The organism is Nocardioides cynanchi (assembly GCF_008761635.1).
In the GTDB taxonomy this organism is placed as follows: Bacteria; Actinomycetota; Actinomycetes; order Propionibacteriales; family Nocardioidaceae; genus Nocardioides; species Nocardioides cynanchi.
Window position 1 is genome coordinate 720,672 of record NZ_CP044344.1, and the last position, 57,671, is coordinate 778,342.

At 71.9% G+C, this 57,671-nt stretch carries 53 protein-coding genes (2 of these 53 cut by a window edge); 48 read left to right on the forward strand and 5 right to left on the reverse strand.

What is annotated here, in order from left to right:
* From hisS to E3N83_RS03940, 32 genes are all read left to right on the forward strand, one after another.
* Positions 1-155, forward strand: partial view of a histidine--tRNA ligase gene (hisS, locus tag E3N83_RS03785; RefSeq protein ID WP_151082042.1) — the end only. It extends 1,204 nt beyond the left edge of the window; the window shows 155 of its 1,359 coding nt (coding positions 1,205-1,359); its start codon lies beyond the left edge, outside the window; it ends in the stop codon at positions 153-155.
* The gene (aspS, locus tag E3N83_RS03790) at positions 152-1,930 is read left to right on the forward strand and encodes an aspartate--tRNA ligase (protein WP_151082043.1); all 1,779 of its coding nucleotides are present in this window, start codon (positions 152-154) and stop codon (positions 1,928-1,930) included. The genes hisS and aspS overlap by 4 nt, the downstream gene beginning before the upstream one ends.
* A 155-nt stretch (positions 1,931-2,085) precedes the next feature.
* Positions 2,086-3,108 (forward strand): ABC transporter permease, encoded by a 1,023-nt coding sequence (locus tag E3N83_RS03795; RefSeq protein ID WP_202879314.1) that lies wholly within the window; start codon positions 2,086-2,088, stop codon positions 3,106-3,108.
* Positions 3,109-3,194: 86 nt separating this feature from the next.
* Positions 3,195-4,931, forward strand: coding sequence for an ABC transporter substrate-binding protein (locus E3N83_RS03800; RefSeq protein ID WP_191907931.1), 1,737 nt, complete (start codon positions 3,195-3,197; stop codon positions 4,929-4,931).
* Positions 4,932-5,040: 109 nt separating this feature from the next.
* Positions 5,041-6,051, forward strand: coding sequence for an ABC transporter permease (locus E3N83_RS03805; RefSeq protein ID WP_151082045.1), 1,011 nt, complete (start codon positions 5,041-5,043; stop codon positions 6,049-6,051).
* Positions 6,052-6,133: 82 nt separating this feature from the next.
* Positions 6,134-7,249 carry an ABC transporter ATP-binding protein gene (locus E3N83_RS03810; protein WP_420371843.1) on the forward strand — a complete coding sequence of 372 codons (1,116 nt, stop codon included), beginning with the start codon at positions 6,134-6,136 and terminating at the stop codon, positions 7,247-7,249.
* A gap of 5 nt (positions 7,250-7,254) precedes the next feature.
* Positions 7,255-8,457 (forward strand): ABC transporter ATP-binding protein, encoded by a 1,203-nt coding sequence (locus E3N83_RS03815; protein WP_151082047.1) that lies wholly within the window; start codon positions 7,255-7,257, stop codon positions 8,455-8,457.
* A 47-nt stretch (positions 8,458-8,504) separates the two neighbouring features.
* Positions 8,505-9,869 carry a replication-associated recombination protein A gene (locus E3N83_RS03820; protein WP_420371836.1) on the forward strand — a complete coding sequence of 455 codons (1,365 nt, stop codon included), beginning with the start codon at positions 8,505-8,507 and terminating at the stop codon, positions 9,867-9,869.
* Between the two features lie 9 nt (positions 9,870-9,878).
* Positions 9,879-10,370 (forward strand): hypothetical protein, encoded by a 492-nt coding sequence (locus E3N83_RS03825; RefSeq protein WP_151082048.1) that lies wholly within the window; start codon positions 9,879-9,881, stop codon positions 10,368-10,370.
* A complete protein-coding gene (locus E3N83_RS03830; RefSeq protein WP_191907932.1) occupies positions 10,367-10,666 on the forward strand; it encodes a DUF6167 family protein in 300 nt (99 codons plus the stop codon). The genes E3N83_RS03825 and E3N83_RS03830 overlap by 4 nt, the downstream gene beginning before the upstream one ends.
* Positions 10,666-13,374, forward strand: coding sequence for an alanine--tRNA ligase (gene alaS / locus E3N83_RS03835; RefSeq protein WP_151082049.1), 2,709 nt, complete (start codon positions 10,666-10,668; stop codon positions 13,372-13,374). The genes E3N83_RS03830 and alaS overlap by 1 nt, the downstream gene beginning before the upstream one ends.
* Before the next feature lie 5 nt (positions 13,375-13,379).
* Positions 13,380-13,838 carry a Holliday junction resolvase RuvX gene (gene ruvX, locus E3N83_RS03840; protein WP_151082050.1) on the forward strand — a complete coding sequence of 153 codons (459 nt, stop codon included), beginning with the start codon at positions 13,380-13,382 and terminating at the stop codon, positions 13,836-13,838.
* Positions 13,835-15,076, forward strand: coding sequence for an endolytic transglycosylase MltG (gene mltG, locus E3N83_RS03845; protein ID WP_151082051.1), 1,242 nt, complete (start codon positions 13,835-13,837; stop codon positions 15,074-15,076). The genes ruvX and mltG overlap by 4 nt, the downstream gene beginning before the upstream one ends.
* A gap of 8 nt (positions 15,077-15,084) precedes the next feature.
* Positions 15,085-15,906, forward strand: a complete 822-nt coding sequence (locus E3N83_RS03850) for a shikimate dehydrogenase (RefSeq protein ID WP_151082052.1) — start codon at positions 15,085-15,087, stop codon at positions 15,904-15,906.
* Positions 15,907-15,915: 9 nt separating this feature from the next.
* Positions 15,916-16,725 (forward strand): prepilin peptidase, encoded by an 810-nt coding sequence (locus E3N83_RS03855; protein WP_151082053.1) that lies wholly within the window; start codon positions 15,916-15,918, stop codon positions 16,723-16,725.
* A 34-nt stretch (positions 16,726-16,759) separates the two neighbouring features.
* Entirely contained in the window at positions 16,760-17,938 is a 1,179-nt protein-coding gene (gene aroC, locus E3N83_RS03860; protein WP_151082054.1) for a chorismate synthase, read from the forward strand.
* Positions 17,935-18,453: a shikimate kinase gene (locus tag E3N83_RS03865; protein WP_151082055.1), complete on the forward strand. Its 519-nt coding sequence runs from the start codon at positions 17,935-17,937 to the stop codon at positions 18,451-18,453. The genes aroC and E3N83_RS03865 overlap by 4 nt, the downstream gene beginning before the upstream one ends.
* Complete coding sequence (aroB, locus tag E3N83_RS03870) at positions 18,446-19,549, forward strand: 3-dehydroquinate synthase (RefSeq protein WP_151082056.1); 1,104 nt, start codon at positions 18,446-18,448, stop codon at positions 19,547-19,549. The genes E3N83_RS03865 and aroB overlap by 8 nt, the downstream gene beginning before the upstream one ends.
* Complete coding sequence (locus E3N83_RS03875) at positions 19,546-19,980, forward strand: type II 3-dehydroquinate dehydratase (protein ID WP_151082057.1); 435 nt, start codon at positions 19,546-19,548, stop codon at positions 19,978-19,980. The genes aroB and E3N83_RS03875 overlap by 4 nt, the downstream gene beginning before the upstream one ends.
* 85 nt (positions 19,981-20,065) lie before the next feature.
* Positions 20,066-20,485: a Rid family hydrolase gene (locus E3N83_RS03880; RefSeq protein ID WP_151082058.1), complete on the forward strand. Its 420-nt coding sequence runs from the start codon at positions 20,066-20,068 to the stop codon at positions 20,483-20,485.
* Between the two features lie 64 nt (positions 20,486-20,549).
* Positions 20,550-21,335, forward strand: coding sequence for an SIMPL domain-containing protein (locus E3N83_RS03885; protein ID WP_151082059.1), 786 nt, complete (start codon positions 20,550-20,552; stop codon positions 21,333-21,335).
* Between the two features lie 118 nt (positions 21,336-21,453).
* Entirely contained in the window at positions 21,454-22,017 is a 564-nt protein-coding gene (gene efp / locus E3N83_RS03890) for an elongation factor P (protein WP_151082060.1), read from the forward strand.
* A 43-nt stretch (positions 22,018-22,060) separates the two neighbouring features.
* The gene (gene nusB / locus E3N83_RS03895) at positions 22,061-22,471 is read left to right on the forward strand and encodes a transcription antitermination factor NusB (RefSeq protein WP_151082061.1); all 411 of its coding nucleotides are present in this window, start codon (positions 22,061-22,063) and stop codon (positions 22,469-22,471) included.
* Between the two features lie 41 nt (positions 22,472-22,512).
* The gene (locus E3N83_RS03900; RefSeq protein WP_151082062.1) at positions 22,513-23,340 is read left to right on the forward strand and encodes a DUF1206 domain-containing protein; all 828 of its coding nucleotides are present in this window, start codon (positions 22,513-22,515) and stop codon (positions 23,338-23,340) included.
* Between the two features lie 772 nt (positions 23,341-24,112).
* Entirely contained in the window at positions 24,113-24,403 is a 291-nt protein-coding gene (locus E3N83_RS19740; protein ID WP_202879315.1) for a GNAT family N-acetyltransferase, read from the forward strand.
* A gap of 4 nt (positions 24,404-24,407) precedes the next feature.
* Positions 24,408-25,763 (forward strand): dihydrolipoyl dehydrogenase family protein, encoded by a 1,356-nt coding sequence (locus tag E3N83_RS03910; protein WP_151082063.1) that lies wholly within the window; start codon positions 24,408-24,410, stop codon positions 25,761-25,763.
* 131 nt (positions 25,764-25,894) lie between these two features.
* Complete coding sequence (gene pyrR, locus E3N83_RS03915; RefSeq protein WP_151082064.1) at positions 25,895-26,485, forward strand: bifunctional pyr operon transcriptional regulator/uracil phosphoribosyltransferase PyrR; 591 nt, start codon at positions 25,895-25,897, stop codon at positions 26,483-26,485.
* Complete coding sequence (locus tag E3N83_RS03920) at positions 26,482-27,468, forward strand: aspartate carbamoyltransferase catalytic subunit (protein ID WP_151082065.1); 987 nt, start codon at positions 26,482-26,484, stop codon at positions 27,466-27,468. The genes pyrR and E3N83_RS03920 overlap by 4 nt, the downstream gene beginning before the upstream one ends.
* A complete protein-coding gene (locus tag E3N83_RS03925; protein ID WP_151082066.1) occupies positions 27,465-28,763 on the forward strand; it encodes a dihydroorotase in 1,299 nt (432 codons plus the stop codon). The genes E3N83_RS03920 and E3N83_RS03925 overlap by 4 nt, the downstream gene beginning before the upstream one ends.
* Positions 28,764-28,909: 146 nt before the next feature.
* On the forward strand, positions 28,910-30,172 hold the full coding sequence (locus E3N83_RS03930) for an MFS transporter (RefSeq protein WP_151082067.1): 1,263 nt from the start codon (positions 28,910-28,912) through the stop codon (positions 30,170-30,172).
* Positions 30,173-30,247: 75 nt separating this feature from the next.
* Positions 30,248-31,828, forward strand: coding sequence for a phospholipase D-like domain-containing protein (locus tag E3N83_RS03935; protein WP_151082068.1), 1,581 nt, complete (start codon positions 30,248-30,250; stop codon positions 31,826-31,828).
* Complete coding sequence (locus E3N83_RS03940; RefSeq protein ID WP_151082069.1) at positions 31,828-32,772, forward strand: proline iminopeptidase-family hydrolase; 945 nt, start codon at positions 31,828-31,830, stop codon at positions 32,770-32,772. The genes E3N83_RS03935 and E3N83_RS03940 overlap by 1 nt, the downstream gene beginning before the upstream one ends.
* Positions 32,773-32,822: 50 nt before the next feature.
* On the opposite strand, the gene E3N83_RS03945 is transcribed toward E3N83_RS03940, so the two are convergent.
* Positions 32,823-33,878 (reverse strand): class I SAM-dependent methyltransferase, encoded by a 1,056-nt coding sequence (locus E3N83_RS03945; protein WP_191907933.1) that lies wholly within the window; start codon positions 33,876-33,878, stop codon positions 32,823-32,825.
* Between the two features lie 151 nt (positions 33,879-34,029).
* On the opposite strand from E3N83_RS03945, the gene E3N83_RS03950 reads away from it, so the two are divergent.
* On the forward strand, positions 34,030-36,714 hold the full coding sequence (locus E3N83_RS03950) for an alpha/beta hydrolase (RefSeq protein WP_191907934.1): 2,685 nt from the start codon (positions 34,030-34,032) through the stop codon (positions 36,712-36,714).
* Here E3N83_RS03950 and E3N83_RS03955 read toward each other — a convergent pair.
* Positions 36,651-39,806: an ATP-binding protein gene (locus E3N83_RS03955; protein ID WP_151082071.1), complete on the reverse strand. Its 3,156-nt coding sequence runs from the start codon at positions 39,804-39,806 to the stop codon at positions 36,651-36,653. The two genes, E3N83_RS03950 and E3N83_RS03955, sit on opposite strands and share 64 nt — an antisense overlap.
* Before the next feature lie 155 nt (positions 39,807-39,961).
* Between E3N83_RS03955 and E3N83_RS03960 the strand changes: the two genes are divergently transcribed.
* A complete protein-coding gene (locus tag E3N83_RS03960; protein ID WP_151082072.1) occupies positions 39,962-41,626 on the forward strand; it encodes an ATP-binding cassette domain-containing protein in 1,665 nt (554 codons plus the stop codon).
* Here the strand turns inward: E3N83_RS03960 and E3N83_RS03965 are convergent.
* Together E3N83_RS03965 and E3N83_RS03970 are read right to left on the reverse strand one after the other, a co-directional pair.
* Complete coding sequence (locus E3N83_RS03965) at positions 41,605-41,934, reverse strand: GYD domain-containing protein (protein ID WP_151082073.1); 330 nt, start codon at positions 41,932-41,934, stop codon at positions 41,605-41,607. The genes E3N83_RS03960 and E3N83_RS03965 overlap by 22 nt on opposite strands.
* 122 nt (positions 41,935-42,056) lie before the next feature.
* Entirely contained in the window at positions 42,057-43,160 is a 1,104-nt protein-coding gene (locus tag E3N83_RS03970; protein ID WP_238343055.1) for a DNA glycosylase AlkZ-like family protein, read from the reverse strand.
* Between the two features lie 126 nt (positions 43,161-43,286).
* On the opposite strand from E3N83_RS03970, the gene E3N83_RS19905 reads away from it, so the two are divergent.
* Complete coding sequence (locus tag E3N83_RS19905; RefSeq protein WP_238343056.1) at positions 43,287-43,658, forward strand: DUF4190 domain-containing protein; 372 nt, start codon at positions 43,287-43,289, stop codon at positions 43,656-43,658.
* An 82-nt stretch (positions 43,659-43,740) separates the two neighbouring features.
* Positions 43,741-44,535: an alpha/beta fold hydrolase gene (locus tag E3N83_RS03975; RefSeq protein ID WP_151082074.1), complete on the forward strand. Its 795-nt coding sequence runs from the start codon at positions 43,741-43,743 to the stop codon at positions 44,533-44,535.
* Here the strand turns inward: E3N83_RS03975 and E3N83_RS03980 are convergent.
* Positions 44,532-45,590: an oxidoreductase family protein gene (locus E3N83_RS03980; protein ID WP_151082075.1), complete on the reverse strand. Its 1,059-nt coding sequence runs from the start codon at positions 45,588-45,590 to the stop codon at positions 44,532-44,534. The two genes, E3N83_RS03975 and E3N83_RS03980, sit on opposite strands and share 4 nt — an antisense overlap.
* A gap of 163 nt (positions 45,591-45,753) precedes the next feature.
* On the opposite strand from E3N83_RS03980, the gene carA reads away from it, so the two are divergent.
* From carA to metK, 12 genes are all read left to right on the forward strand, one after another.
* Positions 45,754-46,962 (forward strand): glutamine-hydrolyzing carbamoyl-phosphate synthase small subunit, encoded by a 1,209-nt coding sequence (gene carA, locus E3N83_RS03985; protein ID WP_238343057.1) that lies wholly within the window; start codon positions 45,754-45,756, stop codon positions 46,960-46,962.
* Entirely contained in the window at positions 46,962-50,294 is a 3,333-nt protein-coding gene (gene carB, locus E3N83_RS03990; RefSeq protein ID WP_151082077.1) for a carbamoyl-phosphate synthase large subunit, read from the forward strand. Before carA ends, carB begins: the two co-directional genes overlap by 1 nt.
* A 28-nt stretch (positions 50,295-50,322) precedes the next feature.
* Entirely contained in the window at positions 50,323-51,378 is a 1,056-nt protein-coding gene (locus E3N83_RS03995; RefSeq protein ID WP_191907935.1) for a quinone-dependent dihydroorotate dehydrogenase, read from the forward strand.
* Positions 51,375-52,163, forward strand: a complete 789-nt coding sequence (locus E3N83_RS04000; RefSeq protein ID WP_151082078.1) for an iron-sulfur cluster-binding protein — start codon at positions 51,375-51,377, stop codon at positions 52,161-52,163. The genes E3N83_RS03995 and E3N83_RS04000 overlap by 4 nt, the downstream gene beginning before the upstream one ends.
* Entirely contained in the window at positions 52,160-52,993 is an 834-nt protein-coding gene (locus tag E3N83_RS04005) for a nitronate monooxygenase (RefSeq protein WP_191907936.1), read from the forward strand. The genes E3N83_RS04000 and E3N83_RS04005 overlap by 4 nt, the downstream gene beginning before the upstream one ends.
* Entirely contained in the window at positions 52,990-53,808 is an 819-nt protein-coding gene (pyrF, locus tag E3N83_RS04010; RefSeq protein WP_151082080.1) for an orotidine-5'-phosphate decarboxylase, read from the forward strand. The genes E3N83_RS04005 and pyrF overlap by 4 nt, the downstream gene beginning before the upstream one ends.
* Positions 53,805-54,245, forward strand: coding sequence for a hypothetical protein (locus tag E3N83_RS04015; RefSeq protein WP_151082081.1), 441 nt, complete (start codon positions 53,805-53,807; stop codon positions 54,243-54,245). The genes pyrF and E3N83_RS04015 overlap by 4 nt, the downstream gene beginning before the upstream one ends.
* 86 nt (positions 54,246-54,331) lie before the next feature.
* Complete coding sequence (gene mihF / locus E3N83_RS19745) at positions 54,332-54,652, forward strand: integration host factor, actinobacterial type (RefSeq protein ID WP_202879318.1); 321 nt, start codon at positions 54,332-54,334, stop codon at positions 54,650-54,652.
* Entirely contained in the window at positions 54,649-55,236 is a 588-nt protein-coding gene (gene gmk, locus E3N83_RS19750; protein ID WP_202879319.1) for a guanylate kinase, read from the forward strand. Before mihF ends, gmk begins: the two co-directional genes overlap by 4 nt.
* A gap of 18 nt (positions 55,237-55,254) precedes the next feature.
* Positions 55,255-55,584, forward strand: a complete 330-nt coding sequence (rpoZ, locus tag E3N83_RS04025; RefSeq protein WP_151082083.1) for a DNA-directed RNA polymerase subunit omega — start codon at positions 55,255-55,257, stop codon at positions 55,582-55,584.
* 14 nt (positions 55,585-55,598) lie between these two features.
* Complete coding sequence (gene coaBC, locus E3N83_RS04030) at positions 55,599-56,852, forward strand: bifunctional phosphopantothenoylcysteine decarboxylase/phosphopantothenate--cysteine ligase CoaBC (RefSeq protein ID WP_151082084.1); 1,254 nt, start codon at positions 55,599-55,601, stop codon at positions 56,850-56,852.
* Positions 56,853-56,896: 44 nt separating this feature from the next.
* A protein-coding gene (gene metK / locus E3N83_RS04035; protein WP_151082085.1) for a methionine adenosyltransferase crosses the window boundary here: on the forward strand, positions 56,897-57,671 show its 5' portion. The gene runs 422 nt beyond the window's last position; the window shows 775 of its 1,197 coding nt (coding positions 1-775); its start codon is at positions 56,897-56,899; its stop codon lies off the right edge, out of view.

Genomic DNA, 57,671 nt, shown 5'->3' on the forward strand with positions numbered 1-57,671 from the left:
TCTGGTTCCTCCAGGCCGACGGCACCTCGCAGGTCAAGGACATCCGGTCCGGCGACCAGATCGAGGCCGACCCCACTGCCTGGACCCCGCCCGACGGGGACCTGCGGCCCACGATCGTGACCAGCTCGACCCACACCGAGGAGAATTCCCTGTGATCCGCACGCACGACGCCGGAACGCTGACCGCTGCCAACGTCGGGGAGACGGTCACCCTGGCCGGGTGGGTGGCTCGTCGCCGCGACCACGGTGGCGTCGCGTTCATCGACCTGCGGGAGGCCAGCGGGGTCGCGCAGGTGGTGATCCGCGACGAGTCGGTGGCGCACAGCCTGCGCAGCGAGTTCTGCCTGAAGGTGGTCGGCGAGGTGGCCCTGCGACCCGAGGGCAACGCCAACCCCAACCTCGCCTCGGGCGAGATCGAGGTGATCGCGACCGAGGTGGAGGTGCTCAGCGCGAGTGCCGTCCTCCCGTTCCCAATCGACGACGCCGGATCGCAGAAGGGCGGCGACGTGGGGGAGGAGGCCCGGTTGCGGCACCGCTACCTCGACCTGCGCCGCAGCGGCCCCGCCGCCGCGATCCGCCTGCGCAGCAAGGTGAACAAGGCCGCCCGCGACGTCCTCGATGCGCACCGGTTCGTCGAGATCGAGACCCCGACCCTGACCCGGTCCACGCCGGAGGGTGCCCGCGACTTCCTGGTGCCTGCTCGCCTCCAGCCCGGCTCCTGGTACGCCCTGCCGCAGAGCCCCCAGCTGTTCAAGCAGCTGCTGATGGTGGCCGGCATGGAGCGCTACTTCCAGATCGCGCGCTGCTACCGCGACGAGGACTTCCGGGCGGACCGGCAGCCGGAGTTCACCCAGCTCGACATCGAGATGAGCTTCGTCGACCAGGACGACGTGCTCGCCGTCGCCGAGGACGTCCTGGTCGCCCTCTGGCGCCTGATCGGGTACGACGTGCCGGTGCCGCTGCCCCGGATGACCTACGCCGAGGCGATGGCGCGATTCGGCTCGGACAAGCCCGACCTGCGGATGGGCCTGGAGCTCGTCGACTGCACGACGTACTTCGCCGACACGGAGTTCCGCGTCTTCCAGGCGCCCTACGTCGGGGCAGTGGTGATGCCCGGGGGAGGCGACCAGCCGCGCCGGCAGTTCGACGCGTGGCAGGAGTGGGCCAAGCAGCGGGGCGCGCGCGGGCTCGCCTACGTCACGGTCGGCGCCGACGGTGAGCTCGGGGGCCCGGTCGCCAAGAACCTCAGCGAGGCCGAGCGCGCCGGCCTGGCCGCCCACACCGGCGCCGGGCCGGGTGACTGCGTCTTCTTCGCCGCCGGACCCGTCAAGTCCAGCCGCGCCCTGCTCGGGGCCGCGCGGCTCGAGATCGGTCGCCGTGGCGGCCTGATCGACGAGGACGCCTGGAGCTTCCTGTGGGTCGTCGACGCACCCCTGTTCGAGCCGGCCGACGAGGCCACCGCGGCAGGTGACGTGGCGGTGGGCAGCGGCCAGTGGACGGCGGTCCACCATGCCTTCACCTCGCCGCAGGACCTCGAGACCTTCGACCGGGACCCCGGCAGCGCCCTGGCCTGGGCCTACGACATCGTCTGCAACGGCAACGAGATCGGCGGTGGCTCGATCCGTATCCACCGCAGCGACATCCAGAAGCGGGTCTTCGCGGTGATGGGGCTTCCCGAGGACGAGGCCCAGGAGAAGTTCGGGTTCCTGCTCGACGCGTTCGCGTTCGGCGCGCCGCCCCACGGCGGCATCGCCTTCGGCTGGGACCGGATCGTGGCCCTGCTGGCCGGTGCCGACTCGATCCGCGACGTGATCGCCTTCCCGAAGTCCGGTGGCGGGTTCGACCCGCTCACCGCTGCCCCGGCCCCGATCACGCCGGAGCAGCGACGCGAGGCGGGCATCGACGCCCGCCCGGCGGTGCCCACCCCCTGAGACAGAATCGTTACCTCGGGGCGCGTCGAAATCAGTTGACGGTGCCTTAGAGTCCGTTTCGGTCCAGGTGCTGCGGTCCGCCTCACCCGGCGGAGGCCCAGCAGGGTCATCAGCGGCACGGAACGATCTTTCCAAGGCGCGGCGAAAGGGAGCCCATGGGCATCAGCGCGACAGAACTGGCCGAAGCGCCGACAGGCTCACACGAACAGCCCGAAGGCAAGAAGCTCGCAGGCCGGTCGCCGACGCAGATCGCCCTCCAGCGCCTCCGCAAGGACAAGCTCGCCGTCGTCTGCGGGATCATCGTCCTGCTGATGATCCTGGCCGCTGTCTTCGCGCCTGTGATCTGCAACATCCTCAACATCTACCCGACCACCGCCACGATCCCCTACGACCCGAGCAAGGTGCTCCACTTCGGCGGCGCGTCGTTCGGGCTCCCGAAGCAGGGGCCGCCGGAGCACGGCTACTGGGCGGCGCACCCGCTCGGCCTGGCGCCGGGCACCGCCGTCGACAACCTCGCCCGTCTCCTCTACGGCCTGCGTACGTCGTTGCTCGTCGCCTCGATCGCGACCATCGCCAGCATCCTGATCGGTGTCGTGCTCGGACTGATCGCCGGCTTCTCCCGCGGCTGGCTCGACCGGATCATCATGTTCGTCACCGACCTGTTCCTGTCGTTCCCCTTCATCCTGGGTGCGCTGGCGATGGCGCCGATCCTCGTGGCCCACTTCCAGCACAACCTGAACACCCTGGCCCGGGTGCAGCTCTTCTCGCTGATCTTCATCCTGGTGATCTTCGGCTGGATGGGCCTGACCCGACTGATCCGTGGCCAGGTGCTCTCCCTGCGCGAGCGTGAGTTCGTGATGGCCGCGCAGGTGATGGGCGTGCCCACCAGCCGGATCCTGTTCAAGGAGCTGCTGCCCAACCTCGTGGCCCCGATCGTGGTCGCCACCTCGCTCTCGCTGCCCGGCTACGTCACGGCCGAGGCCGGCCTGTCCTACCTCGGCATCGGCCTGACCGGCACCCCGTCCCTGGGGCAGACGATCAACGACGCGCAGAGCTACTGGCAGCAGTACCCGCTCTACCTCTGGGCCCCGGTGATCACGATCACCGTGCTGGTCCTGGCGCTCAACCTCCTCGGCGACTCGGTGCGAGACGCCTTCGACCCACGAACTCGCCGGTGATCGGTTCACCGGGAGAAATGCAACATCCACGGAAAGGGTGGGCTATGCGGTTCAAATCACCGTTGATTGCCATCTCCGCGGTCGGCATGTTGGCTCTGAGCGCCTGTGGCAGCTCCGGGTCTTCATCACCGGGCGCTGGAAATGGCGGGCAGGACAATGGCAAGCTCGGCGACACGGGCAACGGCCAGGACGCGACAGCCAAGGGCCCGGTCACCATTGCCGGCGCCAAGACGGGCGGCATCGTCACGGTGCTGACCCTGGGCGGTCTGACCACGACGATCGACCCGAGCGAGGTCTACTACACCGACACCTCGTCGATCCTGAGCGGTCTGATCACGCGGTCGCTGACGCAGTACAAGTACGACCCGGTCAAGAAGCAGATGATCCTGGTGCCCGACCTGGCCACCGACCTGGGCACGCCCAACGACTCCTACACCAAGTGGACGTTCACCATCCGTCCCGGTGTGAAGTGGGAGGACGGCTCGCCCGTCACCGCCAAGGAGGTCGCCTGGGGCATGACGCGGTGCATGGACGCCGCGACGTTCCCGACCGGCCCCTGCCAGTACTACTCCAACGTGTACTTCAAGGGCGGCTCGAGCTACAAGGGCCCGTACACCGACCCCGGTGCCAAGTACAAGGGCATCAAGGTCAACGGCTCGACCATCACCATCAACATGGCCAAGCCTTTCCCGGACATGCCGTACTGGGGCACCTTCCCGGCCAACGGCCCGATCCCGCTGGGCAAGTCGGCCTCGGACCCGAAGACCTACAAGAACCACCCGATGTCGACCGGTCCGTACATGATCAAGTCGTTCAGCCCGTCCAAGGAGCTGGTCCTGACGAAGAACCCGAACTGGGATGCTTCGACCGACCCGGCTCGCACGCAGTACCCCGACGGCTACGACTTCAAGCTGCAGCAGCAGTCGGAGAAGATCGACCAGATCCTGCTCGCCGACTCCGGCAACGGTCAGACCACGTTGACCTACGACGACCTGCTGGCGCCTGACTTCGCCAAGATGCAGTCGACTGCTCCGGACCGCCTGACCCTGGGTGGCACGCCGTGCACCTACTACTGGGCACCGGACAACCGGAAGATCACCGACAAGAAGGTGCGTGAGGCGCTCTCGTGGGCTTACCCCTACAAGAACAACATCCTCGCCGCCGGCCTGATCCCCGGAGTCAACGCCATCCCGGCGTCGAACCTGATGCCTCCGGGCCTGCCCGGTCGCACGCCGTACAACGTGACCGGTCGCAAGGGCTTCCAGACCGACGCCGCCAAGGCGCGCGAGCTGCTGAAGTCGGCCAACGCGTTGGGCTTCGAGATCAAGTTCCTGTTCCGGACCGATGACCCGATCAGCGTCAAGACCAAGGACTCCACGGTCAAGGCACTGACCCAGGCCGGCTTCAAGGCCACCCCGGTGCCCACGACCACGGCCGACTACGTCGCGGCGCGGGACAACACCACCGAGGACATCAACGTCCGCTCCGCGGGCTGGTGCTCGGACTGGCCGTCGGGCTCGACCTGGCTGCCGACCCTGTACGGGTCGACCAACCCGGACACCACGAAGTCCTTCGGTACCAACTACACGGCGTTCTCGAACAAGTCCGTGGACAACAAGATGAACGCCATCCAGAGCCTGCCGCTCGACCAGCAGGCCGCTGCGTGGAACAGCTTGGACAAGCAGATCGCAACGAAGTACTTCCCGCTGTTCCCGACCTACTACACCGGTATCGCCCAGGCCCATGGATCGAAGATCATGGGCGACAACGACGACAACACCCTGGGTATGCCGACCTGGAAGAACATCTGGATCTCTCAGTAAGTTCCTCCGACAGGTCGGTCACCTGACCGGCCAGGTCATCAAGGGTGGTGGGGTGCGGCACAGCCGCACCCCACCACCTCCCGCCTGAAATCACGCTAGGAAGCCAGGGATGACTGGATTCATCGTTCGCCGGGTTCTCACCTCGATCCTCGTGGTCATCCTGACCTCGATCTTCGTGTTCGTGCTGTTCTTCAAGGGGCTCGGCGACAGTCCCGCCCGCAACTACTGCGAGAAGCTCGGGCCGGGCAAGTGCACCGCTCAGAAGCTCGACTCGATCAAGCAGCAGATGGGCTTCGACAAGTCCGTGGCCTACAACTACGGCGTGTGGGCCAAGGGCGTCTTCGTCGGCCGCGACAACGTCTACGTCGACGGCAAGCTCTACAAGTGCCCGGCTCCGTGCCTGGGCATCTCGATCAACACCCAGAACACCGTGTGGAGCGAGCTGAAGCAGAAGTACCCCGCAACCATCACCCTCGCGGTGGGTGGCGCCTCGATCTATCTCGTGCTCGGTGTCCTGCTCGGCGCCCTGGCCGCCCGATGGCGGGGTACCGCCGCGGACCGGGTGCTCGTCGGCAGCACCTTGATCGTCTCGGCGATCCCCTTCTACCTGGTGGCGCTGCTGGCGTGGATCTACCTGTCCCTGCAGCTGAAGATCTTCCCGACCACCGGCTACTACCCGATCACCCAGAACCCGGGCAAGACGATCTCCTGGATGATGCTGCCCTGGCTCGTGATCGGCCTGACCAACTGCACGTCGTACGCGCGGTTCACACGAGGCCAGATGGTGGAGACCCTCAACGAGGACTACATCCGGACCGCCATGTCCAAGGGGGTGAAGACCAACCGGGTGCTGTTCAAGCACGCCCTGCGAGCGGCGATCGTCCCGGTGATCACGATCTTCGGCCTGGACTTCGCGACGCTGCTCGCCGGCACCATCTTCACCGAGCGGATCTTCGACATCGACGGCATCGGAAAATGGAGCCTCGACGCGCTCTCGACGCCCATCGACCTCCAGGTGATCAGCGCAGGTGTGCTGGTCAGCTCGGTCCTGATCGTCGTCGCCAACCTGCTCGTCGACATCTTCTACAGCTTCCTGGACCCGCGGGTCAGCGTCGCGTGAGCGCCGTGCTTGACTGCTCGCTTCCCGGCACTCCGAACGAGGTCTCGACATGACGGCAGACACCACCGCGCGCCCCGACGACATGGCGGCGCCGGTCAACCCGAACGACCCCTTCCTGGTCGTGGAGAACCTCACGGTGAAGTTCCCCACCCACGACGGCCTGGTGCAGGCGGTCACGGACCTCTCGTTCACCGTCGAGCGCGGCAAGACGCTCGGCATCGTGGGCGAGTCGGGGTCCGGCAAGAGCGTCTCGTCGATGGCGGTGCTCGGGCTGCACGACCCCAAGCACACCCGCCTGTCCGGCTCGATCCGGGTCGACGGTTTCGAGGTGATCGGCGCGTCGGAGGACCGGATGCGCAAGATCCGCGGCAACGACGTCGCGATGATCTTCCAGGACGCCCTGACCGCCCTGCATCCCTTCTACACGATCGGTGACCAGATCTCCGAGGGCTACCGCATCCACCACAAGGTCTCCAAGGCCGATGCGAAGAAGCGCGCGGTGGAGATGCTCGACCGGGTCGGGATCCCGCAGGCCGTGCGCCGCGTGGACGACTACCCGCACCAGTTCTCCGGCGGGATGCGGCAGCGCGCGATGATCGCGATGGCGCTGGTCAACGACCCCCAGCTGCTGATCGCGGACGAGCCGACCACCGCACTCGACGTCACCGTGCAGGCCCAGATCCTCGACCTGCTCCAGGACCTCCAGCGCGAGTTCAACTCGGCGGTCATCATCATCACCCACGACCTGGGAGTGGTGGCCGAGATGGCCGACCAGACGATGGTGATGTACGGCGGTCGCACGGTCGAGTACGGCGCCACGCGCGAGATCCTGACCCACCCCGAGATGCCGTACACCTGGGGCCTCCTGGGCAGCATCCCCGAGGTCGCCGGCGACGCCAACGTGCGCCTGATCCCGATCCCCGGCACCCCGCCCAGCCTGCTCAACCCGCCGAGCGGTTGCTCCTTCCATCCGCGGTGCCCGCACATGGACAAGGTGCCCGGCGACCTGTGCCGCACCACCCTTCCCGAGCTGGTCCCCGGTGACCGCGGCGACAACCACTTGAAGCGCTGCCACCTCGCGAACCCCGGTGAGATCTACACTGAGGAGGTTCTGCCCGAGATCGCACCCGACCTCATCGATCCGGAGACTGGTGAGATGATTCCGGAACTGGCTGCCGTCGACCCCGAGGACATGTGAGCACGATGAGCACCGCGAGCAACCATGACGTCGAGCATGCCCCGGGTCAGACCGCGGCATCCGTCGGCAACAACACCCTCCTCGAGGTCCGCGACCTGAAGAAGTACTTCCCGGTGAAGTCGGGGGGTGTCATCCGCCGCACGGTCGCCCACGTGCAGGCCGTGGACGGCATCTCGTTCACCCTCAACAAGGGGGAGTCGCTGGGCCTGGTCGGTGAGTCCGGCTGTGGCAAGACCACGACCGGCCGGCTGATCACCCGCCTCTACGACCCCACCTCGGGCGTGATCGACTTCGAGGGCACCGACATCTCGGGCCTCTCGCGCCGGCAGATGATGCCGATCCGCAGCGAGATCCAGATGATCTTCCAGGACCCCTACTCCTCGCTGAACCCGCGGCACACGGTCGGCACGATCGTCGGCACCCCGCTGCGCGTGCACAACATGGTGCCGGAGAAGAAGGTGCTCTCCCGGGTCCAGGAGCTGCTCGAGGTGGTCGGCCTGAACCCCGAGCATTACAACCGCTATCCCAGCGAGTTCTCCGGCGGCCAGCGGCAACGGATCGGCATCGCCCGCGCGCTCGCCCTCCAGCCCAAGCTGCTGGTGGCCGACGAGCCGGTCTCCGCGCTCGACGTGTCGATCCAGGCCCAGGTCGTCAACCTCCTGCGCGACGTGCAGGAGGAGTTCGGCATCGCCTTCCTCTTCATCGCCCACGACCTCGCGGTCGTGCGTCACTTCTGCCCCGACGTCGCGGTGATGTACCTCGGCAAGATCGTCGAGATCGGCGACCGCGAGACGATCTACGAGCGGCCCCACCACCCCTACACCCAGGCCCTGCTCTCCGCGGCTCCCGACGTGAAGCAGGCCGCCATCGGCGGCCGCCGCGAGCGGATCCGCCTCGAGGGCGACGTCCCGTCGCCGATCAACCCGCCGAGCGGCTGCCGCTTCCGTACCCGCTGCTGGATGGCCCAGGAGATCTGCGCCAAGCAGGAGCCGCCCCTGATGCAGATCGGCAAGAAGCACAAGGTGGCCTGCCACTTCGCCGGTGAGTACGGCGAGCACCCGACGCGTCCGGTCACCGCGACCCTGCTCGGTGTCGATGACGCCGGCAACCCCGACCCCACCGCCGCGCCGGTGACCGACGTCCACGACCAGCCCGGCTTCGCCGACACGTGGTTCGACCTCAAGGGCGGTTCCACCACGTCGGCCTGACCGCAGCGGCGTCGGGGCGGTCGACGGCCCGCCGTACGCTGCACCCCGTGGACGAGCTCTTCGACGCCGAGGCCCTGCGGCCGGCCCCTCCGGTGACCCCCGGGGCGGGCTCGTTGCAGGCCAACACCCATGCGTCGGCCCCGCTCGCGGTCCGGATGCGGCCGCGCACGCTCGACGAGCTGGTGGGTCAGCCGCAGCTGCGAGCGGAGGGCTCGCCGCTGCGCCAGCTGATCGAGGGAGGCAAGGCGCTCTCGCTGTTGCTGTGGGGTCCGCCCGGCACCGGCAAGACCACCATCGCCGCCATCGTCAGTGGTACGACGGACCGTGCCTTCGTGGAGGTGTCGGCCGTCTCGGCCGGCGTCAAGGAGGTCCGGGCGGCGATCGAGCAGGCCCGGTCCGACCTGACCCACCGCGGCCGCGAGACCGTGCTGTTCGTCGACGAGGTGCACCGCTTCAGCAAGGCCCAGCAGGACGCGCTGCTGCCCGGGGTCGAAAACCGCTGGGTCACCCTGGTGGCGGCCACGACCGAGAACCCGTTCTTCTCGGTGATCTCCCCGCTGCTCTCGCGCAGCCTGCTGCTTCAGCTGGACCCCCTCACCGACGCTGACATCGCCGAGGTGATCGGCCATGCGCTCAGCGACGAGCGCGGGCTCGGCGGCGCGCTCACGCTCGACGACGACGCCCGCGACCACCTGGTCCGGCTGGCCGGCGGAGACGCCCGCCGGGCCCTGACCTACCTCGAGGCCGCTGCCGGCGCCGCGGGTGTCACCGGCGGTGCGGTGATCGACCTGGCGACCGCCGAGACCGCGGTCGACCGCGCCGCCGTGCGCTACGACCGGCAGGGCGACCAGCACTACGACGTGATCTCGGCCTTCATCAAGTCGCTGCGCGGCTCCGACGCCGACGCGGCGCTGCACTACCTGGCCCGGATGTTCGAGGCGGGGGAGGACCCACGCTTCATCGCCCGGCGCCTGGTGGTCCTGGCCAGCGAGGACATCGGCCTGGCCGACCCGACGGCGCTCACCACGGCGGTCGCGGCAGCCCAGGCGGTCCAGCTGATCGGGATGCCCGAGGCCAGGCTCAACCTGGCGCAGGCCACCATCGCCCTGGCGGTTGCGCCCAAGTCCAACGCGGTGATCAAGGCGATCGAGGCGGCCAGCGCCGACGTCCGGGCCGGCAAGATCGGGCAGGTGCCGCCCCACCTGCGCGACGCGCACTACCAAGGGTCCAAGGCGCTCGGCCACGGCACGTCGTACACCTACAGCCACGACGCGCCGTACGGCATCGCCGAGCAGCAGTACGCGCCCGACGTGATCGCCGACGCGGAGTACTACCGGCCGACGGCGCTGGGCGCCGAGGCAGCCGTCAAGGAGCGCTGGGAGCGGATCCGGCGGATGATCCGCGGACGATAGGGTCGACCAGTGGGCAAGGACGTCGTCATGTGGATCGCCGTGGCCGGGCTGGCGCTGCTGTGCCTGGCGCTGCTCGCCACGTTGGTGGTGAGCCGGCGCGCGTGGTCGCGCGACGCCCACGCGGCACACGCGGAGCTCGGCGACCTGCGTGGCCGGGTCGAGGCGCTCGAGCACGCCCAGGGCGCCACGCCACGGACGTCGGTCCCGACCGAGTACCTCATCACCGGCCTCGGCGGCACCCCCGAGCCGGACCCGGCGCCGCCCGAGCGGATCGACGGGACGGTCTTCGCCGACACGGTGCTGCGCGAGACGGTGGTCAAGGCGGCCTCCCTGGCTCACGGCGTACGACGTGGGCTGGCGCCGGCGACCCGCAACCGGATCCGCTTCGAGATGAAGCAGGAGGTCCGACGCTCCCGCAAGCAGCGACGCACCGACCTCAAGGCGGCCCAGCGCGACCTGCACGCCCGCGAACGCCGGACGATGACGGGGGAGGCCTCATGAGGCGCGGCTTCTGGTTCGCGGCCGGTGCCGGAGCCGGTGCCTATGCCGTGGTCCGCGCCCGCCGGATGGCCGAGGTGTTCACCGCGGACGGGCTCTCCGACCGCTGGCACGCGCTGACCGTCGGCGCCCGGATGTTCCGCGACGAGGTCGCCCAGGGCCAGGCCGAGGCGGAATACGACTTGCGAGAGCGCTTCGGTCTGGTGCCTCATGGGCTACCCGAGCTCGTGGGCTCGAGCAGCACCACCACGACCGGTCCGCCGCTGGAGCGGCATCACGACGAGGAAGGCCAGAGCTGATGGACACCGCGGAGATCCGGCGACGGTTCGTGGCGCACTTCGAGCGGGCGGCCCACACGCCCGTCCCGTCGGCGTCGCTGCTGCTCGACGATCCCAACCTGCTGTTCGTCAACGCCGGCATGGTGCCGTTCAAGCCGTACTTCCTGGGCCAGGAGACCGCGCCGTACGACCGTGCTGTCAGCGTCCAGAAGTGCGTGCGCACCCCCGACATCGAGGACGTCGGCAAGACCACGCGGCACGGCACGTTCTTCGAGATGTGCGGCAACTTCTCCTTCGGCGACTACTTCAAGGAGGGTGCGATCGAGCTGGCCTGGGACCTGGTCACCCGCTCGCAGGCCGACGGGGGCTGGGGCATGGAGGAGAGCCGGCTGTGGCCGTCGATCCTGCACGGTGACGACGAGGCGCTGCACCTGTGGATGAAGATCACCGGGCTGCCCAGCGAGCGGATCGTCAAGCTCGGGCCGAAGGAGAACTACTGGTCGATGGGCGTGCCCGGGCCGGGCGGCCCGTGCTCGGAGATCCTCTACGACCGTGGTCCCGAGCACGGCCCCGACGGCGAGTTCGAGACCACCGACCGGATCGAGATGCCGACCAAGCTCGAGGACCGCTACCTCGAGATCTGGAACCTCGTGTTCATGCAGGACGAGCTGAGCGCGGTCCGGTCCAAGGAGGACTTCGACATCGTCGGCCCGCTGCCGAGGAAGAACATCGACACCGGGATGGGCCTGGAGCGGGTGGCCTACCTCCTCCAGGGCGTCGACAACATGTACGAGATCGACGTGATGTACCCCGTGATCGAGCGGGCCGCGGAGCTCACCGGACGGCGGTACGGCGGACCGGGCGGGCACGAGGACGACGTCAGGATGCGGGTGGTCGCCGACCATGTCCGCAGCTCCCTGATGCTGATCGCGGACGGCGTGACCCCGGGCAACGAGGGTCGTGGCTACGTGCTGCGCCGGCTGCTGCGGCGGGCCGTGCGCTCGATGCGGCTGCTGGGCACCGAGGACCGCGTCCTGCCCGAGCTGCTGCCGATCAGCCGCGACAAGATGGGGGAGACCTACACCCAGGTGCACCACGACTGGGAGCGGATCTCCCAGATCGCCTACGCCGAGGAGGACGCCTTCCGGCAGACGTTGCGGGCGGGCACCACGATCTTCGACCAGGCCGCCGCCGACGTGAAGAGCTCGGGCGAGACCGTGCTCAGTGGCGAGCGCGCGTTCGCGTTGCACGACACCTACGGCTTCCCGATCGACCTGACCCTCGAGATGGCTCAGGAGCAGGGGCTCGTCGTCGACGAGGTCGGTTTCCGGGAGCTGATGGGCCAGCAGCGCGACCGGGCCAAGGCCGATGCCCGCGCCAAGAAGGGCGCCCACGTCGACGCCACGGCGTACCGCCGGATCGCGGACTCCCTGGGCGCTCCGGTCGACTTCACCGGCTACCGCGAGGTGGTCAGCGAGGGCTCGGTCCGCGGGCTGGTCGCGGCCGGCGGGGTCGTCGAGTCCGCGCGTGAGGGCGACGAGGTCGAGCTGGTGCTGGACCGGACACCGTTCTACGCCGAGGGCGGCGGACAGCTGGCCGACCAGGGGGTGATCGAGCTCGACAACGGTGCCCGCCTCGAGGTCCGCGACGTGCAGTCGCCGATCCGGGGGCTGGTCGTGCACCGGGTCAAGGTGCTCAGCGGCGAGGTCACCCCCGGTGCAGCGGCCCACTCCGCGGTCGACGTCGAGCGGCGGCGCTCGATCTCGCGAGCCCACACCGCGACCCACATGGTCCACAAGGCGTTCCGTGAAGCCCTGGGGGAGACCGCGACCCAGGCCGGCTCGGAGAACGCGCCCGGCCGCTTCCGCTTCGACTTCTCCGCGTCCGGTGCCGTGCCGGCCACGGTGATGAGTGACGTCGAGGCTCGGGTCAACGACGTGATCCTCGACGACCTGAGCGTCCACGCGGAGACGATGAGCCAGGCCGAGGCGGTGAAGTCCGGCGCGATGGCGCTGTTCGGTGAGAAGTACGGCGACCAGGTGCGGGTGATCTCGGTCGGCGACTGGGCGCGCGAGCTGTGCGGCGGCACCCATGCCGGCCGCTCCGGCCAGCTCGGCGTGATCAAGCTGCTGGGCGAGTCGTCGATCGGCTCGGGCGTACGCCGCGTCGAGGCGCTGGTGGGCGCCGATGCCTACCGCTTCCTGGCCCGCGAGCACGTGCTCGTGGCGCAGCTGTCCGAGGCGCTCAAGACGCGCCCCGAGGACCTGCCCGAGCGGGTCAACGACATCGTGGAACGGCTCCGGGCCGCGGAGAAGGAGATCGAGAAGGTGCGCCTGGGTCAGCTCCTGGCCGGGGGCGCCGCGCTCGCCGACGACGCGGTCGACGTCGGAGGAGTGCGGCTGGTGGCCCATCGCGTCGACGGCGCGGGCGGGGCGGACGTGCGCAACCTGGCGCTCGACATCCGTGGCCGGCTGCCCCAGGAGCAGGCCGGCGCCGTACTGATCGTGGGTGTCGCCGACGGCAAGGTCGCGGTCGTGGCGGCGGTGAACGACGCGGGCCGGGCCCGCGGGGTCAGCGCCAACGACCTGGTCGGCGCCGTGGGGCCCCTCGTCGGCGGCCGCGGAGGCGGCAAGGACGACGTCGCGCAGGGTGGCGGCACCGACGCCTCGCGGATCGACGAGGCCCTTGCGGCCGCTCGGGCGACCGTCGCCCGCGCCACCCAGGGCTGAGCCGGGTGCGAGCCGGCGTACGTCTCGGAATCGACCCCGGCGACGCCCGGATCGGGGTGGCCCGCAGCGACCCCTCGGGCTTCCTGGCCAGCCCGGTCGAGACCGTGCGCCGGGGCAAGGGAGACCTGGCCCGGATCGCGCGGCTGGCCGGCGAGCAGGAGACGGTCGAGATCGTGGTCGGCCTGCCCCGCTCGCTGTCCGGGCGCGAAGGCCCGGCCGCGGAGCGGGTCCGGGCCTGGGCCGCCCAGCTCGCCGCACGGGTGGCGCCGATCCCGGTGCGACTTCACGACGAGCGACTGACGACCGTGTCGGCGGAGGCTATGCTGCGCGACCGGGGGAAGAAGGGCGCCTCACGGAGGGCCGTGGTCGACCAGGCTGCGGCGGTGCTCATCCTGCAGCACGCACTGGACACCGAGCGCACCACCGGCAGTCCATCCGGAGAGATCGTCAAGGGAGATCGATGAACGACGACCCGTTCGACCAGGATGTGGAGCGCCCGGACCCCGGCGCCGGCGAACCGGCGTACGACGGCGTGGTGCCCTACGACGGGACCGGCCAGGACGACCCGGCGGAGGGCGACGCGGAGCACGACCCCTACCTCCTCGGCGGGGCGCGCAAGAAGAAGCGCGGCTTCTCCGGTTGCCTGGCCGTGCTGGTGGCGCTCGCGGTGATCGTCGGCGGCGGCTACTTCGTGGGGAGCAAGGGCTTCCACTACCTCAAGGACCACCTGGGCTCGTCGGCCCCGGACTACCCGGGCCCGGGTCACGGCCACGTGCTGTTCCAGGTCAAGGACGGCGACACCGTCGGCGACATCGGCCGCTCGCTCAAGGCGCTCGGCGTCGTGGAGTCGGTCCAGGCCTTCAGCGACGCCTCGGGCGGCAAGACCTCGATCCAGGTCGGCTACTACGAGCTGAAGAAGAAGATGTCGGCCCAGGACGCCTTCGCGGTGCTGATCGACCCCAAGAACATCCTCACCACCACGGTGACCATCCCCGAGGGCCTGCGGGTGGCCGACATCCTGCCGATCCTGGCCGCGAAGACGAAGTTCCCCCTCTCGGCGTTCCAGTCGGCGCTGAAGGACACCTCGGCGCTCGGCCTGCCGTCGTACGCCAACGGCAACCCGGAGGGCTACCTCTTCCCGTCGACCTACGGCTTCGGACCCAAGGAGCAGCCGATCGACATGCTCACCGACATGGTGACCCGCTGGAAGCAGGCCGCCCAGGACGACGGGCTGGTGGCGGCTGCCTCGAAGCTGGGCAAGACCCCGGGCGAGCTGATGACCATCGCCAGCCTGGTCCAGGCCGAGGGGCGGGGCTCGGACATGCCGAAGATCGCACGCGTGATCTACAACCGGCTCGACGGTCCGGGCGACCAGGGCGGCACGAACGGTCTGCTCCAGATCGACGCCACCGTCAACTACGCCCTGCATCGCAAGGGCGTGGTCGCGGTGACCACGGCGGAGACGACGGGCACCCAGTCGCCGTACAACACCTACCTCAACCCGGGCCTGCCCCCGGGCCCGATCGACGCCCCCGGTGACGCCGCGATCAAGGCGGCGGCGAAGCCGGCGGCCGGGCCCTGGTACTACTACGTCACGGTGAACTTGAAGACCGGCGAGACGAAGTTCGCCACCACCTACGCGCAGTTCCTCCAGTACCGCGCCGAGTTCGACCAGTACTGCACGACGTCGGACGCCTGCTGAGCACCGGCATGCACTGCGCCGTGCTCGGGGACCCGATCGAGCACTCGCTGTCGCCAGTCCTGCACCGGGCGGCGTACGCCGCGCTCGGGCTGGACTGGACCTACGACGCGGTGCGGGTGCGCAGCGGCGGCGTGGCGGCGTTCCTGGACGGGCTCGACGCTTCGTGGCGCGGGTTGTCGCTGACCATGCCGCTCAAGCGGGAGGTGATGCCCCTGCTCACCTCGCGCGACTCCTGGGCGGTGGTGTCCGGTGCCGCGAACACCGTCCTGCTCGACGCCGGCGGCCGGCACGGGCTGAACACCGACGTGCCGGGCGCCATCGCCGCGATCCGGGAGGCGACCGATGCCCCGGTCGACCGGGCCCTGGTGCTCGGCGGTGGCGCGACCGCCGCCTCCACGCTGCTCGCTCTCGGTGAGCTGGGCTGCACCTCGGCGACGCTCCTCGTGCGCGATGCCGACCGCGCCCGCGAGACGGTCGAGACCGTGGCGCGGAGCGGTCGCCACCCGGCCGTCCGGGTCGAGCCGCTGTCCGACCTGGCCACGATCTCCGAGGCCCCGGCCGACATCCTCGTCTCCACGGTCCCGGCCGCGGCGCAGACGCCGGCGCTGCTCGAGGCCACCGCGGCGGTCCCCGTGGTCTTCGACGTGGTCTACGACCCGTGGCCGACCCCGCTCGTCGCCGCCGCCCGCGCGCAGGGCCGAACGGCGGTCACCGGGCTGGACCTGCTGCTGTGGCAGGCGGTCGACCAGGTCCGCGCGATGACCGGCCGCTTCGACGTGCCCGTCGACACGATGCGCGAAGCGGGCGTGCGGGCCCTCGCCACGCCCTAGGGTGCGGGCATGAGCTGGGTGGGACACCTGGACACCGCTGCGGTGTGCGCTGCCGCCGCAGGTGCGGCAACGCTGTGGATGCCGAGCCGGATCGCCGCCCTCGCGGAGCCTGAGCCCGAACCGGAGCCGACGCCCGAGGAGGTCGAGGCCCAGGCGGCGCGACGGCTGGCGCGCGAGGAGCGGGCGGCTCGTCAGGGCAAGACGCTCACGGTGCCGGAACCCGAGCCGCCCAAGGAGGCGTACGCCGACCTGGGGGCGCGCCCGGGTCTGGCCGTGCGGCTCGCCGTCGGGGCCGCGCTCTCGGGGATCGTGATCGGGCTCGGACTGGGATGGGACTGGTCGTTGGTCTACTGGGTCCCCCTGGTGCCCCTCGGGGTCGCGCTGGCGTTCGTCGACTGGAACACCCGGCTCCTGCCCACCGACCTGGTCCGCCCGGCGTACGTCATCGCGATCGTCGGAGTCGTCGTGGCCACGGTGGCCGAACGCGATCTGGTCGCGCTGGAGCGGGCGGCCCTCGGCTGGCTCGTCGCCGGTGGCCTGTACGCCGTCCTGTGGTTCATCTACCCGCCCGGACTCGGCTACGGCGACGTCCGGCTGGCCGGGGTGCTCGGGATCACCCTGGGCTACCTCGGCTGGGGTCCGCTGCTGGTCGGCCTGTACGCCGGCTTCCTGCTGGGCGGGGTGATCGGTGCGCTGCTGCGCGTGTTCAAGGTGGTCCGCCAGCGGCACGTGCCGTTCGGGCCGTTCATGCTGATCAGCGTGCTGGTGGCCATCGCGTGGGGCGAACCCCTCTGGAGCCACTTCGTGGTCACGGGGTGAGAGTGGCCACCCGCGTCATGGAAGACTGAGGTCCATGCTGCGCTGGCTCACCGCGGGGGAGTCCCACGGCCCTGCCCTGGTCGCCATCCTGGAGGGGCTGCCCGCGCACGTCTCGATCACCACCGACGACATCGGCGAGGCCCTGGCCCGGCGCCGGCTGGGTCGCGGGCGTGGTGCCCGGATGAAGTTCGAGCAGGACCGGGTGACGCTCCTCGGCGGCGTCCGGCACGGGAAGAGCCAGGGCGGCCCGGTGGCGATCGAGATCGCGAACAGCGAGTGGCCCAAGTGGGAGCAGGTGATGGCGGCCGACCCGGTCGACCAGGCCGAGCTCGACGCGCTGGCCCGCAACGCCCCGCTGACCCGGCCCCGGCCGGGCCACGCCGACCTGGTCGGCATGCAGAAGTACGACTTCGACGAGGCCCGGCCGGTGCTGGAGCGGGCCTCGGCCCGCGAGACCGCCGCGCGGGTGGCGCTGGGCCGAGTGGCCTCCGCGTTCCTCGAGCAGGCGGCCGGTGTCCGGCTGGTCTCCCACGTCGTCGAGCTGGGCGGCGTCCGGGCGCCCGTGGGCATGGTCCCGGGGCCGGACGACGTGGCCCGGCTCGACGCCGACGAGGTGCGCTGCCTCGACCCCGAGGCCAGCGCGGCCATGGTGGCGGCGATCGACGAGGCCCACCGGGACGGCGACACCCTCGGCGGGGTCGTCGAGGTGGTGGCGCACGGGCTGCCGCCGGGTCTGGGCTCGCACGTGCACTGGGACCGCCGGCTCGACTCGCGGCTCGCCGGCGCGCTGATGGGCATCCAGGCGATCAAGGGGGTGGAGGTCGGCGACGGCTTCGAGGTCGCCGCCACCCGGGGCAGCCTGGCCCACGACGAGATCGTCCCCACCGCCGACGGCATCCGCCGCACCAGCGGACGCTCGGGCGGCACCGAGGGTGGGATGTCGACCGGTGAGGTCCTGCGGGTCCGGGCGGCGATGAAGCCGATCGCCACCGTGCCGCGGGCCCTGCGCACCGTCGACGTGAGCACCGGCGAGGCGGCGGTGGCCCACCACCAGCGTTCGGACGTGTGCGCCGTGCCGGCCGCCGGCGTCGTCGCCGAGGCGATGGTGGCACTCGTGCTCGCCGATGCCGTGCTCGAGAAGTTCGGTGGCGACTCGGTGGGGGAGACCCGTCGCAACCTCGACGGCTACCTTCACTCGCTGAGGCTTCGATGACCGGAGCCTCGCCCGGGCCGCGGCTGGTGCTGATCGGCCCGATGGGTGCCGGCAAGACCACGGTCGGCCGGCTGCTGGCCGAGCGCTGGGGCGTGGAGTTCCGCGACACCGACGACGACATCGAACAGGTCGCCGGCGCCAGCGTCAGCGACATCTTCGTGGAGTCGGGCGAGGAGCACTTCCGGGCCCTCGAGCGGGCGGCCGTCGCGCGCGCGGTCTCCGACCACCAGGGGGTGCTGGCCCTGGGCGGTGGTGCCGTGTTGGCCGAGAAGAGCCGGGCCGCCCTGACCGGACTTCCGGTCGTGTTCTTGCGGGTCGGGCTCACCGATGCGGCGTCCCGGGTCGGGCTCGGCGCCTCGCGCCCGCTGCTGCTCGGCAACGTCCGCGGCACGATGAAGGCGCTGCTCGACGAGCGAGCGCCCCTCTACGAGTCGCTGGCGATGGCGAGCGTCGACACCGACGGGCTCACGCCCGACGAGGTCGCCGACCGGGTCGAGGCGGTGCTGGGTGGCTGAGCCGAGCGTGATCCCGGTCGCGACCGGCGCGCCGTACGACGTGGTGGTCGGCGAGGACCTCCTCGACCGACTGCCCGCTGCCCTGGGCAAGGGTGTCGCTCGCGTCGCGGTGATCGCCCCGGTCGACCTCGACCGGTTCGCCGCCCCCGTGCGCGACCTGCTGGCGACGTCGTACGACGTGCTCGACCTGCCGGTCCCGCCCGGCGAGCGGGCCAAGACCGCCCACGTCGCCGACGACTGCTGGGAGCGGCTCGGACGGGCCGGCTTCACCCGCAGCGACGCCGTGGTGACGGTGGGCGGCGGTGCCACCACCGACCTGGGTGGCTTCGTCGCCGCGACCTGGCTCCGGGGGGTGCGCGTCGTGCACGTGCCGACCTCGCTGCTGGCGATGGTCGACGCCGCAGTGGGCGGCAAGACGGGCATCAACACCAGCAGGGGGAAGAACCTCGTCGGCGCCTTCCACGAGCCTGCCGCCGTGCTCTGCGACCTGGCCGTCCTGAGCTCCTTGCCGCGGGCCGAGCTGCGCTCCGGGCTCGGGGAGGTGGTCAAGTGCGGCTTCGTCGCCGACCCCCGGATCCTGGAGATCGTCGAGCAGTCCCCGCCCGACGCGCTCACCCCCGGATCGCCCGAGCTGCGCGAGCTCGTGGAGCGGGCGGTGCGGGTCAAGGCCGCCGTGGTCGCCGACGACCTCACCGAGCGCGGTGGCAGCGCCGGGCACCCGGGGCGCGAGATCCTGAACTACGGGCACACGATGGGTCACGCGATCGAGCGGGCCAGCGACTACGCCCTGCGCCACGGCGAGGCCGTGGCGATCGGCGCGGTGTTCGCGGCCGAGCTGGCCCGGACGGCCGGGCTGCTGGACCCCTCGGCCGCGGACCGGCACCGGTCGGTGCTGACCCGCGTCGGGCTGCCGACGACCTGGCACGGCGCGTCGTACGACGAGCTGCGCGCGCTGATGGCCATCGACAAGAAGTCGCGCGGCTCGGGCCTGCGTTTCGTAGTGCTGTCCGAGGTCGCCCGGCCACGCATCCTGGAGGGTCCCCACGAGGCTGACCTGCGGGCCGCCTACGACGTGATGACGGGAGCGGGAGCATGAGAGTGCTGGTGCTCAACGGTCCCAACCTCGGCCGGCTCGGGCGGCGGCAGCCGGAGATCTACGGCCGCACGACGTACCTCGAGCTGGTGGAGCTGTGCGTCGGCTGGGGGCGTGACCTCGGGCTCGAGGTCGAGGTCCGCCAGACCAACCACGAGGGCCGGCTGCTCGACTGGCTCAACACCGCCGCCGACGAGCAGACGCCCGTGGTGCTCAACGCGGCGGCGTGGACCCACTACTCGTTCGCGCTGATGGACGCGTGCGCGATGCTCACCGCGCCGCTGGTCGAGGTGCACATCAGCGACCCGGCGACGCGGCCCGAGGAGTTCCGGCACACCTCGGTGGTCACGCCGTACGCGGTGAGGGTGATCGCCGGACGCGGCGTCGACGGCTACCGCGACGCTCTGGCCGCGCTGGCCGAACGTTCCGGCTGAGCGCTCTGACTCCACGGGAACGGCACCTCGGGCATCCCCGGAAAACCGGGTGCCCGGCGACGGGTGAGTTGCCAGACTGACGCGCGTGACCAGCGAGATCCTCCGGATCAACCCCGAGCAGCTGCACGGCACGCCGGGCTACCACCATGTCACGGTGGTCGAGGTCGGGCGGCTGGCGTTCCTGGCGGGGCAGTGTCCGCTGGACCGCTCCGGTGGGCTCGTCGGCCCGGCCGATCTCGAGGCCCAGATCGACCAGGTCGCGGCGAACGCGCTCGCCGCCCTGAGCGCCGCGGGGGCCCGGCCGGACCAGGTCGTCCGATCGGTGATCTACGTCGTGGTCGGTGGGGACGATGACGGGGCCCTGGGGGTCGCGTGGCGACGCCTGACCGGCTCGGTGATCGGCGCCGCGTTCACGACGGCGAGCACGCTGCTCGGCGTCGTGAGGCTCGGCTTCCCCGGCCAGCTGGTCGAGGTCGACCTGACCGCGAGCCTCCCCGACGCCTGACCCGGGAACCGCTACGGCGTTGCGGCCGTCCGATCCGCAACGTTTCGGACCCAGGGAGCCCGCCATGAACCGCTCAGTCACTCTCAGCGCGAAAGGGGTGCTGGTCGCGCTGGTCTCGGCCCTGGCCCTCCTGGTCGCCTACCTGCTCGGCAACGGAGGGAGCACGGCACAGGCCGCGCCACAGGCACCCGCCGTCTCGACCGGGTCCGGCCACGCCCGGACCCTGGTGATGACCGGCACCGGCCGCACCGTCGGCGTCCCCGACGAGCTCTCCTTCTCGGTGTCGGTCGGGCTGGTCCGTCCCGACCTGGCGACCGCGCTGGCCGACGCGAACGCGACGATGAAGCGAGTGCTGACGTCCCTGGCGTCGTCCGGGGTCCAGCGCTCCGACGTCCAGACCACCGGGCTCTCGATGAACGCCGTCTACGACTACCACTCCTCGGGGCCGCCGACCCTGCGCGGCTACCGCGTCTCCCAGCGGGCCCAGGTGCTGGTCCGCGACCTGTCGAAGGGTGGTGCCGCCGTCACGGCGGCGGTGCACGCAGGTGGGAACGACGTTCGGGTGGGCAGCCTCGGGCTGCGGATCGCCGACCCCGAGGCGCTGCTGGCGAAGTCGCGGGCCGCCGCGGTGAAGGAGGCCACCGCCAAGGCCCAGGAGTACGCCGACGCCACCGGCCAGACCCTCGGTGACGTGCTCTCGCTGCGCGAGGTGCACGCCTCGGCACCGGTGGTCCGGATGCAGGCTCTCCCGGCGGCCTCGTTCGACGCGCTGAAGGGTGCGGCCCTCCCGATCCGGGCCGGCAAGGACAAGCTCGCGGTCACCGTCCGGATCGAGTGGTCCTTCGCCTGACCGGCCGAGCCTGGGGATTCCGGGGCCGGGCCGGCGCCGTACTAGACTCGGGGGTCGCCCGCCCGGAGGTTCTTCCGCGGCTGGGCGTCCCTGATCCCGACGGAAGAGGCGCTCCCGCATGGCCACCACCAACGACCTCAAGAACGGCATGGTCCTCAACCTCGACGGCCAGCTCTGGCAGGTCATCTGGTTCCAGCACCACAAGCCCGGCAAGGGCGGTGCGGTGGTCCGGTCGAAGCTGAAGAACATCGAGTCCGGCAAGACCGTGGACCGCACCTTCAACTCCGACGTGAAGGTCGACGTCGCGAACGTCGACAAGCGGACGATGCAGTACCTCTACAACGACGGCACCTCCTACGTCTTCATGGACACCGGCACGTTCGACCAGACCGAGATCTCCCCGGAGATCGTCGGCGACGCCAAGAACTTCCTCCTGGAGAACCAGGACGCCGTGGTGGCCACGAACGACGGCCGGGTGCTCTACCTCGAGCTGCCCGCCTCCGTCCTGCTCGAGGTGACCTACACCGAGCCGGGCGTCGTCGGGGACAGTGCGACCGGCCGGACCAAGCCCGCGACCCTCGAGACCGGTCACGAGATCCAGGTGCCGCTGTTCATCACGCAGGGCGAGAAGGTCAAGGTCGACACCCGCGACTCGTCCTACCTCGGCCGCGTGAAGTCCTGACTTCCCAGGTCATGAGCACGGCCGTGAACGAGGTCGCGTCCTGATGTCGGCCCGGTCGAAGGCCCGTAAGCGGGCGCTGGACATCCTCTACGCCGCGGAGCTGCGCGGGCAGGACCCCGTCGTCGAGCTCGATGCGGCGATCGCCGCCGACGAGGGCCCGACCAACCCCTACACCGCCGACCTGGTCCGCGGTGTGGCAGCACACCGCGAGCGGATCGACGAGCTGCTCACGTCGTACTCCCAGGCCTGGACCCTCGACCGGATGCCTGTCATCGACCGCAACGCGCTGCGGATCGGTGCGTTCGAGCTGCTGTACGCCGACGACGTCCCGGCCGCGGTGGCGGTCAGCGAGGCGGTCGCGCTGGTCCGCAACCTGTCCACGGACGAGTCGCCGGCCTTCGTCAACGGCGTGCTCGGCAGCATGCTGCGCGACCGGAACTCACTCACCCCCTAGGGTGGGACCGCGCCCCTTGACGCGGCGCTAGGGTCGGCCGCATGGCGGATGTCAGCGACCGGGCCCAGCAGATGGGCCACCAGGCCAACAACAGCGAGTGGATGGACCGCGCGGTGCGCGTCGGCATGGTCGCCTACGGCATCGTCCACCTCACCATCGCCTGGCTGGCGATCCAGCTCGCCCTCGGCAACAACAGCGGCAACGCCTCGCGCAACGGCGCGCTGGCCCAGCTCGCTCAGCAGCCGTTCGGCAAGGTCGTCGTGTGGGTGATCGCGATCGGGATGGTGTTCCTGGTCGCCTGGAAGCTGCTCGAGGCGTTCGTGGACTCCCAGATCGAGGACGGCGCCAAGCAGTGGCTCAAGCCGGCGGTCAACATCGGCAAGGCGATCGTCTACGGCACCCTGGGGATCAGCGCCTTCCACACCGCCACCGGTTCGAAGTCCAAGGGCAGCAGCACCTCGTCGTGGACCGCCAAGCTGATGGACCAGCCGTTCGGCCGCTGGCTGGTGGGGATCATCGGACTGGCCGTGATCGGCTACGGGGTGTTCCTGGCCTACAGCGGCTACAAGGAGAAGTTCCTCAAGCACCTCGACGCCGAGGGCAAGAGCGGCGACCAGGGCAAGGCCTACAAGATGTTCGGCAAGATCGGCTACATCGCCAAGGGCGTGGCGATCGGCGCCATCGGCGCGCTGTTCATCTTCGCGGCCGTGGACCACAAGGCCAAGAAGTCCGGCGGTCTCGACCAGGCGCTGCACAAGGTGCTCCAGCAGCCCTTCGGGCCGGTGCTGCTGATCGCGATCGCGCTGGGTATCGGCTGCTACGGCCTCTTCTGCTTCGCTCGGGCGCGGCACCTCTCCGCCCAGCGGTGACCCCGCCTTCGCCCCTGCCGCAGGGGTGGACCACCCGGCTTCCCGACGAGGCGGACCTGCCGGTCCTGGTGGCGCTCCGCCTGGCCGACCGCGCGCCGTACACCGGTGAGGTCTCGGTCGACGAGGCGGCCGTGGAGTCCGAGGTCGTCGGCCAGGCGTCCTGGACCCGTCGGCAGCGCGTGGTCTGCGATCCCGACGGCCGGCTGCGCGGCTGGGTCTCGGTGCAGGACCGCGCCGCGGGCCGCACCATGGTCTCCCTCTGGCTCGAGCCGGACCTCCCCGACGGCGACCGGATCGCCGGGGTGCTGCTGGCCTGGGCCGACGACGAGGGCCGGGCGATCGCCCACCTGAGGGGGGTCGAGAGCACCCGGATGGACGCCTCGCCGTTCGCCGACGACGTCGTGGCCAAGCGCCGGCTCGAGGCGGCCGGCTACACCTGCCGCCGGCGCTGGCTGCACATGTCGCGGCCGGTCGACGCCACCGAGCTGTTCCCCGCCCTGCGCGAGGGGGTGACCGTACGGCGCGTGGCCACCCACGCCAACGGCGTGCCGGTCGCCTCCGACCTCCAGATCGTGCACCTGATGCTGGAGGAGTCGTTCCAGGACCACTTCAACTCCTACCGGGAGAGCTTCCCGGAGTTCGTGCAGAGGCTCCGCGAGGACCCCGGCCACCGCTGGGACCACTGGTGGCTGGCGTTCGTCTCGACTCCGCTCGACGCAGGCGTCTCCGCGGACGACCGGCACCAGGTGCCCGCGGGGCCATCGTCTGCTCCGTGCTGGCCGCCGACGCGTCCGGCGCCACCGGCAGCTACGTCGACTACATCGGCGTCAACCGCGCGGCCCGCGGACGCGGGGTGGCCAAGGGGCTGCTGCACACGGTGCTGTCCGATGCCGCCGTCCGGGGCCGCAACCGGGTCGCCCTGGAGGTCGACGCCGACTCACCGACCAGTGCCGACGCGCTCTACCTGTCGATGGGCTGGGTCACCGACCACGTCACCGAGTCGTGGTTCCGCGAGGTGCGGCCCAGCGAGCGGCACCAAGTTTCGGGCAGTGTGATGGGGTGAGGGCATGACCGACACCGAGTACGACGTCATCGTGGTGGGCCTGGGGCCCGGCGGCGAGCACGTGGCCATCAAACTGAGCGAGGGCGGCCTGCGGGTGCTCGGCATCGAGGAGCGCCTGGTGGGCGGCGAGTGCCCCTACTTCGGCTGTGTGCCCTCGAAGATGATGATCGCCGCAGCGCACACCCTGCGGGAGGCGGGCCGGGTCGACGGGCTCGCCGGCGCGGCGACCGTGTCGCCCGACTGGACGCCGGTCGCGGACCGGATCCGCGGCGAGGCCACCGACGACTGGGACGACGCGGTCGCGGTCAAGCGGCTCGAGGACAGTGGCGCGACCTTCGTCCGCGGCCACGGGGTGCTGGCCGGCGACGGCCGGGTCACGGTCGGCGACACGACGTACACCGCGACGAAGGGGATCGTGCTCAACACCGGCACCGCGCCGGCCGCCCCACCGATCGACGGGCTGGCGGACACGCCGTACTGGACCAACCGGGACGCCGTGCGGCTGCGCGCCCTGCCCTCGTCGGCGGTCGTCATCGGCGGCGGAGCGATCGGGTGCGAGCTCTCGCAGGTGATGGCGCTGTTCGGGGTGCGGGTCACCGTGGTCGACCTGGCCGACCGGCTCCTCGCCCTCGAGGAGCCGGAGGCCGGCGAGGCACTGGAGAAGGCGTTCGCCGAGACCGGGATCCAGGTGCTGACCGGTGTCTCGATCGGGTCGGTGGGCTACGCCGACGGGCGGTTCACGGTCGACCTGGGCGACCAGATGGTCACCGCCGAGAAGCTGCTCGTCGCCGCCGGGCGTCGTACCAACCTGGCCGGGCTGGGCCTCGAGCACGTCGGGCTCGACCCGGAGGCGAAGCTGCTCGACCCCGACGAGCGGATGCACGTCGCCGAGGGCGTCTGGGCGGTCGGTGACATCACCGGGAAGGGCGCCTACACCCACGTGTCGATGTACCAGGCGGCCGTCGTCGTCGACGACCTCCTGGGCCGGGACGGTCCGCCGGCCGACTACCGGGCGGTGGCGCGGGTGACCTTCACGGCACCGGAGGTCGCCTCGGTCGGGCTCAGCGAGAAGGCCGCTCGCGACCAGGGCCTCGAGGTCCGGACGGCGACCGGAGACCTGGGCTCGCGTGGCTGGCTGACCCGCGAGGACGGCCTGATCAAGCTCGTCGCGGACGCGAAGCGCGACGTCCTGGTCGGTGCCACGGTGGTGGCCCCGGCCGGCGGCGAGATCATGTCGATGCTCGCACTGGCGGTGCACGCCGAGGTGCCGATCGAGACGATGCTGCACATGCACTTCGCCTACCCGACCTACCACCGGGCCATCGAGACCGTGCTCAAGGAGCTCGCGCCGCCGCGGTGACGCGCGGCCGGCGACGAGCCCGTTCCGGTTGGCGGAGGAGGGCCGGCCGGCTGGTAAGGTCCGGTCGACCACCTGGTTCGACATCCTTTAACGAGCCGTCCCGTGAGGCGGAGAAGGAGGTCTGGCAGCCCATGCCTGCGCCTGCGACATCCTCGGCGGCTGACTCCGATCGCCCCGACCCCGGCCGGACCGTGCTCGACTCCGGTGACATCTCCCGGGCCCTGAGCCGGATCTCCCACGAGATCCTCGAGCGCAACAAGGGCGCGGAGGGCTTGGTCCTGCTCGGAATCCCGTCGCGCGGTGTGCCGCTCGCGGAGCGGATCGCCGGGCGGATCGCGGCGGTCGAGGGCGAGGCGGTGCCGTGCGGGTCCCTCGACGTGACGATGTACCGCGACGACCTGCGGCTCAAGCCGGCCCGCACGCTGCTGCCGACGCAGATCCCCGACGGCGGCATCGACGACCGGACGGTGGTCCTGGTCGACGACGTGCTGTTCTCCGGGCGCACCATCAGGGCGGCTCTCGACGCGCTGAACGACGTGGGTCGACCGCGCTCGGTCCAGCTCGCGGTGCTGGTCGACCGCGGCCACCGCGAGCTGCCGATCCGGGCCGACTTCGTCGGCAAGAACCTCCCGACCTCGCTGGTGCAGCGGGTGCGGGTCCACCTCACCGGCGTCGACGACGAGGACGCCGTGATCATCGAGGGAGCAGGAGAGGCCCGATGAAGAAGCACCTGCTGTCGGCCGCGGACCTGACCCGCGAGGACGCCGAGCTGATCCTGTCGACCACCGACGAGATGCGCTCCCTGGCCGACCGGCCGATCAAGAAGCTGCCCGCGCTGCGTGGCCGCACGGTGGTCAACCTGTTCTTCGAGGACTCCACCCGGACCCGGATCTCCTTCGAGGCCGCGGCGAAGCGACTGTCGGCCGACGTCATCAACTTCTCGGCCAAGGGCTCGTCGCTGTCCAAGGGGGAGTCCCTCAAGGACACCGCGCTCACGCTCGAGGCGATGGGCTGCGACGCCGTGGTCTGCCGGCACGGCGCGAGCGGCGCACCGCACCGGCTGGCCAACTCCGGCTGGGTGCGCGCCTCGGTGGTCAACGCCGGCGACGGCACCCACGAGCACCCCACCCAGGCGCTCCTCGACGCGTTCACGATGTGGCGACACCTCGGGCCGCGCAACGGCGGCACCCTCGACGGCCAGCGGATCGCGATCGTCGGTGACGTGCTGCACTCGCGGGTGGCCCGCTCCAACGCGCTGCTGCTGCACACCTTGGGCGCCGAGGTGACGCTGGTCGCGCCGCCGACCCTGCTGCCGGTGGGCATCGAGTCGTGGCCGGTCGACACGTCGTACGACCTCGACGGCGTGCTGCCGAAGGCCGACGCGGTGATGATGCTGCGGGTCCAGAGGGAGCGGATGAACGGCGGGTTCTTCCCGACCCCGCGGGAGTACAGCCGGCGCTACGGCCTCGACGGTCGCCGGATGGCCACCCTCCAGGACCACACGATCGTGATGCACCCCGGCCCGATGGTGCGCGGGATGGAGATCACCGCCGACGTGGCCGACTCCGACCGCTCGGTGATCGTCGAGCAGGTCAGCAACGGCGTCGCGGTCCGGATGGCGGTCCTCTACCTGCTGCTCGGCGGCAGCGAACCGGCTGTCGGTACGACGGAGCCGGCCACGGCGAGCGAAGGGACGGACGCATGACCGGCTACCTGATCACGGGCGCGGCGATCCTCGGCGGCGACCCCACGGACCTCCTGCTCCAGGACGGCCGGGTCGTGCTGGACCCCTCGGTGGTCGAGCGGAGTCGGGACGACGGTGACGTCGAGGTGGTCGACGCGACCGGCCTGATCGCGCTGCCCGGCCTGGTCGACCTGCACACCCATCTGCGCGAGCCCGGTCGCGAGGACGCCGAGACCGTGCTGACCGGCACCCAGGCCGCCGCGATGGGCGGCTTCACCGCCGTGCACGCGATGGCCAACACCGAGCCGGTCGCCGACACGGCGGGCGTCGTCGAGCAGGTCTGGCGGCTGGGCCGCGAGGGCGGCTACTGCGACGTCTATCCCGTCGGCGCGGTCACGGTCGGCCTGGCCGGGCAGCGGCTCGCCGAGCTCGGGGCGATGGCCGACTCCGCGGCTCGGGTCCGGGTCTTCTCCGACGATGGGCACTGCGTCGACGACGCCGTGCTGATGCGCCGGGCGCTGGAGTACGTCAAGGCGTTCGACGGCGTCGTGGCCCAGCACGCCCAGGAGCCGCGGCTCACCGGGAACGCGCAGATGAACGAGGGCGAGCTCTCGGGTCGCCTCGGCCTCGCCGGCTGGCCGGCCGTCGCCGAGGAGGCCGTGATCGCGCGCGACTGCCTGCTCGCCGCCCACGTCGGCTCGCGGCTGCACGTCTGCCACGTCTCGACCGCCGGCTCGGTGGAGATCATCCGCCAGGCCAAGGCCTCCGGCTGGAACGTCACCGCCGAGGTCTGCCCCCACCACCTGCTCCTGACCGACGAGCTCGCGGCGACCTACGACCCGATCTACAAGGTCAACCCGCCGCTGCGGACCGCCGCCGACACCGAGGCGCTGCGCGCCGCGCTGGCCGACGGCACGATCGACGTCGTCGCCACCGACCACGCCCCGCACCCGCTCGAGGACAAGGACTGCGAGTGGGCTGCGGCGGCGTTCGGCATGATCGGCCTCGAGACCGCGCTGTCCGTGGTGCAGGAGACGATGGTCGACCCCGGGCTGCTGACCTGGGCCGAGGTCGCCGAGCGGATGTCCTACGCCCCTGCCCGGATCGGCCGGGTCGGCGACCACGGTCAGCCGCTCGAGGAGGGCGCACCGGCCAACGTCGTGCTCTACGACCCGTCCGTACGCCGTGTGGTCGACGCCCGCGAGTCGGTCTCGCTGTCGCGCAACACGCCGTACGCCGGGATGGAGCTGCCGGGCCGGGTGGTGGCGACCTTCCTGCGCGGCACGCCGACCGTGCTGGACGGCAAGCTCGCCTAGAGCGAGGACGGCCCGTCCCGGCGGAGCCGGGGCGGGGCGGCCGCAGGGATCGCCGCCGCGAGCTTGCTCGCCAGGCGCCTGCCTGTCTCTGATAACAACTGGATCACTGTCGGCGCCCCTTGTGAGGATGGGTGCGTGATGACTCGGTGATCTCTCGCATCCTGCCTCCCACCAAGCTCGAGCGTGACCTCGCTCTGCAGTGCGTGCTGTCGGCGTTCGCGACCGGCTCGTTCATCACCGGCACCGCGGTGTTCTTCACCCAGGTCGTGGGGCTGTCCGGCTCGCAGGTCGGGCTGGGGCTGTCGCTGGCCGGGGTGGTCACGCTGCTGCTGTCGCTGCCGCTCGGCCGGCTCTCCGACCACGTCGGCGCCAAGCCGCTGTGGGCGGCGGGCTCGCTGGTCGAGGCGGTGCTGTACTTCGCCTGGCCGCTGGTCGGGGGCATGGTCACCTTCGTGGCCCTGCTGTCGGTGCTCGCCGCGGTGTCGACCGCGGGCAACACCGGGCGCAACGTCTACCGGATCGCGGTCTTCCCGCGCGAGGTGCGGGTCCGCGCGCTGGCCTACATGCGGTCGGCACGCAACGTCGGCTACACCCTGGGCGCCCTGGCCGGCGGCATCGCGCTGGCCGTCGGCACCCGGACGGCGATCACCGCGGTGCCGATCCTGACCGGGGTGCTGCTGCTGCTGAACGCGGCGATGGTGATGACGCTGCCCGCGATCGAGCGGCCGGCCCCGCCGCCCGGCCACGACGACCCCGACGCCGTCCCGGCCCCGCCGGCGTGGCGCAACCGCGGTTTCGTGGTCCTCTCGGCCTGCAACGGGGTGCTGACCTCCAACCAGGTGCTGCTCAACGTCGTCGTGCCGCTGTGGCTCGTCGAGCGCACGGATGCGCCGCACACGCTGCTGGCCTGGCTGTTCGGCACCAACACGGTGATGGCGGTCTGTCTCCAGGTGCGGGCCTCCCGGGGCTCCGAGACGGTGCCCGGTGCGCTGCGCGCGGTGCGCCGCTGTGGCTGGTCGTTCGTGCTGTCGTGCCTGGTCATCAGCATCACCCACGAGACCGTCGGCTGGGTCTCCATCGCGCTGATCTGGCTGGGCCACGTGACCATCACCGGGGCCGAGCTGTGGCAGTCGGCCTCCGACTGGGGCTTCCAGTCCGAGCTGTCCGACCACCGCCGGCTCGGTGACTACCAGGGCGTCTGGGGCCTGGGCTACCAGGTGGGCCCGATCCTCTTCCCGGGGCTGTACACCTTCCTCGCCCTCCAGTGGGGAGCGCCGGGGTGGGCGGTGATCGCGGTGCTCGCCGTGGTCGCGGCCGTCGTCGCCCATCCGGCAGCCAGGGCCGCGGAGCGCTACCTGGAGCGGGCCGGTGCGTCGTACCCCCTCGACCCGGCGGCGGCCACCTCCTAGCCACCTCCTGACTGCAACCTGACCGCGCCGGGGGGGTGGTGTGTGCCGGACCGCGGGAGGAGCATGCTTCGACCCATGACCGACGTCTCGAGCTGGTTCCTGAGCAAGGCCGAGCGGGCCAACCCGACCACGTGTCTCGACGACCACCACCCCGGTGACCGAGCCTGGTCGGAGGGCAACCTGGTTCGGCACCTGATCCACGGCTCGGAGTACTTCCGCGAGCTGTACGACGCGATCGAGGGCGCGCAGGCGGGCGACCTGCTGTTCTTCACCGACTGGCAGGGTGATGCCGACGAGCAGCTGATCGGCATCCCCGGCAGCGAGGTCGTCGAGGTGCTGTGCCGGGCCGACGAGCGCGGCGTCGACGTGCGCGGTCTCGTCTGGCGCTCGCACATGAGCCAGACCGGCTTCTTCGCCTCCCAGAACCGGCACCTGGGCGAGCAGCTCCAGAAGCGCGGCGCCGAGGTGCTGCTGGACATGCGGGTCCGGACCGGCGGTTCGCACCACCAGAAGTTCGTGGTCATCCGCTACCGGGACGACCCGACGCGTGACGTCGCGTTCGTGGGCGGCATGGACCTCGCCCACAACCGCCGCGACGACGCCACCCACCGCGGCGACCCGCAGCCGCAGACCCTGACCGAGGAGTACGGCCCCAACCCGCCCTGGCACGACGTCCAGGTGGCGATCCACGGACCGGCCGTGTACGACGTGGAGACGGTCTTCCGCGAGCGCTGGGAGGACCCGACCCCGCTCTCTCAGGCCCCGTGGCGCCGGCTGGCCGACAAGCTGCGTCGGCTCGACACGACCCCCGACCCGCTTCCCGAGCAGTGGCCGCCGCCGCCCGAGGCCGGCCCGCACCCGGTCCAGCTGCTGCGCACCTATCCCAACCTCCGGCACGGACGCGACTACCCGTTCGCCCGCGGCGGGGAGCGCAGCGTGGCCCGCGGCTACACCAAGGCGGTGGCGCGGGCCGAGCGGATCGTCTACGTCGAGGACCAGTACTTCTGGGGTCACGACGTGGCCGACGTCTTCGAGCCGACCCTGCGCGACCACCCGGAGCTGCGCCTGGTGGTGGTGATCCCCCTGGTGCCCGACATCGCCGGCCTCAACCGGGTGCCGCAGTACCTCGGCCGGGAGCGTGCGATCGAGACCCTGATGCGGATCGCGCCGGGCCGGGTGGCGGCGTACGGCATCGAGAACCACGCCGGCACGCCGGTCTACGTCCATGCCAAGGTCTGTGTGATCGACGACCTCTGGGCCAGCACCGGATCCGACAACTTCAACCGGCGCTCCTGGACCCACGACTCCGAGCTCAGCGCCGTGGTCCTCGACCACGACTACGCCCTCGACTTCCGGCTCACGCTCGCAGCCGAGCACCTCGACCGGCTCGACGACGTGGCCGCGGGCGACCTGCGTGAGGTGATGAGCGACTGCGTCGACCCCGCCGGGCTGTACGACGTGTACGCCGCCAGCGCGGCCCGGCTCGAGGCCTGGCACCGGGATGGCAACCTCGGTGAGCGTCCGCCGGGCCGGCTCCGCCCGATCCCGCTGCCGAAGCTGTCGAAGGCCAAGCGGGTGCTGGCCAAGGTGCCGCTCGAGGTCGTCCACGACCCCGACGGTCGGCCCGGTCCGCTCCGAGGAGAGGCGCAGTACTGATGACCGACTACCTCGACACCACCGGCCGCCCGGACCGGATCTCCGGCGGGGTCCGGATGATCCCGGTCAGCACACCCTCGGGGGAGTACGAGGTCTGGACCAAGCGGGTCGGCAACAACCCGACGACCAAGGTGCTGCTCCTGCACGGCGGCCCGGGCTGCACCCACGAGTACTTCGAGCCGTGCGACTCGTTCCTGCCGGCGGCCGGGGTGGAGTACTACTACTACGACCAGCTCGGCTCCCACTACAGCGACCAGCCCGACGACCCCACGCTGTGGGCCATCGACCGCTTCGTCGACGAGGTCGAGCAGGTGCGCCAGGCGCTCGGCCTCGACGCCGACAGCTTCGTGCTGATGGGCCAGTCGTGGGGTGGCGTGCTGGCGATGGAGTACGCGCTGGCGCATCAGGAGCATCTCAAGGGCCTGGTGATCTCCAACATGATGGCCAGCGGCCCGGCGTACAACGCCTATGCCGAGGACGTCCTGATGCCGGCGATGGACCAGGACGCCCTCGCCGAGATCAAGCGGCTGGAGGCGACCGGGGCGACCGACGACCCGTCGTACGAGGCGCTGCTGTACGAGCACCACTACCGCCACCACGTGTGCCGGATGCCGGTCGACCAGTGGCCCGACCCGGTCAACCGGGCGATGGCCCACATCAACCCGGCCATCTATGTGCCGATGCAGGGGCCGAGCGAGCTCGGGCTGAGCGGGGTGCTGCTCGACTGGGACCGCACCGCCGACCTGCACCGGATCGAGGTGCCCACGCTGGTGATGGGAGCCGAGCACGACACCATGGATCCGGCCCACCTGCGCTGGATGGCCGACCAGCTGCCCCGGGGCCGCTACCACCACTGCCCCGAGGGCAGCCACCTCGCCATCGTCGACGACCAGGAGACCTACTTCGACGGGCTGCTCGGCTTCCTGCGCGAGCTCGACGCCTGAGCCCGGGCCGGACGCGGTGACGCCCGACCCGGGCACCCCCCGTTGCCGTGTCAGAGCCGCGCCTCGTAGACGAGGTTGAACGGCGTCTCGCCGACCCGGCGGAAGCGAGTGAAGCCGGCGTCGGTGCACACCTGGCGGATCGCCTTCTCGCCGGCCTGGGCTCCGAGCGCGTAGCCACCCGGCTGGGACAGCGCGTTGGGCACGCACAGGAAGGTGGAGAAGTTGTAGTACACCCGGCCCACCGGATTGAGGTTCTCGGCCACGGTGTCGAACGCGGCCGGCTCGACGATCAGCCAGGCGCCGTCCGGGTCGAGGGCGGAGCGCACGTGCTTCGCCGCGCCCAACGGGTCGCCCATGTCGTGCAGGCAGTCGAAGCTGGTCACCAGGTCGTAGCCCGTGCCGGTGAACGCCTGTGCGCCCGCCACCTCGAAGCTCACGCGGTCGGCGACGCCGGCCTCCGCGGCGCGCTTTCCGGCCTCGCGCACCGAACCGTCGTGATAGTCGGAGCCGGTGAAGGTCGAGGCCGGGAACGCCTGCGCCATCAAGACCGTGCTGGCGCCGTGTCCGCAACCGATGTCGGCCACCCGCGCACCCCGCTGGAGCTTGGCCTGGGACCCGTCGAGGGCCGGGATCCACTCCGCCACCAGGTGGGCGAGATAGCCCGGCCGGAAGAACTGCTCGCAGCCGTGGAAGACCTGCTCGTCGTGCTCGTGCCAGCCGACGCCGGCGCCGGTTCGGTAGGCCTCCTCCATCCGAGGCACCGCAGCCAGGGAGCCCAGCGCGAGCTCGAAGGCACCGGGCAGGAAGAGCGGTCCATCGGGGTCGGTCAGGGCGAACGCCTTCTCCTCGGTCATGGAGTAGCGGTCGGCCTCGGCGTCGTACTCGACGTAGCCGCCGGCGGCCTGGCCACGGAGCCACTCGGTGACGTAGCGGGCGTCGGTGCCGGTCCGCTGGGCGAGCTCGGCCGCGGTGGCCGGCTCGTTCGCGAGGGCACGGTAGAGGCCGAGGCGGTCGCCGAGCACGACGTTGCCCGCGGAGACGGTGGCGCCGAGGTCGCCGGCGAACTGCCCGACGAAGGCCATCAGCTTGTCGGTGTCGATTGCCATGGTGTGAATCCCTTCCAGAGGTGGATGCTGTCCGGCAGGAGGATCGGACACGTCGGTTGCAATCCGATTGCAACCGCCGTCGACCACGATGAGTCCAGGTCGACGAAGGGGGAGCACGGTGCGAGCACGAGAGCCGGAGAGTCACGGCTTCGTGGATCGGGACGGGGTCCGGATCTACTACGAGGTGTACGGCGAGGGTGAGCACACCCTGGTCTTCGCGCCGGCGGACGTGATCGTGACCGGTCAGATGTGGAAGGCGCAGGTGCCCTACCTGGCTCGCACCCACCGAGTCGTCGTCATCGACCCGCGCGGCAACGGTCGCTCCGACAAGCCGACGGAGCAGGCGGCGTACGGCGACCGACAGTTCGTGGCCGACCTGGTCGCGGTGATGGACGAGCTCGGCGTTCAACGGGCGGTGCTGGGTGGGCTGTGTCAGAGCGCCTTCTACGCCCTGTCCACGGCGGCCCGGCACCCCGAGCGCGTCGAGGGCGTCGTGGCGGTGGGGCCCTGGGCCGTCGAGGGTACGCCGCGCGTCGACCGGGGCACCGACGCCTATGACGACATAGTGGCCACCTTCGAGGCGCCGTACGTGGGCCAGCAGGAGTGGCGACTGCTCAACCGGGAGCTGTGGCTCCGGGACTGGCCCCAGTGGCCCCGCTTCTTCTTCAGCCGGATCATCAACGACCCGCACAGCACCAAGCTCTACGAGGACATCGTCGGCTGGGCCTGCCAGAGCACCGGCGCTGCTCAGGCCGCGGCAGCAATGGCCCCGGACTCGGCGGAGACGCCGGAGGCGGTCGCCGAGCTCTTCGCCACGATCTCGTGCCCGGTGCTGGTGATCCACGGAACCCATGACTTCTGTCAGCCGTTCGCCCGCGGCGCCCACATCGCGCGCATGGTCGGGGGCGAGCTGCTCGCCCTCGGCGGCGCCGGGCATCTCCCTCCTGGACGCGACCCGGTGGTGGTCAACCACGCCTTCGCGGACTTTCTCGAACGGGTGCATGACGGCACCGTCCACCAGCGCCACGGGGGCGCCGCGCGCGTGCGGGCACACCTGAGCACGCGACGCGACGACGCGCCGCCGCTGGGTCCCGGGACGCGCCTGGGTCGGGGCACGACGTACGGCTCCGGGCCTCCGGCCGTGGTGTTTCTGCCGGCGCTGGACGCCCGCGATCGGATCTCGTGGCTGGCACAGGTACCGGGACTCGTCCGGCAGCTACCGGTGCTCGTCCTGGACGACGACGTCACCGTTGCGGAGGCGGTCGGCGAGACGCTCGAGGCTGCCGGGGTCGGCGACGTAGTCCTGTTCGCCCCGCCCGGAGCCGGCCGGCTCGTCGACGAGCTCGCCCGGACGCGGCCTGAGGTCGCAGTGGTCGTCCACGTCGAGCACCGACGCGCGCTGTCCGAGCAGCCGGGACTGCTCGAGCACTTCGTCGACCGCCTGCCACGTGTGACGGCGCCTTCCGCGATCCCTCTGGCCCTGGTCGACGCGCCCGCTGCGCAGCGTGAGGGACGGGTGCCGGTCGTGCTCGTGGCCGCCGACCACAGCGGCCCTCCCCGCACCGGAGTCGACGCGATCGTCACCGTCGCCGGTGGCGTCAACGCGCGTCTGCGGGAGCGGCCGCCGCGGCGCCACCGCGAGCGCCGCCTGCTCTACCTCTCGTCGCCGATCGGGCTCGGCCACGTCCGCCGCGACCTGGCCATCGCCGACGCCCTGCGCGAACACGTGCCCGGCCTGCGGGTCGACTGGCTGTCGCAGTCGCCGGTCACCGACTTCCTCCAGCGCCGTGGTGAGCGCGTCCATCCTGCGTCCGCCTGGCTTGCCAACGAGTCGCGCCACATCGAGTCCGAGGCGGGGGAGCACGACCTGCACGCCTTCCAGGCGATCCGCCGGATGGACGAGATCCTGGTGCACAACTTCCATGTCTTCGACGACCTGGTCCGCGAGCGGGAGTACGACGCCTGGGTCGGCGACGAGGCGTGGGACCTCGACCACTTCCTGCACGAGAACCCGCGCCTCAAGCGTGCCCCGTTCGTCTGGATGACCGACTTCGTGGGCTGGGTGCCGATGTCGGACGGGGGTGAGCACGAGGCCGCGCTCGCCGCCGACTACAACGCCGAGATGATCGAGCACGTCGCTCGCTACCCCGACCTGCGGGACCGCTCGATCTTCGTGGGTGACCCGGAGGACGTCGTGGCCGGGTCGCTGGGCCCCGGACTCCCCGACATCCGCGACTGGACGGAGGCCCATTTCGCGTTCAGCGGCTACGTGATGGGCGCACGACCCGATCCTGCTGGGCGCGACCGCCTGCGCGCCCGTCTGGGGTACGCCCCTGACGAGACGGTCTGTGTGGTCTCGGTGGGCGGCTCGGCGGTGGGGGAGCCCCTGCTCCGTCGCGTCGTCGAGGCGTACGACGCGTGCCGGGCGCGGGTTCCGTCGCTGCGCTTCCACGTGGTCACCGGACCGCGGCTCGACCCGCAGAGGGTGAAGGTCCCGGACGGCGTCACCGTGGACGGGTTCCTGCCCGACCTCGACCTGCACCACGCGGCGTGCGACATCGCGGTGGTGCAGGGCGGCCTCTCCACCACCATGGAGCTCACTGCTGCCGGGCGCCCGTTCGTCTACGTCCCGCTGCGGCATCACTTCGAGCAGCAGGTCCACGTCCGGCACCGCCTCGAGCGCCACCGGGCCGGCCGGGCGATGGACTACGACAGCGCCGACCCGGACACCATCGCCGACGCGATCGCCGAGGAGCTGGCACGGGCTCACGACTACGTTCCCGTGCCGGAGGGAGGCGCCGAGCGCGTGGCGGGTCTCGTGGCCGAGCTGCTCTGACGCGCGCGGGCGTGCACGGTCGACCAGTCCCGGGCGGTCGCAGCCAGCAACGGCCGGACGGCGTCGGCCGCACGACCCGGTTCGCCCGCGGCCAGCCACCCGGCGGCGACGGCTTCGTAGGCATCCGCTCCCCAGATCCACGCGCGTCCGTTGGGTGACTGGATCTCGTGCAACAGTCGGTCGGCCTCCTCGAGTCCGCCGCCGCCGGCAGCGGCCAGTGGCGCCAGGCAGCGCAGCCGGTAGGCCGCCCCCGCCTCGTTCCCGATCACGGCCAGGCCGGCCGCGGCGAGCTCCGCAGCCTCGTCGCGACGACCGATCTCGAGCAGCGTGGCGGCGCAGGTGCCGGCCGCCGTGGCGTACCACCAGGGATGGTCCGTGGGCGAGGTCTCGGCGACCGCACGCCGCCCGTCAGCCAGGGCCGCGTCGAGATCGCCGGCCAACCGGGCGAACCATCCTCGCTGGGCCCAGAAGAAGCCGGCGTACGCGCCGTACCCGGTCTCGCGGTTGACCGCCAGCGCCTCGTCGACCCGGGTCCGAGCCATGCTCCAGCGTCCGGCGGCGGCCGGGACGAGCGAGGACTCGAGCAGTGCCCACTGGAGCAACCACGGCGTCCGCAGGTCGGTGAGGAGGGGGACCAGCTCGTCGAGCACGGGTCGGAGTGCAGTGGCGTCTCCGCAGTAGGAGTGCACCGACTTCAGGCCATCGAGGGAGCGCGCCACCACCTCCGGGAAGCCGGTCGCCCGTGCCTGCGCCACCCCCTCCCGGGCTCTCGCGAGGGCGTCGCTGAGCTGCAGCCGGGTCGCGTCCAGGACGACCAGACGAGTTCGGAAGATCGACTCGGCGACCGCATCCCCGAGCCCGGCGGCGAGCTCGAGTCCTTCGTGGTTGTGTGCGATCACCTCGGCCAAGGGCCGGCGACGAGCGATCGAGACGTCGCCGCCGAGCGGTCGGGCGATCCGCATCCGCAGCCGGGGGTCGGAGCCCACGCCCGCCATGGTGCGCGCCCGGAGAAGGTCGTCCTCGGCGGCCTCGAAGTCGGCCCGAGCCTCGTTGACGCGGGCCCGCTCGAGCAGCACCGCGGCGACCAGCCCGGGTTCGGCACCTTCGGCATGGGTGCCGGCGAGATCGGCCAGGGCGAGCGCGTCGTCCAGCGCCGCCGCCCGCCGCGCCCGGCGGGCCGCCTCGAGATAGCCCCTGGCCGCCCGCTCGGGCTCCCCGGCGTGGTGGGCATGGTGCGCCATCTGCTCGGGCCGGTCCGCCATCAGGTCGGCCGCTCGGCGGTGGTAGGCCACTCCGAGTGCCGGCGGCACCGTGCCGTCCACGGCTTCCTGCACCAGGTCGTTGACGAAGTCGTAGTGACGTCCGGCCGCGACCATCAGCCCCGCCCGCACCAGCTGCTCGCAGCCCAGCACGACCTCGACCTCGGGTCGGTCGACCAGTCCGGCCAGGATCACGGGGTCCACCCGTGTGCCGAGGACGGAGGCCGCGACCGCCAGGATCGCCGGGCCGTTCTCGAGGTGGTCGAGCTGCGCGCTGACGGACGCGGCGATGTTGGCGGGGACCCCGGAGGTGCCTGCAGCGAGCGCCTGGAGGCTCGCCACCACGCTCAGCGGGTGACCCTGGCTCCGTGCGTGCACTTCGTCGGAGCGGGCACCGAAGCCGGCCGCGGTGGCCAGGGCGGAGACGGCGGAAGGGCCGAGTGGACCGAGCACCAGCGGGTCGGTCAGCGCCGTGAGCTGGGAGAGGCGCGGCAGGGCCTCGGTCCGAGTCGCCGCGACGATCAGCAGGGGTGCTCTGGTCACCTGGACCGCCACATGGGCGACGAGATCGGCGGTCACGTCGGCGCCGTACTGCAGGTCGTCGAGGGTGAGCAGCACCGGCTGACGCTCGGCCAGTGAGCTGACCACCGCGACCACGGCGTCGAAGGACCGCCTGCGGGCCAGCTCGTGGGACATCTCGGTCGCGGCCGGCAGGCCGAACAGCTCGGCCAGCTCGGGCAGGAGACGGGTCCAGGTCGGCAGGTGGCCGCCCAGCAGGGTGTGCAGGGTGGGCTCCGGAAGGGCGAGGAGGACCGGGCGCAGCACCTCGACGAACGGCTGCAGGAACAGGGACCGTTCACCGGGACGGCAGTGCGCGGCCAGGACCAGTCCGCCAGTGCGGCCCGCGACCTCAGCCGCCTCGGACAGCAGGGCCGTCTTGCCGATGCCGGGCACCCCGGCGACCAGCACCAGAGAGCTGTGGCCGGACGTCGCCCCTCCCCACGCGCGGTCGAGCCGGCCCAGCTCGTCCGCCCGGCCCACGAGGCCCGAGCGCCGCGAGGTCGTGGCGCCGACGACGCGGGGCTCCGGCGTCTCGCCACGCAGGAGGGCCAGGTGGAGCAGCCGGGTCGGCGGGTCCGGGTCGGTCCCGAGGTCGCCGGCGAGCCGGGACGCCAGGGCGGTGTACACGTCCAGGGCTGCGGTGACCCGCCCGTCCAAGGCACACGCCTGCATCAGGTCGCGGTGGGCCCGCTCGTCGTAGGGGTCGGCCTCGGTGGCGGCGTGGGCGCTGTTCCGGGCGAGGACGGTCTGACCGGTCTGCAGGGCCGCTGTGGCCCGGAGGTGACGCGCCTCGCGCCGTAGCTCGGTGGCTTCGCGCTTCAGGGGATCTGCCCAGGGCCCGTCGCACTCTTCCGGCAGGTCCTCGAGGTCCCCGAGGATCTCCAGCGCCCGGCTCGCGGCGGCGACGGCGAGGGTGGGCTCGGCGCGCGCCAGGCGAGCGGTCGCAGACCCGACCAGCTCTGCTGCTTCGTCGAGGTCGACCACGACCGCCCGGCCGAGCGAGTACGCACCCACTGCGGGCTCGACGAACCCGTCGCCGACCGTGCGCCGCAGCCGGCTCGCCAGGGTGGCCAGGTTGGCCTGAGGGTCGCGCGGCTGACGTGTCGGCCAGACCGCCTCGACGAGCCGGTCCGTCGTGACCGCTGTCCCGCGGGCGGCCGCGAGAGCGGCGGCGAACACCCGGGCCTTGCGACTGCCCAGCCGCGGCCCGCTGAGCTCCTCGCCGCCGCGCGTCACGCGGAGCGCGCCGCACAGGCCCAGGCGCACGGTCATCCCGCGAGTATGGCTCCCTCCGGCGGCCGTGGAAATCGGTCGCGAGGACGGTCCGGGCGCCGGTACCTTCGCCCATCATGTGGATCCACGGCTGACCCGACTCGCGCCCGCGGCATCGCCCGGCGAGATCGCGCACCCACGGTGAGGTCCTCCGCATGCCTGCTCCCACACTGCTCCCCGTCGTCGTGACGGGTCTCGACGTCCGGTTCGGCGCCCGCCCGGTGCTCTCCGGTATCGACCTGACCGCCCAGCCCGGCCGCCGGATCGGGCTGGTGGGCGAGAACGGCACCGGCAAGTCCACGCTGCTGCGCGCGATCGCCGGCACCCTGCCCTCGCGCGCGGTCACGGCCGGTGCGGTGGAGCGCCCCGGCGAGGTGGTGATGCTCGGGCAGGAGACAGCCTTCGCCGACGCGCACACGGTGGCCGAGGTGCTGGCGCGCACCCTCGCCCCGCTGCGGCGGATGGTCGCCGAGGTGGAGCGGCTGTCCGCGCGGTTGGTCGGCGGGGAGGTGGGCGGGGGAGAGGCGACGGCGTACGCCGGGGCGCTCGACCTCGCCGTGGCGCACGACGCCTGGGACGCCGACCGCCGCGCCGCCGAGGCAGCGGAACGGCTGGGCCTCGGCGCTCTCGACCCCACGCGCCCGGTCGGGACCCTGTCGGGCGGTCAGCGCACCCGGCTGGCCCTGGCCACGATCATGACCACGCGGCCGGCCTGTCTGCTGCTCGACGAACCCACCAACCACCTCGACGACGTGGCGGTCGAGCAGCTCACGGCGTTCCTGCGCGACCTGCCCGGCGTCGTGCTGCTGGCCAGTCACGACCGCGTGCTGCTCGACGACGTGTGCACCGACCTCTTCGACCTCGATCCCCGACCGGACGGAGCGCTCGGCACCGACGGCGAAGGTGGGCGGCGCTTCGGCGGCGGCTGGTCGGCGTACGACGAGCACCGGCGGGCGGCGCGGCGGCGCTGGGAGGAGACCTACGAGGTGCAGCAGGAGGAGCTGGCCCGACTCCGCGCGCTGACCCGGATCAGCACCCTGGCGATCGCCCACGACCGGGCGCCGCGTGACAACGACCGCCACTACTACAGCTTCAAGGGCGGTCGCGTGGAGCGGACGCTGGCTCGCCGGAAGAAGGACGCGGCCCGGCGGCTCGATGACGCCGAGCGCGCGCAGGTGTCCCGGCCCCGCCCCCCGCTCCGGCTACGGGCGGACCTGACCGGGGGCGGGCCGGCCGGTCGGTTGGTCCAGGTGCGTGACCTCGAGGTGCGGGGGCGCCTGCACCTGTCCCGGCTGGACCTCGACGCGGGCCGGCACCTGCTGGTCTCGGGGGTCAACGGCTCCGGCAAGTCGACCCTGTTGGGAGTCCTGTCCGGGCGGGTCCGGGCCACCTCCGGGTCGGTCTCGGTCACCGCCCGAAGCGTGGCCGAGCTGGTCCAGGACGTGGTCTTCGAGCGGCCCGGCCGGTCGGCCGGTGCGACGTACGACGCGCTGGTGGGTGCCGAGCGCGCTGCTGCGACGCCGCTGCGCGAGCTGGGCCTGCTGCCCCACGCCCAGCTCGGCACTCCCGTGCGGCTGCTGTCGGTGGGCCAGCGCCGCCGGCTCGGACTGGCGGTCGCGATCGCGTCGGCCCCCGATCTCCTCCTGCTCGACGAGCCGACGAACCACCTCTCCCTGGCGCTGGCGGGGGAGCTGGAGGAGGCGCTGGAGACCACGCCGGGCACGGTCGTCGTCGCCACCCACGACCGCTGGCTGCGGCGACGGTGGGACGGCGACGAGCTGGTGCTGACCGCGCCGGCTCAGGTGCCCGGGGCGCTGTAGGTCAGGCCGCCGGCCCGGCCGAGGATCCCGCCCAGGTCACTGGACTCGATCAGCTCATGGGTCTCCAGGTGGCTGAACGCGCCGGTGCCGGTGACCGCGAGGCTGACGGCGGCGACCGTGGCGGAGTCCGGGGCCTCGACGACGGTGAAGCCGTCGTGCGGGCTGCCGAGCATCAGGTAGTAGCTCCGCATGGTGGCTCCCGCGGACTCGCACAGCGCCGCGACCACTGCGGCGCGGTCGCTCGGCTTGTCGACCAGGGCCTGGACGGCCTCGGGACGGAACGTGAAGAAGACGGCATACGTGGGCATCGGTCCCCCCGGTGGAAGTCGGCCGAGCCCGGCGCCCGGCGCTGGTTCAGGCTGCGCCCGGCAGCCCCTGCTTGGCAACCGTCAGCTCGCAGCAGGCGGCGCAACGGCCCGGCCGCGGCGCCTCAGCGGTCGAGGACCAGGCCCAGCCGCTCGGCCAGGCACGTGACCTCCGCATCGACCGCCCGGGTCGTCGCCAAGGTGAAGGGCACGTCCTGGTGCACGGCGTCGACGAAGAGGCGTCCGGCCTTCCGGTCGGCCGTGGCGTCGAGCTTGCCGACGAGGCGGTCGCCGTACAGCACCGGCAGGGCGAAGTAGCCCCACCGGCGCTGGGCGGCGGGCTTGTACATCTCCAGCACGTAGTCGAACTCGAAGAGCTCCTCCATCCGCTTCCGGTCGCGGACGATCGCGTCGAACGGGGAGAGCAGCGAGACGCGGCCGCGGAAGCCCGAGGCAGCGCGGTCGCCGGTGCTGTCGAGCCGGGCCGGGTCGACCCGCCACTCGCCGGCCACCCCGTCGACCACGGCCGGCTCGCCCGCAGACCCGACGTGGATCGGCTCACCGGGCAGGACGGTGCCGGCGGCGCGGGCGATGCCCAGGGCGCGCAGACGCCGGGTGTCGCGGATCTCGCGCGCCTCGTCGGGTGGGACCGGCAACAAGCCGCTCGGGTAGACCCGCTCGGCGAGGCTCCAGAGTCGTTGGTTGCCCTGCCGCCCGTCGATCGCCACCTCGCCGCGGCCGAGCAGGCACTCGAGCATCATCCGGACGTTGCGGTCGGCGTTCCACCCGCTGGAGCGCCACGGCACCTGCGCCGAGGCGTGGATGTCGCGCGATCGCATCGGGCCGTCGGCGTCCAGGACGTCGAGCACCTCGTTGCGGAACAGCTCGTTGGCCTCCAGCCAGTCGCGGGTCTCCGCCCAGGGCGGCCAGTCGGCCATCGCGGCGAGGTGGAGCGGCAGGTCGGCCATCGGCCGGATCGCCGAGCCGTCGTCGTACAGGTCACGCGCGGCCAGCGCGTCGTCGAGGTCGGACGGCTCGTACGCCGAGCCGATCCGCGCCCAGGCGACCAGGTCGGGCGCGGGGGCGACGGCGGCTGTCATGTCGACGGGCAGCGCGGTCAGGTGGGCGGCCAGCTCCACGAGACCGGTGGGCCGCTCTCCGGCGAGGAGCTGTGCGCTCACGGCGATCCGGCGCGCGTCCTGCCGCGACAGCCGGTGCACCTCGCTCACCGCCGCGACGCTAGCCGAGCCCGCCGACACGCAGGGGGCCGGAAAGGAATCCCGCAGATCTTCGGATCCTTTGGTCGTTCGCAGGAGTACCTTGACATCAAGAGGTCTCTTCCGAGGAGTGTGGCCATGAGCATGATGCCAGTCCCGAACCCGGGCACAGCGGCGTTCCGGAGCTACTCGCCTGGCGCCCACTCCGGCGTGGACCCCGACCCGGACCACAAGGTCGCCCCCGACTCCATCGACAGCCGGGCCCGCAACGCGCTCACTCTCGGCGTGATCAGCCTCGTCCTGGGCGTCGTCACCGGGGTCCCGGCCATCTGGGTCGGGCGGAAGGCATTGGCCCACATCGACGCTGCCGACGGTGCGGTGAAGGGACGCTGGGCGGCGTTGACCGGCATCGCGCTCGGCGTGGTCGGGGTCCTCCTGACCATCGGGGTCTGGTGGTACCTCCACGACACCGGCAGCGGCACGCCTGCGCCGGGCGGTTCCCGGTTCTAGCGGCACCTGCGGTCCCCGGTCGGGGCTCGCCACTCCGGTAAACCGGTTGTGGCCCTGCGCCGGGCCCGCTTGGCTCGCCGGCATGGAGATCACCTCAGGATCCGCCGTCCTCGCCGCCGCAGAGACCGGCTCCGGCCCGGACGTGCTGCTGGTCCACGCCGGCGTCACCGACCAGCGCAGCTGGCGGCACGTCGTCGACGCGCTGCCGGGTCACCGCTGCCTGACCTACGACGCGCGTGGCTACGGGCGGACGACGTACCAGCCCGAGGACGGCTGGTCGCCGGTCGACGACGCCGTCGCCGTGCTCGATGAGTACGACGTGGAGCGGGCGGTCGTGATCGCGTGCTCGATGGGCGGCCGGACCGCGCTGGACCTGGCCCTGACCCGTCCCGAGCGGGTACGGGCCCTGGTCCTGATCGGCACCGCGATCACCGGCGCTCCCGACCTCGAGCACCTCGAGCCCGGCCTCGAGGACGTCGAGGCGCGGTACGACGCGGCGTACGAGGCGAAGGACCTCGACGAGCTGAACCGCCTGGAGGCGGAGATCTGGCTCGACGGTCCGTTCCACCCGGGACGGGTCACCGGGCCGGCCCGCGACCTCTTCCTCGACATGAACCGGATCGCGCTCGAGGCGCCCGAGCCCGGTGACCCCTGCCAGGACATCGACGCGTGGGCCTCCTGCGGCGACCTGACCGTGCCGACCCTGGTCCTGATCGGGGAGTACGACCTCGCGCACACCCACGCCAACGCCGCGCACCTCGCCGAGCACGTCTCCGGCGCCCGGCTGGTCGATCTCCCCGGCGTCGCCCACCTGCCGCACCTCGAAGCCGACCAGCGGACCCTCACCGAGATCGCGGCGTTCGTGGACGGCCTCTAGGTCAGGAGGTCGAGGCACTCCCAGTCCCGCACGGCCGACTCCAGGCAACCCATCTTCGGCCGCCAGTACGACGGGTCCGACCCGTCCGCTGCGTCCTGGACGGGCACGAGCAGCCAGTAGAGGAGGCCGGAGCGGTAGTCGAGGACGAGGTCGTCCCAGGTGTAGTCGGCCACTCCCGCGTCGACCAGGGTGTGGTGGTAGAGCCGTAGGCAGTCGAGCTCACGGTCCCCGTCGTGGCGCTGCTCGGGCGTCCAGAACGTGGCGAGCAGGTTGGCGAGGTCGTTGCCGCAGTGGTCGACCTCCGGGCCCTGCCAGTCGATGAGGTAGGTCTGGCCTGCGTCGCTGACCGGCACCAGGAAGTTGGCGAAGTAGGCGTCGCCGTGTCCGAGCGTGAGGTTGCGGTGCCGGTCGAAACGTGGCTCCAGCCAGAGGCTCCCGTGACGCTCGATCCCCGCCAGCACGGCGTCGTACAGCCGCCGGGTGCCGGCGCCGAGGTCAGCGAGGTCCAGTCGTGTCCAGGCGCCCCGGCGGCGCTCGGCGTACGCGGCACTCCGCTCGGCGTCGCGCGACCAGTGACCCACCTCGAAGGTCCCCGACTCGAGTGCCGGATGGCCCCACCAGAACGCGTGATGCCGGGCCAGGGTCGTCACGCACGCGGCCAGCGGGCCCGGCTCCGGGACGCCGTCGAGCGCGATCTGCCGAGACCGGGTGACCGGCGGCACATGCGTCGCCGAGAGGTCCTCCAGGAGGACGAAGGAGTCCTCGGTGCGCTCGTCCACGCCACTCGCCAGGGACGGCACGATGCCGGGTGGCTCGACCTGCCTCGCGAGCGCATAGAAGGCGGCCTCGTCCTGACCGGCCGTCACCGCCCACGAGGCCTGCGTGTTGCGCTTGAGCACCAGGTGGGTGGGCAGCGCGACGTCGGGCTCTCGATAGCGCACGCGGAGTCGGGCAGTTCGCGAGTTGAAGGCGTCAGTCGTGGTCACCTCGACCGACTCGACCGCGACTCCGAGCACGGCGCCCAACCAGTCGCGGTCGACGGCGTCGTCAGACATGCAGGTCAGGCTAGGCAGGCCGGCGAGGGGTTGTCCCGGCGTTTTCCGTGGGCGGTCGACGCTTCGCGCCGGGCCTCCGGACCGTCGCACGGCACTGGTAGGGTCGGCACCGCTCGAACATCCTTTAACGATCCGTCCCGTGAGGCGGAGAAGGAGGTACGGCGTGAGTCTGCCTGCGCCTGCACTGCTCGTCCTCGAGGACGGCCGGACCTTCCGAGGGGAGGCCTACGGCGCCGAGGGCGAGACCTTCGGTGAAGCGGTGTTCGCCACCGGGATGACCGGCTACCAGGAGACCCTGACCGACCCGTCCTACCACCGCCAGGTCGTGGTGATGACCGCCCCGCACGTCGGCAACACGGGGATGAACGACGAGGACCCGGAGTCGTCGCGGATCTGGGTGGCGGGCTACGTCGTGCGCGACCCGGCCCGGGTCTCGTCGAGCTGGCGCTCCCGGCGCAGCCTTGCCTCGGCGTTGAGCGAGCAGGGGGTCGTGGGCATCTCCGGTGTCGACACCCGCGCGCTGACCCGCCACCTGCGCGAGCGCGGGGCGATGCGGGTCGGGATCTCGTCGGTCGAGACCGACCCCGACGCGCTGCTGGCGCGGGTGAGGGAGTCCGGCGAGATGACCGGGGCCGACCTGTCGGCCGAGGTCTCGACGGCCGAGGCGTACGTCGTACCGTCGGCCGGCGAGCTCCGCTTCCGGGTCGCCGCCCTCGATCTGGGCATCAAGGCGAACACCCCGCGGATGCTGGCCGAGCGCGGCATCGAGACCCACGTGCTGCCGGCAACGGCCACGCTGGACGACGTGCTGGCCACCACTCCGGACGGGCTGTTCTTCTCCAACGGCCCCGGCGACCCGGCGGCCACGACCGCGCAGGTGGAGCTCCTGCGCGCGGCGCTGGAGCGCGGCCTGCCCTACTTCGGCATCTGCTTCGGCAACCAGCTCTTCGGCCGGGCCCTGGGCCTGGGCACCTACAAGCTGGTCTACGGCCACCGCGGGATCAACCAGCCGGTGCTGGACCGCACCACCGGCAAGGTCGAGGTGACCGCCCACAACCACGGGTTCGCGGTCGCCTGGCCGGACGGCGTCCCGATCGACGAACCGGTGTCCACGCCGTACGGCGAGGCCACGGTGAGCCACCTCTGCCTCAACGACGGCGTCGTCGAGGGGCTGGAGCTGCGCAGGGACGACCGGCTGGTTGCCTTCTCGGTGCAGTACCACCCCGAGGCAGCCGCCGGACCGCACGACGCGGCGTACCTCTTCGACCGCTTCTGCGACCTGATGGGTGGTCTCGGCTCCGCTCGACCACCGAAGGAAGCGCGACCTTCGGTGGTCGAGCGAAGTCGAGACCACGCCGGAGAGGACGCCTGATGCCCAAGCGCACCGACATCTCCAGCGTCCTGGTCATCGGCAGCGGCCCGATCGTGATCGGGCAGGCCTGCGAGTTCGACTACTCCGGCACCCAGGCCTGCCGGGTGCTCCGCGAGGAGGGGATCAGGGTGATCCTGGTCAACTCCAACCCGGCCACGATCATGACCGACCCGGAGTTCGCCGACGCGACGTACGTCGAGCCGATCACGCCGGAGTTCGTCGAGCAGGTGATCGCCAAGGAGAGGCCGGACGCGCTGCTGGCGACGCTGGGCGGCCAGACGGCGCTCAACTGCGCGATGAGCCTGGCCGCGGCCGGTGTCCTGGAGAAGTACGGCGTGGAGCTGATCGGGGCGTCCATCGAGGCGATCGAGAAGGGCGAGAACCGCGAGTCCTTCAAGCGGATCGTCGAGGACCTGCCGCCGGAGTGGGGCGCCGAGGTCGCTGCCTCGCGGATCTGCCACGACATGGACGAGTGCCTGGCCGCGGCCGGCGAGCTCGGCTTCCCGGTCGTCGTCCGCCCGTCGTTCACCATGGGCGGCGCCGGCTCCGGACTGGCCTACGACGAGGAGGACCTGTTCCGGATCGCGGGCATGGGCCTGTCGCTGAGCCCCACCACCGAGGTGCTCCTGGAGGAGTCGATCCTGGGCTGGAAGGAGTACGAGCTCGAGGTGATGCGCGACCGCGCCGACAACGTCGTGATCGTCTGCTCGATCGAGAACATCGACCCGATGGGCGTGCACACCGGCGACTCGATCACGGTGGCGCCGGCGCTGACCCTGACCGACCGCGAGTATCAACGCCTGCGCGACATCTCGATCGGCGTGATCCGCGAGGTCGGGGTCGACACCGGCGGCTGCAACATCCAGTTCGCGGTCAACCCGGTCGACGGCCGGATCGTGGTGATCGAGATGAACCCGCGGGTCTCGCGCTCGTCGGCGCTGGCGAGCAAGGCGACCGGCTTCCCGATCGCCAAGATCGCGGCCAAGGTCGCGATCGGCTACACCCTCGACGAGATCCCCAACGACATCACGACCCGCCCCGACGGGCAGTCCACGCCCGCGAGCTTCGAGCCGACCCTCGACTACGTCGTGGTGAAGGTGCCGCGCTTCGCGTTCGAGAAGTTCCCCGGTGCCGACCCGACCCTGACCACGCACATGAAGTCGGTCGGCGAGGCGATGGCGATCGGCCGCAACTTCACCGAGGCGCTGCAGAAGGCGCTGCGCTCACTGGAGAGCCCCGACGCGGTCTTCGACTGGCACAAGGAGTGGGTCGAGCTCGACAAGGACGCGCTGCTCGAGCGGATCCGGGTGCCGCACGACGGGCGGCTCAAGCTGGTGATGGACGCGATCCGGGCCGGGGCCACGCCCGAGGAGGTCTTCGAGGCGACCGCGATCGACCCGTGGTTCGTCGACCAGCTGGCGCTGATCAACGAGGTCGCCGAGCAGGTGACCGCCGCCCCCGAGCTGACCCCCGAGCTGCTGCGGCTGGCCAAGCGGCACGGCTTCAGCGACGCCCAGCTCGGCAAGATCCGCGGGATGACCGCCGACGTGGTCCGGGGCGTGCGGCACGCGCTCGGCATCCGGCCGGTCTACAAGACGGTCGACACCTGCGCGGCCGAGTTCGCCGCCGCCACGCCGTACCACTACTCGTCGTACGACGAGGAGACCGAGGTGGAGCCGCGCGAGCGGGCGGCCGTGATCATCCTCGGCTCGGGACCCAACCGGATCGGGCAGGGCATCGAGTTCGACTACTCGTGCGTCCACGCGTCCATGGCGCTGGGCCAGGGGCCGGGCGGGGCCGGCTTCGAGACGATCATGGTCAACTGCAACCCCGAGACCGTCTCGACCGACTACGACACCTCCGACCGGCTCTACTTCGAGCCGCTGACCCTGGAGGACGTGCTCGAGGTGGTGCACGCCGAGCAGCAGGCCGGCCCGGTGGCCGGCGTGATCTGCCAGCTCGGTGGGCAGACGCCGCTCGGACTGGCCCAGGGGCTGGCCGACGCGGGGGTCCCGATCGTCGGCACCACGCCCGAGGCGATCCACCTGGCCGAGGAGCGCGGCGCCTTCGGCCGGGTGCTGCACGAGGCCGGGCTCACGGCTCCGCTGCACGGCATGGCGTCGTCGTACGACGAGGCGGCGGCGATCGCGGCCGAGATCGGCTACCCGGTGCTGGTCCGGCCGTCGTACGTGCTGGGCGGGCGCGGCATGGAGATCGTGTACGACGACGGGGCGCTCGAGGGCTACATCGCCCGGGCCACGGCGATCAGCCCCGCCCACCCGGTGCTGGTCGACCGGTTCATCGACGACGCGGTCGAGATCGACGTCGACGCGATCTTCGACGGCGAGGAGCTGTTCCTCGGCGGCGTGATGGAGCACATCGAGGAGGCCGGGATCCACTCCGGCGACTCCTCCTGCGCGCTGCCGCCGATCACCCTGGGCGACCGCGAGATCGACCGGATCCGCCATGCCACCGAGGCGATCGCCCGGGGCGTGGGGGTGCTCGGGCTGATCAACATCCAGTTCGCGCTCGGCTCCGACGTGCTCTACGTGCTCGAGGCCAACCCGCGGGCCAGCCGGACCGTGCCCTTCGTCTCCAAGGCGACCGCGACGCCGCTGGCCAAGGCCGCGGCCCGGGTGATGATGGGCGACTCGATCAAGCAGCTGCGGGCCGAGGGGCTCCTGCCGGCGTCGGGCGACGGCGGCTCGCTTCCGGCCGACTCGCCGATCGCGGTCAAGGAAGCGGTGATGCCCTTCAACCGGTTCCGCCAGCCGGACGGCCGCTACGTCGACACGGTGCTCGGGCCGGAGATGAAGTCGACCGGCGAGGTGATGGGCTTCGACGCCGACTTCGGTCGGGCGTTCGCCAAGGCCCAGGCCGCCGCCTTCGGGCCGCTGCCGACGTCGGGGAAGGTCTTCGTCTCGATGGCCAACCGCGACAAGCGGACCATGATCTTCCCGATCAAGGTGCTCTCCGACCTCGGCTTCGAGATCCTGGCGACCCAGGGCACCGCCGACGTGCTGCGACGCAACGGTGTGCCCGCGACCGTCGTACGCAAGCACTTCGACGGGCCCGGTCCCAACGGCGAGCCGACCACGGTCCAGCTGATCGCCGAGGGCGACGTCGCGCTCGTGGTGAACACCCCGCACGGCTCCTCGGGCAGCGGCGGCTCGATCCGGGTCGACGGCTACGAGATCCGGACGGCGGCGGTGCGGGCCAACGTCCCCTGCATCACCACGGTGCAAGGCCTCGGCGCGGCGGTGCAGGGCATCGAGGCCCGGATCCGCGGCGACATCGGGGTGCGCTCGCTCCAGGACTGGGCGAAGCGGTGACCCGAGACCTCCGGCGCTGGCGCCGCGCGTGACGGCGTACGACGCGCTGTTCGCGCGGGTGCTCACCCGGGTCGACCCCGAGCGTGCCCACGAGCTCGGCTTCCGGGCGATCCGCGCCGGTCGGCGCGTGGTCGAGCGCGCCGTCACCGTGCCGCCGGCCCCCGTCTCGGCGATGGGGCTGGCCTTCCCCAACCCGCTCGGCGTGGCCGCCGGCTTCGACAAGAACGCCGTCGGCATCGACGCCCTGGCGGCGCTCGGCTTCGGCTTCGTCGAGGTCGGCACCGTCACAGCGCTGCCGCAGCCCGGCAACCCGAGGCCGCGCCTGTTCCGGCTGCCCCGCGACCGGGCGATCGTGAACCGGATGGGCTTCAACAACGACGGCGCCGAGGCCGTGGCGCGACGCCTGGCCGACCGGGCGCGACACGTGGTCCCAACTCCGCTCGACCACCGAGGCACGCTGCCGATCGTCGGCGTCAACATCGGCAAGTCCAAGGTGGTCCCCGAGGCCGACGTGGCGGCGGTGCTGGCCGACTACGCGTCCAGCGCGCGCCTGCTCGCGCCGTACGCCGACTACCTCGTGGTCAACGTCTCCTCCCCGAACACCCCCGGCCTGCGCAGCCTCCAGGCCGTCGACCGCCTCGCCCCCCTCCTCGACGAGGTACGACGTGTGGCCACCGACGCCGCCGGCCGCTCGGTCCCGCTGTGCGTCAAGATCGCTCCCGACCTCGCCGACGACGACGTGGTCGCCGTGGCCCGGCTGGCGGTCGCCCAGGGCCTGGACGGCATCATCGCGACCAACACCACGATCTCCCGCGACGGCCTGGTCACCGACCCCGGCGAGGTCGAGGCGCTGGGTGCCGGCGGCCTGTCCGGGCCGGTCCTGCGCCGCCGCGCCCTCGACGTGCTGAAGATCCTCCGCGCCGAGGCGCCCGCGACGGCCCTGATCGGGGTCGGCGGCATCTCGACCGCCGAGGACGCCCGCGAGCGCCTCGAGGCGGGTGCCGACCTCGTGCAGGCCTACACCGGCTTCGTCTACGGAGGGCCGCTCTGGCCACGCCGCGTCGTCCGGGGGCTGCCGGCGTGAGCACGCCACTCGGGCCGCTGCACGTGACCGGCGAGGTGCTGGCCACCAAGACGGTCGGCGCGCATCGCCACCTCACCCTGGTGGCGCCGGGCATCGGCGAGCGGTCCCGGCCCGGGAGCTTCGTCGCGGTCTCCACGGGCGAGGCGAGGCTGGCCCGGCGAGCACTGTGGATCCACCGGGTCCGGCCGATGGGCGGCCACCGGGCCACCCTCGACGTCGTGGTCGAGCCGCGGGGGAGCGGCAGCCGTTGGCTGGCCGGCCTCGCCCCGGGCGCTGCCGTCGACGTCACCGGCCCGCTGGGTCGCCCCTTCGCCCTGCCCCGCGAACCGGCCCGCTGCCTCCTGGTCGGTGAGGGGTACGCCGCGGCTCCGCTGCTGGCGCTCGCCGAGCGCCTCCGCCAGCGCGCCTGCCCGGTCCACCTCGTGCTCTGCGCCCCCGACGAGTCCCGGCTCCTCGATGTGCTCGAGGCCCGCCGCAGTGTCGCCCAGGTCGACGTGGTGACCGGCGACCCCCAGGCCGCGATCGCCGCGGCGGTGGCCTCGGCCGACGTGGTCTACTCCGCCGGCTCCGTGCCGACGCTGCGTGCCTGCGCCGACGCGGCGGCCGCTGCCGGTGTCTCCTGCCAGGTGGCCCTCGAGCGTCACCTGACCTGCGCCACCGGACTGTGCTCGGGCTGCCCGGTCCCGCTCCTGCACCACGAGGAGGACGGCGGACCCCGCGTGGTGCGTGACTGCGTCGACGGCCCCGTCTTCCGGGCCGGCCTGGTCGACTGGGAGTCGCTGTGAGCGGAGACTGGCCCTTCTCCGGGCCGGTGCTGTCGGCGTCCGGGTGCGGCGGCACCGGCCGCGAGCTCGCGTCGTACGGCGACCTGGCCGACCTGGGCGGCTTCGTCACCCGCTCGATCACGTTGCACGCCAGGCCGGGTGCCCGCGGGGAGCGGATCGTGGAGTCACCCAGCGGCCTGGTCAACGCGATCGGGTTGCAGAACCCGGGCGTCGAGGCCTTCCTGGGTGAGGAGCTCCCGGCGCTGCTGGAGCTCGGCGCCACCGTGGTGGCCAGCATCGCCGGGCACTCCCTCGGTGAGTACGCCGAGGTGTCGCGGGCCCTCGGCCGCGCCGCCGGGGTGAGCGCGCTGGAGGTCAACCTCTCCGCCCCGGACGCCTCCGGTGCCGGGGTCTTCGACATCCGCGAGCCGTTCCAGGCCGCCGGCGTCGTGGCCGCCTGCCGCCGTGACCTGCCCGGAGGAGTGCTGCTCCTGGCCAAGCTGCGCAGCGACGCCTCGCGGGTCGTGGAGACCGCGCGGGCGGTCACCGAGGCGGGCGCCGACGCGGTGGTGGTCGGCAACGCGGTGCCGGCGGCCATGCCCGACGGGCGCCCCGGCGGGCTGAGCGGTCCCGCGATCCGCCCGCTCGCGCTGCGCTCCGTCTCGCTGGCCGTCGAGGCCCTGCCCGGTACGCCGGTGATCGCCTGCGGAGGCATCATGGACCCCGCCGATGCCCGGGCCTTCCTGGACGTCGGCGCCCGCGCCGTCCAGGTCGGCAGCGCGCTGTTCCACGACCCGACCGCTGCCCACCGGATCGCCGCCGCCCTCGCGGCAGGAGGAGAGCCCAGATGACCAGCTTCGGAGCCCGGTTGCACGCCGCCGTCCAGGAGCACGGCCCGCTCTGCGCCGGAATCGACCCGCACGCCTCCCTGCTCGCCGACTGGCGGCTGGGCGACGACGTGGCGGGCCTCGAGCGGTTCGCCCTCACCGCTGCGGAGGCCTTGGCTCCCCGGGTGGCGATGGTCAAGCCGCAGTCGGCGTTCTACGAGCGCTTCGGCAGCCGGGGCATCGCGGTGCTCGAGCGGCTCGTGACGACCTGCCGCGACGCCGGCGCGCTCGTGCTCCTCGACGTCAAGCGGGGCGACATCGGCTCCACCAGCCAGGCCTACGCCGACGCCTACCTCGACCCGGCCTCACCGTTGGCGGTCGACGCCATCACCGCCAGCCCCTACCTCGGCTTCGGCTCGCTGACGCCGATGATCGACACCGCCCGCCGCCACGACGCGGGGGTGTTCGTGCTGGCGCTGACCTCCAACAAGGAGGGGCCCGAGGTGCAGGAGGCCCGCAGCGGCGACTCCACCGTGGCCGACGTGATCCTCGACCACCTGCGGGCGCTCAACCACGACGCCGAGCCGCTCGGCTCCTTCGGTGCGGTGGTCGGCGCGACCATCGACGGCAGCGGGCACCGGCTCGACATCGACGGTCCGATCCTGGCCCCGGGGTACGGCGCGCAGGGTGGCACCGTCGACGACCTCCGCCGGATCTTCGGTACGTCGGTCCGGCACGTGCTGCCGAGCACCTCGCGCGAGCTGCTCGGTGCCGGCCCCGCCGGCCTGGCCGACGCCGCCGACCGGCTCAACGCCCGGCTCCGCGAGCTCCTCGCATGATCCGGGGGGCCGTCGCCGCCGCAGCGCTGGTCCTGGCCCTGCCGGTGCTGACCGGCTGCGGCAGGGGCACGAGCTACTGCGGCACGGTGCGCTCGCACCAGGCAGAGCTCGGCACGATCATCCAGTCCGGCGGTCGCGGAGCCCTGCTCCAGGCGCTCCCGATCTTCGAGGCCCTCCAGGGCGCGGCCCCGAGCGACGTGGCCGACGACTGGCAGCTGCTGGTCACCCGGATCACCGCCCTGCGCACCGCCCTGACCGACGCGCACGTCGACCCGACGACGTACGACCCCCGGCATCCGCCCTCCGGAGTGACCTCCGCGCAGCGCACCGCGATCCTGCGCGCGGCCGCGGGCGTCGGCGCCGCCGACAGCCGTCAGGCGCTCGCGGACCTCCAGCAGGAGGTGCTCGACGTGTGCCACACGCCACTGGAGCTGTGACCTGGCAGGGGCGTGCGTTGCCGCGTCGCGCCGATCCTGACTAGATTGACGACCGCTGACCCCGTGGACCCGACGAAGGATGTGCCTTGGCTCTCCCACCGCTGACACCCGAGCAGCGCCAGGCGGCCCTCGACAAGGCGGCTGCGTCGCGTCGCGAGCGGGCCGAGGTGAAGAACCGGCTGAAGAACTCCGGGGCCTTGATCTCCGACGTGCTGCGCGACGGACAGGCCAACGAGGTGATCGGCAAGATGCGGGTCGTCGACCTGCTCTGCTCGATGCCGGGCGTCGGCAAGGTCCGGGCCAAGCAGCTCATGGAGCGGATCGGCATCGCCGAGAGCCGCCGGGTCCGAGGCCTGGGCACCAAGCAGGTCGCGGCGCTCGAGCGCGAGTTCGCCCCCGGCGAGTGAACCGGTCGCAGCCCGGTGCCCGTCCCTCCCGGCTGACCGTCCTGGCCGGCCCGACGGCGGTCGGCAAGGGCTCGGTCTCCGCGGACATCCGCGCCCACCACCCCGAGGTCTGGATCTCGGTGTCGGCGACGACCCGGCCGCCTCGGCCGGGGGAGCAGAACGGTGTCCACTACTGGTTCGTCTCCGAGGCGGAGTTCGACCGGATGGTCGCCCAGGACGAGCTGCTCGAGTGGGCCGTGGTGCACCAGCGGGCCCGCTACGGCACCCCGAGGGGCCCGGTCGATGACGCCCTGGCCGCCGGCCGCCCGGCCCTGCTCGAGATCGACCTCCAGGGTGCCCGCCAGGTGCGTGCGGCGATGCCGGGCGCCTACTTCTGCTTCCTGGCGCCACCCTCGTGGGAGGAGCTGGTACGCCGTCTGGTCGGCCGCGGCACGGAGAGCGAGGAGGAGCGGGAGCGTCGGCTCGCCACCGCCCGGCTCGAGCTGGCCGCGGAGCCGGAGTTCGACCGGGTCATCGTGAACACTGAAATTCACGCTGCCGCCGAGGAGTTGGTAGCCTTGATGGTGCTCGACCCCAACTCCTGAGACTTGTGAGGCTTCTGCGTGTCTGCACCCACCCCCGCCGCCGAGGGCGTGACCAACCCCTCGATCGACGACCTGCTGACCAAGACCGACAGCAAGTACAAGCTGGTCCTCTACAGCGCCAAGCGCGCCCGTCAGATCAACGCCTACTACTCCCAGCTCGGCGAGGGCCTGCTGGAGTACGTCGGCCCCCTGGTGGACACCCACGTCCAGGAGAAGCCGCTGTCGATCGCGCTGCGCGAGATCAACGACGACCTGCTGACCTGCGAGGACGTCGACCCGGCCGAGCTGGCCGCCGAGGAGGAGGCCAAGCAGGCCGCCCGCCTCGACGCGTCCTTCTCGCCCGAGTGAGCTGACCGGTCGCGATGACCGACGACCAGGCCGCTTCCGGCGCCTCGACCGAGGCGACGGAGCGGCCTTCGGTCGTCCTGGGGGTCTCCGGCGGCATCGCCGCCTACAAGGCGTGCGAGCTGCTGCGCCGGCTCACCGAGAGCGGCCACGACGTGACCGTCGTCCCCACGGAGGCGGCGTTGCACTTCGTCGGGGCTGCGACCTGGGCCGCCCTCTCGGGCAAACCGGTCGCCACCGACGTCTGGACCGACGCCCACGAGGTGCCGCACGTGCGGATCGGCCGGTCGGCCGACCTCGTCGTGGTGGCCCCGGCCACCGCCGACCTGCTCGCCCGGGCCGCCCACGGCCGGGCCGACGACCTGCTCACCAACATCCTGCTCACCGCTCGCTGCCCGGTGGTCTTCGCACCGGCGATGCACACCGAGATGTGGGAGCACGCCGCCACCCGGGCCAACGTCGCCACGCTGCGGGAGCGAGGAGCCCTGGTGATCGAGCCGGCCGTCGGCCGGCTGACCGGTGCCGACACCGGCAAGGGCCGGCTGCCCGAGCCCGACGAGATCTTCGAGATCTGCCGTGACGTGTTGGCCCGGAGCGGGGGACTCGACCTGGCCGGACGCTCGGTCGTGGTCTCGGCCGGAGGCACCCGCGAGCCGATCGACCCGGTGCGCTTCCTCGGCAACCGCTCGTCGGGCCTCCAGGGCGTCGCCCTGGCCCGGACCGCCGCCGCACGCGGTGCCGACGTCACCTTGGTGGCGGCCAACGTCTCGCTGCCCGACCCGGCCGGGGTCAAGGTGGTCCGGGTCGAGACCACCGAGCAGCTGCGCGACGCGGTCGTCTCCGCTGCGGTCTCCGCCGACGCGGTGGTGATGGCCGCGGCCCCGGCCGACTTCCGGCCGGTGGCCACCAGCGAGTCGAAGATCAAGAAGTCCGGCGACTCCGCGCTGACCCTCGAGCTGACGCAGACCCCCGACATCCTCGCCGAGATCTCCGCCGACCGGGCGCGGCCGGGCCAGGTCGTGGTCGGCTTCGCTGCCGAGACCGGCGACGACTCCGGCTCGGTGCTCGACCTGGCCACCGCCAAGCTGGCCCGCAAGGGATGCGACCTCCTGGTCGTCAACGACGTCGCCGGGGGAGCGGTGTTCGGGCAGCCGGACAACCGGGCCGTGATCCTGTCCACCGACGCCGCGCCGCACGACGTACCCCTCGGGTCGAAGACCGCTCTGGCCCACGTCATTTGGGACGAAGTGGCCCGCAGGCTGCAAGATTGACCACCGAACGCCGACATCTCGCCGACACCAGGAGCATCGACACCGTGACCGGACGTCTCTTCACCTCAGAATCCGTCACCGAGGGACACCCCGACAAGATCGCCGACCAGATCAGCGACTCGGTCCTCGACGCCATGCTGGAGCAGGACCCCCACAGCCGGGTCGCCGTGGAGACCCTGCTCACGACCGGCCTCGTGGTCGTCGCGGGAGAGGTGACCACCACCGGCTACGTCGACGTCAAGCAGATCGTGCGCAACCGGATCCTCGAGATCGGCTACGACTCCTCCGACAAGGGCTTCGACGGCCACTCCTGCGGCGTGATGGTGGCGATCGGCGGCCAGTCCGGCGACATCGCCCAGGGCGTCGACTCCGGCCACGAGTCGCGGACCGGCTCGATTGACGCGATGGACAAGCAGGGCGCGGGCGACCAGGGCCTGATGTTCGGCTACGCCTGCGACGACACCGACGTCCTGATGCCTCTGCCGATCACCATCGCCCAGCGCCTCGCCGAGCAGCTCACCGCGGTCCGCAAGGACGGCACGCTCGACTACCTGCGCCCCGACGGCAAGACCCAGGTCACCATCGAGTACGACGCCGACAACCGGCCGGTGCGGGTGGACACCGTCGTGCTGTCGACCCAGCACGCCGACACCGTCTCGCTGGACCAGCTCGAGGCAGACATCAAGCAGCACGTCATCGACCCGGTGCTCGCGTCGTTCACCCTGCCGTCCGAGGGCTACCGCCTCCTGGTCAACCCGACCGGCCGCTTCGTCGTCGGCGGCCCGATGGGCGACGCCGGCCTGACCGGCCGCAAGATCA

Coding starts and splice junctions, on each gene's coding strand:
- E3N83_RS03795 (WP_202879314.1), top strand. CDS start 2,086: ATGGGCATCAGCGCGACAGAACTGGCCGAAGCGCCGACAGGCTCACAC.
- E3N83_RS03800 (WP_191907931.1), top strand. CDS start 3,195: ATGTTGGCTCTGAGCGCCTGTGGCAGCTCCGGGTCTTCATCACCGGGC.
- E3N83_RS03805 (WP_151082045.1), top strand. CDS start 5,041: ATGACTGGATTCATCGTTCGCCGGGTTCTCACCTCGATCCTCGTGGTC.
- E3N83_RS03810 (WP_420371843.1), top strand. CDS start 6,134: ATGGCGGCGCCGGTCAACCCGAACGACCCCTTCCTGGTCGTGGAGAAC.
- E3N83_RS03815 (WP_151082047.1), top strand. CDS start 7,255: ATGAGCACCGCGAGCAACCATGACGTCGAGCATGCCCCGGGTCAGACC.
- E3N83_RS03830 (WP_191907932.1), top strand. CDS start 10,367: ATGAGGCGCGGCTTCTGGTTCGCGGCCGGTGCCGGAGCCGGTGCCTAT.
- alaS (WP_151082049.1), top strand. CDS start 10,666: ATGGACACCGCGGAGATCCGGCGACGGTTCGTGGCGCACTTCGAGCGG.
- mltG (WP_151082051.1), top strand. CDS start 13,835: ATGAACGACGACCCGTTCGACCAGGATGTGGAGCGCCCGGACCCCGGC.
- E3N83_RS03850 (WP_151082052.1), top strand. CDS start 15,085: ATGCACTGCGCCGTGCTCGGGGACCCGATCGAGCACTCGCTGTCGCCA.
- E3N83_RS03855 (WP_151082053.1), top strand. CDS start 15,916: ATGAGCTGGGTGGGACACCTGGACACCGCTGCGGTGTGCGCTGCCGCC.
- aroC (WP_151082054.1), top strand. CDS start 16,760: ATGCTGCGCTGGCTCACCGCGGGGGAGTCCCACGGCCCTGCCCTGGTC.
- E3N83_RS03865 (WP_151082055.1), top strand. CDS start 17,935: ATGACCGGAGCCTCGCCCGGGCCGCGGCTGGTGCTGATCGGCCCGATG.
- E3N83_RS03875 (WP_151082057.1), top strand. CDS start 19,546: ATGAGAGTGCTGGTGCTCAACGGTCCCAACCTCGGCCGGCTCGGGCGG.
- E3N83_RS03885 (WP_151082059.1), top strand. CDS start 20,550: ATGAACCGCTCAGTCACTCTCAGCGCGAAAGGGGTGCTGGTCGCGCTG.
- efp (WP_151082060.1), top strand. CDS start 21,454: ATGGCCACCACCAACGACCTCAAGAACGGCATGGTCCTCAACCTCGAC.
- nusB (WP_151082061.1), top strand. CDS start 22,061: ATGTCGGCCCGGTCGAAGGCCCGTAAGCGGGCGCTGGACATCCTCTAC.
- E3N83_RS03900 (WP_151082062.1), top strand. CDS start 22,513: ATGGCGGATGTCAGCGACCGGGCCCAGCAGATGGGCCACCAGGCCAAC.
- E3N83_RS03910 (WP_151082063.1), top strand. CDS start 24,408: ATGACCGACACCGAGTACGACGTCATCGTGGTGGGCCTGGGGCCCGGC.
- pyrR (WP_151082064.1), top strand. CDS start 25,895: ATGCCTGCGCCTGCGACATCCTCGGCGGCTGACTCCGATCGCCCCGAC.
- E3N83_RS03920 (WP_151082065.1), top strand. CDS start 26,482: ATGAAGAAGCACCTGCTGTCGGCCGCGGACCTGACCCGCGAGGACGCC.
- E3N83_RS03925 (WP_151082066.1), top strand. CDS start 27,465: ATGACCGGCTACCTGATCACGGGCGCGGCGATCCTCGGCGGCGACCCC.
- E3N83_RS03935 (WP_151082068.1), top strand. CDS start 30,248: ATGACCGACGTCTCGAGCTGGTTCCTGAGCAAGGCCGAGCGGGCCAAC.
- E3N83_RS03940 (WP_151082069.1), top strand. CDS start 31,828: ATGACCGACTACCTCGACACCACCGGCCGCCCGGACCGGATCTCCGGC.
- E3N83_RS03945 (WP_191907933.1), bottom strand. CDS start 33,878: ATGGCAATCGACACCGACAAGCTGATGGCCTTCGTCGGGCAGTTCGCC.
- E3N83_RS03955 (WP_151082071.1), bottom strand. CDS start 39,806: ATGACCGTGCGCCTGGGCCTGTGCGGCGCGCTCCGCGTGACGCGCGGC.
- E3N83_RS03960 (WP_151082072.1), top strand. CDS start 39,962: ATGCCTGCTCCCACACTGCTCCCCGTCGTCGTGACGGGTCTCGACGTC.
- E3N83_RS03965 (WP_151082073.1), bottom strand. CDS start 41,934: ATGCCCACGTATGCCGTCTTCTTCACGTTCCGTCCCGAGGCCGTCCAG.
- E3N83_RS19905 (WP_238343056.1), top strand. CDS start 43,287: ATGAGCATGATGCCAGTCCCGAACCCGGGCACAGCGGCGTTCCGGAGC.
- E3N83_RS03975 (WP_151082074.1), top strand. CDS start 43,741: ATGGAGATCACCTCAGGATCCGCCGTCCTCGCCGCCGCAGAGACCGGC.
- E3N83_RS03980 (WP_151082075.1), bottom strand. CDS start 45,590: ATGTCTGACGACGCCGTCGACCGCGACTGGTTGGGCGCCGTGCTCGGA.
- carB (WP_151082077.1), top strand. CDS start 46,962: ATGCCCAAGCGCACCGACATCTCCAGCGTCCTGGTCATCGGCAGCGGC.
- pyrF (WP_151082080.1), top strand. CDS start 52,990: ATGACCAGCTTCGGAGCCCGGTTGCACGCCGCCGTCCAGGAGCACGGC.
- E3N83_RS04015 (WP_151082081.1), top strand. CDS start 53,805: ATGATCCGGGGGGCCGTCGCCGCCGCAGCGCTGGTCCTGGCCCTGCCG.
- coaBC (WP_151082084.1), top strand. CDS start 55,599: ATGACCGACGACCAGGCCGCTTCCGGCGCCTCGACCGAGGCGACGGAG.